The 56,367-nt window shown below is 59.4% G+C and carries 55 protein-coding genes (2 of these 55 cut by a window edge); 20 read left to right on the top strand and 35 right to left on the bottom strand.

What is annotated here, in order from left to right; translation table 11 throughout:
• From J2Y86_RS09805 to J2Y86_RS09780, 6 genes are all read right to left on the bottom strand, one after another.
• A protein-coding gene (locus J2Y86_RS09805; RefSeq protein WP_253430319.1) for an HAD family hydrolase crosses the window boundary here: on the bottom strand, positions 1-249 show its 5' portion. 405 nt of this gene lie to the left of the window's left edge; the window shows 249 of its 654 coding nt (coding positions 1-249); its start codon is at positions 247-249; its stop codon lies off the left edge, out of view.
• Positions 250-283: 34 nt separating this feature from the next.
• Complete coding sequence (locus tag J2Y86_RS09800) at positions 284-1,273, bottom strand: ABC transporter ATP-binding protein (RefSeq protein WP_253430316.1); 990 nt, start codon at positions 1,271-1,273, stop codon at positions 284-286.
• Positions 1,270-2,070 carry an ABC transporter permease gene (locus J2Y86_RS09795; protein ID WP_253430313.1) on the bottom strand — a complete coding sequence of 267 codons (801 nt, stop codon included), beginning with the start codon at positions 2,068-2,070 and terminating at the stop codon, positions 1,270-1,272. Before J2Y86_RS09795 ends, J2Y86_RS09800 begins: the two co-directional genes overlap by 4 nt.
• Positions 2,057-2,893: an ABC transporter permease gene (locus J2Y86_RS09790; RefSeq protein WP_253440187.1), complete on the bottom strand. Its 837-nt coding sequence runs from the start codon at positions 2,891-2,893 to the stop codon at positions 2,057-2,059. The genes J2Y86_RS09795 and J2Y86_RS09790 overlap by 14 nt, the downstream gene beginning before the upstream one ends.
• A gap of 5 nt (positions 2,894-2,898) precedes the next feature.
• Complete coding sequence (locus J2Y86_RS09785; RefSeq protein WP_253430310.1) at positions 2,899-3,705, bottom strand: alkaline phosphatase family protein; 807 nt, start codon at positions 3,703-3,705, stop codon at positions 2,899-2,901.
• Positions 3,706-3,850: 145 nt separating this feature from the next.
• Positions 3,851-4,918 (bottom strand): ABC transporter substrate-binding protein, encoded by a 1,068-nt coding sequence (locus J2Y86_RS09780; RefSeq protein ID WP_253430307.1) that lies wholly within the window; start codon positions 4,916-4,918, stop codon positions 3,851-3,853.
• A 351-nt stretch (positions 4,919-5,269) separates the two neighbouring features.
• Here J2Y86_RS09780 and J2Y86_RS09775 point away from each other — a divergent pair, with 351 nt between their 5' ends.
• Positions 5,270-5,983, top strand: a complete 714-nt coding sequence (locus J2Y86_RS09775; RefSeq protein WP_253430303.1) for a UTRA domain-containing protein — start codon at positions 5,270-5,272, stop codon at positions 5,981-5,983.
• Positions 5,984-6,007: 24 nt separating this feature from the next.
• Here the strand turns inward: J2Y86_RS09775 and J2Y86_RS09770 are convergent, their stop codons facing one another.
• A complete protein-coding gene (locus tag J2Y86_RS09770; protein ID WP_253430300.1) occupies positions 6,008-6,775 on the bottom strand; it encodes a DODA-type extradiol aromatic ring-opening family dioxygenase in 768 nt (255 codons plus the stop codon).
• Between the two features lie 104 nt (positions 6,776-6,879).
• On the opposite strand from J2Y86_RS09770, the gene J2Y86_RS09765 reads away from it, so the two are divergent.
• On the top strand, positions 6,880-7,536 hold the full coding sequence (locus J2Y86_RS09765; RefSeq protein WP_253440184.1) for a thiopurine S-methyltransferase: 657 nt from the start codon (positions 6,880-6,882) through the stop codon (positions 7,534-7,536).
• 201 nt (positions 7,537-7,737) lie between these two features.
• On the opposite strand, the gene htpX is transcribed toward J2Y86_RS09765, so the two are convergent.
• Both htpX and J2Y86_RS09755 read right to left on the bottom strand, forming a co-directional pair.
• The gene (gene htpX, locus J2Y86_RS09760) at positions 7,738-8,625 is read right to left on the bottom strand and encodes a protease HtpX (RefSeq protein WP_150767214.1); all 888 of its coding nucleotides are present in this window, start codon (positions 8,623-8,625) and stop codon (positions 7,738-7,740) included.
• Between the two features lie 318 nt (positions 8,626-8,943).
• Positions 8,944-10,155 carry a pyridoxal phosphate-dependent aminotransferase gene (locus J2Y86_RS09755; protein WP_008030363.1) on the bottom strand — a complete coding sequence of 404 codons (1,212 nt, stop codon included), beginning with the start codon at positions 10,153-10,155 and terminating at the stop codon, positions 8,944-8,946.
• Positions 10,156-10,380: 225 nt separating this feature from the next.
• On the opposite strand from J2Y86_RS09755, the gene msrB reads away from it, so the two are divergent.
• From msrB to J2Y86_RS09740, 3 genes are all read left to right on the top strand, one after another.
• Positions 10,381-10,776, top strand: coding sequence for a peptide-methionine (R)-S-oxide reductase MsrB (gene msrB / locus J2Y86_RS09750; protein ID WP_033059242.1), 396 nt, complete (start codon positions 10,381-10,383; stop codon positions 10,774-10,776).
• Positions 10,777-10,964: 188 nt separating this feature from the next.
• Positions 10,965-11,450 carry a glutathione peroxidase gene (locus J2Y86_RS09745; protein ID WP_047527203.1) on the top strand — a complete coding sequence of 162 codons (486 nt, stop codon included), beginning with the start codon at positions 10,965-10,967 and terminating at the stop codon, positions 11,448-11,450.
• Positions 11,447-11,908 carry a MarR family winged helix-turn-helix transcriptional regulator gene (locus tag J2Y86_RS09740; protein WP_253430296.1) on the top strand — a complete coding sequence of 154 codons (462 nt, stop codon included), beginning with the start codon at positions 11,447-11,449 and terminating at the stop codon, positions 11,906-11,908. Before J2Y86_RS09745 ends, J2Y86_RS09740 begins: the two co-directional genes overlap by 4 nt.
• Here the strand turns inward: J2Y86_RS09740 and J2Y86_RS09735 are convergent.
• A complete protein-coding gene (locus J2Y86_RS09735) occupies positions 11,892-14,213 on the bottom strand; it encodes a hybrid sensor histidine kinase/response regulator (RefSeq protein ID WP_253430293.1) in 2,322 nt (773 codons plus the stop codon). The two genes, J2Y86_RS09740 and J2Y86_RS09735, sit on opposite strands and share 17 nt — an antisense overlap.
• Positions 14,214-14,381: 168 nt before the next feature.
• On the opposite strand from J2Y86_RS09735, the gene J2Y86_RS09730 reads away from it, so the two are divergent.
• Together J2Y86_RS09730 and J2Y86_RS09725 are read left to right on the top strand one after the other, a co-directional pair.
• Entirely contained in the window at positions 14,382-15,272 is an 891-nt protein-coding gene (locus J2Y86_RS09730; RefSeq protein ID WP_253430290.1) for an ATP-binding protein, read from the top strand.
• On the top strand, positions 15,269-15,751 hold the full coding sequence (locus J2Y86_RS09725) for a GAF domain-containing protein (protein WP_084321118.1): 483 nt from the start codon (positions 15,269-15,271) through the stop codon (positions 15,749-15,751). The genes J2Y86_RS09730 and J2Y86_RS09725 overlap by 4 nt, the downstream gene beginning before the upstream one ends.
• Here the strand turns inward: J2Y86_RS09725 and J2Y86_RS09720 are convergent, their stop codons facing one another.
• The 9 genes from J2Y86_RS09720 to J2Y86_RS09680 form a co-directional block, all read right to left on the bottom strand.
• Positions 15,752-18,694: an HD domain-containing phosphohydrolase gene (locus tag J2Y86_RS09720; RefSeq protein ID WP_253430287.1), complete on the bottom strand. Its 2,943-nt coding sequence runs from the start codon at positions 18,692-18,694 to the stop codon at positions 15,752-15,754.
• A 50-nt stretch (positions 18,695-18,744) separates the two neighbouring features.
• A complete protein-coding gene (locus tag J2Y86_RS09715; protein ID WP_253430284.1) occupies positions 18,745-22,050 on the bottom strand; it encodes a transporter substrate-binding domain-containing protein in 3,306 nt (1,101 codons plus the stop codon).
• 8 nt (positions 22,051-22,058) lie between these two features.
• A complete protein-coding gene (locus tag J2Y86_RS09710; protein WP_253430281.1) occupies positions 22,059-22,685 on the bottom strand; it encodes a response regulator transcription factor in 627 nt (208 codons plus the stop codon).
• Between the two features lie 243 nt (positions 22,686-22,928).
• Positions 22,929-23,333: a response regulator gene (locus J2Y86_RS09705; protein ID WP_253430278.1), complete on the bottom strand. Its 405-nt coding sequence runs from the start codon at positions 23,331-23,333 to the stop codon at positions 22,929-22,931.
• Positions 23,334-23,505: 172 nt separating this feature from the next.
• Positions 23,506-24,834: a deoxyguanosinetriphosphate triphosphohydrolase gene (locus J2Y86_RS09700; protein WP_253430275.1), complete on the bottom strand. Its 1,329-nt coding sequence runs from the start codon at positions 24,832-24,834 to the stop codon at positions 23,506-23,508.
• A gap of 68 nt (positions 24,835-24,902) precedes the next feature.
• On the bottom strand, positions 24,903-26,066 hold the full coding sequence (locus J2Y86_RS09695; protein WP_253430270.1) for an EAL domain-containing protein: 1,164 nt from the start codon (positions 26,064-26,066) through the stop codon (positions 24,903-24,905).
• 123 nt (positions 26,067-26,189) lie between these two features.
• Positions 26,190-26,531 carry a hypothetical protein gene (locus tag J2Y86_RS09690; RefSeq protein ID WP_214377569.1) on the bottom strand — a complete coding sequence of 114 codons (342 nt, stop codon included), beginning with the start codon at positions 26,529-26,531 and terminating at the stop codon, positions 26,190-26,192.
• Positions 26,528-26,917: a phage holin family protein gene (locus J2Y86_RS09685; protein WP_214377568.1), complete on the bottom strand. Its 390-nt coding sequence runs from the start codon at positions 26,915-26,917 to the stop codon at positions 26,528-26,530. The genes J2Y86_RS09690 and J2Y86_RS09685 overlap by 4 nt, the downstream gene beginning before the upstream one ends.
• 2 nt (positions 26,918-26,919) lie before the next feature.
• Positions 26,920-27,234, bottom strand: a complete 315-nt coding sequence (locus J2Y86_RS09680; RefSeq protein ID WP_150713107.1) for a DUF883 family protein — start codon at positions 27,232-27,234, stop codon at positions 26,920-26,922.
• Between the two features lie 305 nt (positions 27,235-27,539).
• Between J2Y86_RS09680 and J2Y86_RS09675 the strand changes: the two genes are divergently transcribed.
• Positions 27,540-28,748, top strand: coding sequence for an ammonium transporter (locus tag J2Y86_RS09675; RefSeq protein ID WP_253430267.1), 1,209 nt, complete (start codon positions 27,540-27,542; stop codon positions 28,746-28,748).
• Position 28,749: 1 nt separating this feature from the next.
• Here J2Y86_RS09675 and J2Y86_RS09670 read toward each other — a convergent pair whose 3' ends face one another.
• On the bottom strand, positions 28,750-30,462 hold the full coding sequence (locus tag J2Y86_RS09670; RefSeq protein ID WP_253430264.1) for a cation:proton antiporter: 1,713 nt from the start codon (positions 30,460-30,462) through the stop codon (positions 28,750-28,752).
• Positions 30,463-30,670: 208 nt separating this feature from the next.
• Here J2Y86_RS09670 and J2Y86_RS09665 point away from each other — a divergent pair, with 208 nt between their 5' ends.
• The 3 genes from J2Y86_RS09665 (at position 30,671) to J2Y86_RS09655 (ending at position 32,354) form a co-directional block, all read left to right on the top strand.
• Positions 30,671-30,907: a glutaredoxin family protein gene (locus tag J2Y86_RS09665; protein WP_253430259.1), complete on the top strand. Its 237-nt coding sequence runs from the start codon at positions 30,671-30,673 to the stop codon at positions 30,905-30,907.
• A gap of 164 nt (positions 30,908-31,071) precedes the next feature.
• A complete protein-coding gene (locus tag J2Y86_RS09660) occupies positions 31,072-31,392 on the top strand; it encodes a transcriptional regulator (protein WP_253430256.1) in 321 nt (106 codons plus the stop codon).
• Between the two features lie 71 nt (positions 31,393-31,463).
• On the top strand, positions 31,464-32,354 hold the full coding sequence (locus J2Y86_RS09655; RefSeq protein ID WP_253430253.1) for a pseudouridine synthase: 891 nt from the start codon (positions 31,464-31,466) through the stop codon (positions 32,352-32,354).
• Positions 32,355-32,423: 69 nt separating this feature from the next.
• On the opposite strand, the gene J2Y86_RS09650 is transcribed toward J2Y86_RS09655, so the two are convergent.
• Both J2Y86_RS09650 and mobA read right to left on the bottom strand, forming a co-directional pair.
• Positions 32,424-32,645: a YgdI/YgdR family lipoprotein gene (locus J2Y86_RS09650; RefSeq protein ID WP_017339994.1), complete on the bottom strand. Its 222-nt coding sequence runs from the start codon at positions 32,643-32,645 to the stop codon at positions 32,424-32,426.
• Between the two features lie 78 nt (positions 32,646-32,723).
• The gene (mobA, locus tag J2Y86_RS09645; RefSeq protein ID WP_253430250.1) at positions 32,724-33,326 is read right to left on the bottom strand and encodes a molybdenum cofactor guanylyltransferase MobA; all 603 of its coding nucleotides are present in this window, start codon (positions 33,324-33,326) and stop codon (positions 32,724-32,726) included.
• Between the two features lie 81 nt (positions 33,327-33,407).
• Between mobA and moaB the strand changes: the two genes are divergently transcribed.
• Positions 33,408-33,947: a molybdenum cofactor biosynthesis protein B gene (gene moaB / locus J2Y86_RS09640; protein ID WP_253430248.1), complete on the top strand. Its 540-nt coding sequence runs from the start codon at positions 33,408-33,410 to the stop codon at positions 33,945-33,947.
• 22 nt (positions 33,948-33,969) lie between these two features.
• Positions 33,970-35,157 (top strand): molybdopterin molybdotransferase MoeA, encoded by a 1,188-nt coding sequence (locus J2Y86_RS09635; protein WP_253430245.1) that lies wholly within the window; start codon positions 33,970-33,972, stop codon positions 35,155-35,157.
• A gap of 66 nt (positions 35,158-35,223) precedes the next feature.
• On the opposite strand, the gene J2Y86_RS09630 is transcribed toward J2Y86_RS09635, so the two are convergent.
• Positions 35,224-35,532 (bottom strand): hypothetical protein, encoded by a 309-nt coding sequence (locus J2Y86_RS09630; protein WP_253430241.1) that lies wholly within the window; start codon positions 35,530-35,532, stop codon positions 35,224-35,226.
• A 228-nt stretch (positions 35,533-35,760) separates the two neighbouring features.
• Between J2Y86_RS09630 and yegS the strand changes: the two genes are divergently transcribed.
• Positions 35,761-36,678: a lipid kinase YegS gene (gene yegS / locus J2Y86_RS09625; RefSeq protein ID WP_253440181.1), complete on the top strand. Its 918-nt coding sequence runs from the start codon at positions 35,761-35,763 to the stop codon at positions 36,676-36,678.
• Here the strand turns inward: yegS and J2Y86_RS09620 are convergent.
• From J2Y86_RS09620 to J2Y86_RS09610, 3 genes are all read right to left on the bottom strand, one after another.
• The gene (locus J2Y86_RS09620) at positions 36,662-37,321 is read right to left on the bottom strand and encodes a response regulator (protein ID WP_253430238.1); all 660 of its coding nucleotides are present in this window, start codon (positions 37,319-37,321) and stop codon (positions 36,662-36,664) included. The two genes, yegS and J2Y86_RS09620, sit on opposite strands and share 17 nt — an antisense overlap.
• Positions 37,318-38,211 carry a sensor histidine kinase gene (locus J2Y86_RS09615; RefSeq protein WP_253440178.1) on the bottom strand — a complete coding sequence of 298 codons (894 nt, stop codon included), beginning with the start codon at positions 38,209-38,211 and terminating at the stop codon, positions 37,318-37,320. Before J2Y86_RS09615 ends, J2Y86_RS09620 begins: the two co-directional genes overlap by 4 nt.
• Positions 38,212-38,550: 339 nt before the next feature.
• Positions 38,551-39,021 (bottom strand): hypothetical protein, encoded by a 471-nt coding sequence (locus tag J2Y86_RS09610; protein ID WP_253430235.1) that lies wholly within the window; start codon positions 39,019-39,021, stop codon positions 38,551-38,553.
• 463 nt (positions 39,022-39,484) lie between these two features.
• Here J2Y86_RS09610 and J2Y86_RS09605 point away from each other — a divergent pair, with 463 nt between their 5' ends.
• Both J2Y86_RS09605 and J2Y86_RS09600 read left to right on the top strand, forming a co-directional pair.
• The gene (locus J2Y86_RS09605) at positions 39,485-40,420 is read left to right on the top strand and encodes a chemotaxis protein CheV (protein WP_084321141.1); all 936 of its coding nucleotides are present in this window, start codon (positions 39,485-39,487) and stop codon (positions 40,418-40,420) included.
• Between the two features lie 205 nt (positions 40,421-40,625).
• On the top strand, positions 40,626-41,432 hold the full coding sequence (locus J2Y86_RS09600) for an MOSC domain-containing protein (RefSeq protein ID WP_253430232.1): 807 nt from the start codon (positions 40,626-40,628) through the stop codon (positions 41,430-41,432).
• A gap of 70 nt (positions 41,433-41,502) precedes the next feature.
• Here the strand turns inward: J2Y86_RS09600 and J2Y86_RS09595 are convergent, their stop codons facing one another.
• The 8 genes from J2Y86_RS09595 to J2Y86_RS09560 form a co-directional block, all read right to left on the bottom strand.
• Positions 41,503-41,787, bottom strand: coding sequence for a pyrimidine/purine nucleoside phosphorylase (locus J2Y86_RS09595; protein ID WP_010461229.1), 285 nt, complete (start codon positions 41,785-41,787; stop codon positions 41,503-41,505).
• A gap of 69 nt (positions 41,788-41,856) precedes the next feature.
• On the bottom strand, positions 41,857-42,399 hold the full coding sequence (locus tag J2Y86_RS09590; RefSeq protein ID WP_253430229.1) for an exonuclease domain-containing protein: 543 nt from the start codon (positions 42,397-42,399) through the stop codon (positions 41,857-41,859).
• A 71-nt stretch (positions 42,400-42,470) separates the two neighbouring features.
• A complete protein-coding gene (locus tag J2Y86_RS09585) occupies positions 42,471-44,432 on the bottom strand; it encodes an acetyl-CoA carboxylase biotin carboxylase subunit (protein WP_253430226.1) in 1,962 nt (653 codons plus the stop codon).
• 109 nt (positions 44,433-44,541) lie between these two features.
• A complete protein-coding gene (locus J2Y86_RS09580; RefSeq protein ID WP_253430223.1) occupies positions 44,542-45,339 on the bottom strand; it encodes an enoyl-CoA hydratase/isomerase family protein in 798 nt (265 codons plus the stop codon).
• Positions 45,336-46,493, bottom strand: coding sequence for a citronellyl-CoA dehydrogenase (gene atuD, locus J2Y86_RS09575; protein ID WP_253430220.1), 1,158 nt, complete (start codon positions 46,491-46,493; stop codon positions 45,336-45,338). Before atuD ends, J2Y86_RS09580 begins: the two co-directional genes overlap by 4 nt.
• A 24-nt stretch (positions 46,494-46,517) precedes the next feature.
• Entirely contained in the window at positions 46,518-48,134 is a 1,617-nt protein-coding gene (gene atuC, locus J2Y86_RS09570; protein WP_253430217.1) for a geranyl-CoA carboxylase subunit beta, read from the bottom strand.
• 3 nt (positions 48,135-48,137) lie between these two features.
• Positions 48,138-49,007 (bottom strand): SDR family oxidoreductase, encoded by an 870-nt coding sequence (locus J2Y86_RS09565; RefSeq protein WP_253430214.1) that lies wholly within the window; start codon positions 49,005-49,007, stop codon positions 48,138-48,140.
• A gap of 12 nt (positions 49,008-49,019) precedes the next feature.
• On the bottom strand, positions 49,020-50,810 hold the full coding sequence (locus J2Y86_RS09560; protein WP_253430211.1) for an acyclic terpene utilization AtuA family protein: 1,791 nt from the start codon (positions 50,808-50,810) through the stop codon (positions 49,020-49,022).
• Between the two features lie 175 nt (positions 50,811-50,985).
• Between J2Y86_RS09560 and J2Y86_RS09555 the strand changes: the two genes are divergently transcribed.
• The 3 genes from J2Y86_RS09555 (at position 50,986) to J2Y86_RS09545 (ending at position 53,604) form a co-directional block, all read left to right on the top strand.
• A complete protein-coding gene (locus J2Y86_RS09555; RefSeq protein ID WP_253430208.1) occupies positions 50,986-51,612 on the top strand; it encodes a TetR/AcrR family transcriptional regulator in 627 nt (208 codons plus the stop codon).
• A 93-nt stretch (positions 51,613-51,705) separates the two neighbouring features.
• Positions 51,706-52,500, top strand: a complete 795-nt coding sequence (locus tag J2Y86_RS09550; RefSeq protein ID WP_253430205.1) for a substrate-binding periplasmic protein — start codon at positions 51,706-51,708, stop codon at positions 52,498-52,500.
• Between the two features lie 99 nt (positions 52,501-52,599).
• Complete coding sequence (locus J2Y86_RS09545) at positions 52,600-53,604, top strand: GNAT family N-acetyltransferase (RefSeq protein ID WP_253430203.1); 1,005 nt, start codon at positions 52,600-52,602, stop codon at positions 53,602-53,604.
• A 125-nt stretch (positions 53,605-53,729) separates the two neighbouring features.
• Here J2Y86_RS09545 and J2Y86_RS09540 read toward each other — a convergent pair whose 3' ends face one another.
• The gene (locus tag J2Y86_RS09540; protein WP_017339972.1) at positions 53,730-54,278 is read right to left on the bottom strand and encodes an RNA polymerase factor sigma-70; all 549 of its coding nucleotides are present in this window, start codon (positions 54,276-54,278) and stop codon (positions 53,730-53,732) included.
• A gap of 372 nt (positions 54,279-54,650) precedes the next feature.
• Between J2Y86_RS09540 and J2Y86_RS09535 the strand changes: the two genes are divergently transcribed.
• On the top strand, positions 54,651-56,367 hold the start of the coding sequence (locus tag J2Y86_RS09535; protein ID WP_253430201.1) for a non-ribosomal peptide synthetase. Its footprint extends 11,282 nt past the window's final position; 1,717 of the gene's 12,999 nt are visible here — the first part of the coding sequence; it begins with the start codon at positions 54,651-54,653; the stop codon falls past the right edge of the window.

Genomic DNA, 56,367 nt, shown 5'->3' with positions numbered 1-56,367 from the left:
GTCTTCCACCCACGGCCCCACCAGATGATCGATCTCTTCCGGCGTCCTGCCGATCATCGGTTCGAGGCTGAAGGTCATGTAATCCTCCATGCGCAGCTTGCCGTGGCTGTAAGCGTCCATCAGTTCGTTGTTCTGACGCATGAACGACTCGGGATCGACCCAGCCCAGGCGACCCATTTGCTCGCTCCAGAGGGTGGCGCAGTCGCCGTGGATCAGGGTTTCGTCCAGATCAAAAATTGCCAGGGCCATCAGTGCAGTTCTCTCTTCAACATCAGCAAAGGCATCAGGCTACCTCACACAGGGCCGTCGGATCGATGGAAAGCGCCAGACGCTGACCATCGGGATGCAGATCGGCCGCCGAGCGGTTGAGCACATCCACCACCAGTTCCACGCCCCGGGCCTCGACCCGGTAGCGGATCACGTTACCCAGCAGGCTGTGGCTGCGCACTTGTGCATCGAGTTCGCCATTCAGGCTCAGTTCGATGGCTTCCGGACGAATCGCGATGCGATGGGTGATCGGTCGTTGCAGCAGCTTCGTGGCGCTGTCGGCGTCCAGCAGGTTGTAGTTGCCGATGAAGCCGGCCGCAAAAACATCCACGGGCGCCGTGTACAGGGTTTCGGCGTCGCCACTCTGTACGATTTTTCCCTGATTCATCAGGAAAATCCGGTCAGACATGGTCAGCGCTTCTTCCTGGTCGTGTGTGACGAAGATCGTGGTCAGGCCCAGCTCGCGCTGAATCTGACGGATCTGCTCGCGCAAGTGCTTGCGGATGCGCGCATCGAGGGCCGACAGCGGTTCGTCCAGCAACAACAGACGTGGACGAGTCACCAACGAGCGCGCGAGCGCGACTCGCTGACATTGACCGCCGGACAGTTGATGCGGGTAACGTGCGGCGAAGTCATTCAGCTCCACCAGTTTCAATACTTCGGCGACGCGCTTCTGGCTGTCGTCGCTGTTGACCTTTTGCATGCGCAAACCGAAGGCGACGTTTTGCTCAACGGTCATATTGGGGAACAGGGCATAGCTCTGGAACACCATGCCGATCCCGCGCTTCTGCGGGCTCAGCGGTACGAGATCCTGACCATCGAGCAGGATCTTGCCGCCATCCACCGAAGTCAGACCGGCGATGCAACGCAGTAGCGTGGATTTTCCGCAACCGGACGGGCCGAGGAGGGTGACGAACTCACCCTTCTGGATTTCGCAGTTGATGTCGCTGAACACCGTGGTGCCAGCGTAGTTTTTCTGTAGATGTTGGACGCTGACATAGCTCATTCGCTTTTGTCCTTGTTCAAGATATTGGCCGCCCAGGTCAGAACCAGCACAAAGAAGAAGTAGGAAATCACTACCGCACTGGTGAAGTGACCGCTGCTGTTACGCATGTTGTTGAGGTAGACCTGCAGGGTTTCGTAGCGGGTGCCGACGAGGATGTTGGCGAACACGAACTCACCGAACAGGAACGAGAACGACAGCAGCAACGCCACCATCAAACCCTTGCGAAGATTCGGCAATACGACCAGGAATGCTGCTTGCCAGGTGCTGGCACCGAGCAGTTGGGCAGCGTCCATCAGGTCGTGCAGGTTGATGGCTTGCAGGTTGTTGGTAATTGCCCGGTACATGAACGGCAGCGCCACAGTGAAATAGCAGCCGATCAGAATCCAGGGCGTGCCGACCATCGCGAACGGCCCCGACCCGTAGAGCTGCAATAAACCCACCGACGACACCACCGGCGGCACCGCGAAGGGCAGCAGGATCAGGATGTTCATCCACGCGTCGAGTTTCGGAAAGTGGTAATGCACCACGAACAGCAGCGGCAGAATGAGCACCACCGCCAGGATCAGCGAGCCGACGCAGACCAGCAGCGATTGACCGAAAGCACTCAGGAAACGCGGATCGCTCCACAGCTGCACGTACCATTTGATGCTGAAACCGCTCGGCAGAATGGTTGCCGACCAACTGCTGGAAATCGAGTAGATAAAGGTGCCGACCAGCGGCAGCAACAGAATGGCAAATAGCAGGTACACCACGACGCGGTGATAAACACCGACCGGGCCCAATTCAGCGCGAGACATGGTAGCTCCTCTTCAACAGCAACTGATGCACGACGGTCACCAGCGTCATCAACGCCACCAGTACCACGGCCAGGGCGCTGGCCAGGTTCGGGTCCAGGGAAATGTCGCCCGAGACCATCGCCGCAATACGGATCGTCATCACGTTGAAGTTGCCGGTGGTCAGGGCGTACACGGTGGCGTAGGCGCCGAGGGCGTTAGCCAGCAGGATCACGAACGTGCCGAGCAGCGCAGGCGTCAGCACCGGCAGACCGATGTGTCGCCAGAATTGCCAGCCGTTGGCGCCAAGCAGTTCGGCGGACTCGCGCCAGTCTTCACGCAGGGCGTCGAAGGCCGGGTAGAGCAGCAGCACGCCCAGGGGAATCTGGAAGTAGGTGTAGAGAATGATCAGCCCGGTTTTCGAGTACAGGTTGAAGTCCTGGATGATCCCGGCCTGCTTGAGCATGATGGTGATGCTGCCGTTGAACCCCAGCAGGATAATGAACGCGAAAGCCAGGGGCACGCCGGAGAAGTTGCTGGTCATGTTGGCGAAGGCGTTGACGAAGTTGCGCAGCTTCGAGTCGACCCGACGCAGGGAATAAGCGCCAAGTACAGCGATGATGATCCCGAACACGCTGGACCAGAAACTGATCTCGAGGCTGTACTGGATCGCCTGCAAGTAGAACTTCGAGCTGAAGATCCGGGTGAAGTTGGCCAGGCCCCAGCCGGACTCTTCCGATTCCAGGCTGTTGATAATTACCCAGGTCAGCGGGGCGATTTCGAACACGATGAAGAACAGTGCGAAGGGCACCAGGCACAAGGCTGCCAGCCATTTGCCGCGAGTCATGGCGTTCACTTGAGCAGCTCCCGGCAAACGGGTTTGTCGTGGGCCACGCCCAGCAGTTCGCAGACGGTGCCGCAGATTTCCGTCTGTTTCGGTGTGGCCCCGGCATTGAAACTGAATGCGTCACCGAGGACGAACAGCGGCACCTCGCGTTCTTCCGGCAGCAGGCCGTTGTGGGAGCGGTCGTTGTTCATGCCGTGGTCGGCGGTCACCAGCACCTGGTAACCGGCGTCGAGCCAGCCTTGCAGGTAGTCGGCGAGGAAGATGTCGGCGAAGCGGGCGCTGTTGCGGTATTGCGGGGTGTCGAGGCCGTGCTTGTGCCCGGCGTCGTCGATGTTCATGGGGTGCACCAGCAGGAAATTCGGCTCATGTCGCAGGCGCAGGTTTTCCGCGTCGGCGAACAGGTGCGAATCCGGGTAATGGTCGCTCCAGTAGAAATGTCCGTGCTGGATCGGCAACGAAAGGTCGTCGGTGTGACGATCCCGGGCGTCGACGAACGGCGAACGGTTGTACAGCTCACTGACCCAGTGATAGGCCGCGGCGGCAGTTTTAAGGCCGGCATCGGTGGCGTAGTGATAGATGCTGCGCTGATTGGACAGGCGCGAGACGTTGTTGTGGACGATGCCACTGTCGATCGGCGTGACGCCGGTCAGGATGCATTCATACAGGGGACGGGACAGGGCAGGCAGTTCGCACTCCAGCTTGTAGAGCGCCGCGCGTCCTGCGCCAACGTAAGCCTGCAGGTGCCCCATGGCGTGGCGCGCAACCTCGTAATTGAGGCCGTCGAGCACGACAAGGATGACGTTGTGCTTCATAGGGGCGGAACTCCGCGAAAACAATAGATATCGTCAAAACCTGTAGGAGCGAGGCTTGCCCGCGAAGAGAGGCTGACATTCAACAAAGTTGTTGGCAGACAGTCCGCTTTCGCGAGCGAGCTTCGCTCCTGCAAGAGTTACGGGATTACTTCATCTCGACGATGACTTCTTCGTTCCACTTCTGCGGCAGGGCCTTGGAGGTCTTCTCCCACGCATCTGCGTCCTTGATCGGGGTCACGTCTTTGTACTGCTCGTTAGGCAGCAACTGAGCCTGAACATCGGCTGGCAATGTCAGGTGTTCGGCACGGATCGGACGAGCGTTGCCGCGTGCCAGGTTGATCTGGCCGGCGTCGCTGAAGATGTATTCGCGGGCCAGTTTGGCGGCGTTCGGGTGCTTGGCGTATTTGTTGATGATGGTGGTGTAACCGGAAATCACCGAGCCGTCGGATGGAATCAGTACGGTGTAGTCATCCGGATTCGCCATCTTCGCCTTGTAGCTCAGGCCGTTGAAGTCCCAGACCACACCGACTTCGATTTCGCCCTTTTCCATCGTGGCGATGGTCGGGTTGGACATGGACAGACGACCTTGCTTGGCAATGTCGGCGAACAGCAACAGCGCGGGCTGGAGGTTTTTCTCGTCGCCGCCGTTAGCCAGAGCAGCAGCCAGAACTCCGTTGGCAGCCTGGGCCGCAGTGCTCACGTCGCCGATGGAGACCTTGTATTTGCCGGTTTTGAGATCGGCCCATTTAGTCGGGGTATCCGACCCGTGCAGCAGCTTTTTGTTAACGATGAATGCGATGGTGCCGGTGTAGGCCAGTGCCCAGTTGCCTTCTTTGTCCTTCGCCCAATCAGGAATCTGAGCCCAGGTGCTTGGCTTGTACGGTTGGACCACGCCTTGCTTGACCGCAATCGGGCCGAATGCTGCACCGACGTCGCCGATGTCGGCGCTGGCGTTGTCTTTTTCAGCGGCGAACTTGGCGATTTCCTGGGCCGAGCTCATGTCGGTGTCGATGTGTTTCAGGCCGTAGTTCTTGGCCAGGTCATCCCAGGTACCTTTCCAGTTGGCCCAGTTATCGGGCATGCCGACACTGTTGACCTCTCCTTCCGCTTTCGCCGCGGCTTCCAGGGTTTTCAGATCGGTATCAGCCGCCATGGCGGCGGTGCACAGGGCAATGGTCGAGCCTAACAGTGATGCCAGGAAAAGCTGTTTCATTCCGAAGCTCCTTTGGGCGTTATCAACGCTGCGATTGCGGTTGTGTTGGTCTAGGTCAGCAATACCTGAGCCAATCTAGGCGCCTCTGATGACATTTTGATGTCGACCAGCGGTCCGCCCCTATTTCTTTTGCAACAACGCTCAGGCTTCGGGATAAGCGTAGACCATGGCTAAAGAGCTGATATAAAAGGACTTGGCTATGAAATTGCAGGCGCTTGACCGAACCGTTCAGCGCCTTTGTCATCTGTCAGTCATGTGCAGTGCCTAGGCTTGCTGAAAGCTGACGGAGCCGTTTCCATTGACGGCTTCTGCCCCGAAACAGTGCTGGTCTAGTCCAGATAGGTAACGTTGATGCGCGTTGAGACAACCAAAGCGGTGACAGCCATCGGGCAGGTGCTTCAGGAGCAGCTCGATCACGGGCTGCTGGCGCCCGGCAGCAAGTTGCCGGCGGAGCGCAAGCTCAGTGAGTTGTTCGGCACCACACGCATAACCGTGCGCGAAGCGTTGTTGCAGCTGGAGGCTCAAGGGCAGATTTATCGCGAGGAGCGCCGGGGCTGGTTCGTGTCGCCGCCGCGCCTGGCTTATAACCTGATGCAGCGCAGCCACTTTCACGCGATGGTCAGCGCGCAGGGGCGGGTGCCGTCCACCGAAGTGATTTCGGCGCGGCTGCAACCGGCGTCGGCAGCGGTCTGTGCCTGGCTGCAGTTGCCGGCGTTGTCGAGCGTGATTCAGGTCTGCCGCGCACGGCGCATTGATGAGCGGCTGGTGCTGTACGTGGAGCACTACCTCAATCCGCAGTATTTTCCGGGGATCCTGGAGTTTGATTTGAATCAGTCGATTACCGAGCTGTACGCGCGGCATTACGACTTGCATTACGGGCGGGTGCGCTTCGAGATCGTGCCGACGGCTTTGTCGGTGGATGCCGCTGCGGCGTTGAAGGTGTCGGTCGGAAGCCCGGGATTGCGCATCGCCCGGGTCAATTACGACCAGCATGAGCGGCTGATCGATTGTGACCTGGAGTTCTGGCGGCACGATGCGATTCATGTCGGCGTTGATGTGGTCTGAGCCTGGCCGCCGCAGGTTCTTTCATTATCCGAAGCGGTAAATGTCCATACCCAGGGCACCCATGGTGAATCCCTGGTGGCTCACGCTGAATGTACCCCCGGCACTGCGGGCAAAGTACAACGGCAGCAAATGTTCATCGCTTGGATGGTTACGCACAGCGTTCGGTGCTTGTTGGCGATAGTCGTGCAACGCGGCTTCGTCGTTGGCGTCGAGTTTCTCGATCATCCAGTCGCGGAATTCCCTGGCCCACGGTTCGACGCTTTCCGGGCCGGCATGCCAGTCCAGTTCGCGCAGGTTATGGGTGATGCTGCCGGAGCCGATCAACAGAACGCCCTGTTCGCGCAGGCTACCCAGTGCGTGCCCGACGCGGGTCTGCAGGGCAGGGCCGCCGCGAGTCGGCAGCGAAACCTGCACCACCGGGATATCAGCCTGCGGATACATCAACGACAAAGGCACCCATACGCCATGGTCGAAGGGCCGTTTGGTGTCGATACGTGCGGGCAAGTCACTGCGCTTCAGCAACTCGACAACCTCCGCCGCCAGTTGCGGATCGCCAGGTGCCGGGTATTGCACCTCGAACAATGCCTTGGGAAAGCCACCGAAGTCATGCCAGGTTTCAGGTTGCGGATTGCCGCTGACCAGCAGTTCATTGCTTTCCCAGTGGGCGGAAACAATCACGATGGCTCGGGGTTTCGGCAATTCGGCAGCCAGCCGCGCGAGAGCCGGCCCGCTGGCGCCGGGCTCCAGGGCCAGCATGGGTGAACCATGGGATATATACAGGCTGGGCAACATGGATGAGCTCCTGAGAGTTAAGATGGGCGTCATCTTCAGTCAGATCATTGATCTAAATCTAATATAAGTTTTAGGGTGTTTTGATCGAATTTTCGGAGATATTTATGCAGCCGGAGTTTTGGCACAAGCGGTGGACGTCGAATCAGATCGGCTTTCATCTGCCGGAAGTGAATCCATATCTTCAACGTTACTGGCCTCAGTTGGGCCTGGAGGACGGGGCGCGCGTACTGGTGCCGTTATGTGGGAAAAGCCTGGATTTGCTATGGCTGGCGAAATGCGGTCACGAAGTGTTGGGTGTCGAGTTGTCGGAAAAAGCAGTCGAAGACTTTTTCCACGAGCACCAATTTGACCCGGACGTCAGCGATCAAGGGCCTTTTACGGTGTATCGGGCGGGTTCGATCGAAATCTGGTGTGGTGATTTCTTCGCCTTGACCGCCGGCGATGTTGCCGATTGCAGCGCACTGTACGACCGCGCTGCGTTGATTGCCTTGCCACCGAAGATGCGAGAGCAGTACGCGGCTCATCTGAACCGGATTCTGCCGAAAGACTCTTTGGGGCTTTTGATTACGCTGGATTACGACCAGACGCAAAAGGACGGACCGCCGTTTGCTGTGCTTGATGATGAAGTGCAACGGTTGTTCAGCGCGGTGTGGTCGCTGAAGATTCTGGAAGACCAGGATGTTCTGGGCGAGAGCTGGAAGTTCATCGAGAGCGGAGTTACGCGGCTTGAGGAGCGGGTTTATCGGGTTTCTGCTCGGTAATCGAGGTTGACTTTACCGGCCCCTTCGCGAGCAAGCCCGCTCCCACAGTTGATCTCTGACGTTCACATATTCTGTGTCCACTGAAGATCGAATGTGGGAGCGGGCTTGCTCGCGAAGGGGCCAGAATGAGCACCACAATAATCAGCAGACAAAAAAAGGCCCGCATTCACTGCGGGCCTTTTCATTTGGTGTCGAGCCTGATCAGCCCCGACGACGCAATGCGTCGATGCGCTCTTCCAGCGGCGGGTGGCTCATGAACATGCGGGCGAACCCTTGTTTGATGCCACCATTGATACCGAAAGCGTTCAAGGTGTCCGGCATGTGCACCGGCAGGCCTTGTTCTGCACGCAGGCGTTGCAGGGCGCCGATCATCGCGTTGGTGCCCGCAAGGCGTGCACCGGCTTCATCCGCACGGAATTCGCGTTTACGCGAGAACCACATGACGATGGAGCTGGCCAGAATGCCCAGGACCAGTTCGGCGAAGATGGTTGCCACGTAGTAGGCGATGCCCTGGCCCTCTTCGTTCTTGAAGATCACCTTGTCGACAAAGTTGCCGATGATCCGTGCAAAGAACATGACGAAGGTGTTCACCACGCCCTGGATCAGTGCGAGGGTGACCATGTCACCGTTGGCCACGTGGCCGATTTCGTGGGCCAGAACGGCTTTCACCTCATCCGGCGAGAATCGTTCGAGCAGGCCCTGGCTGACCGCGACCAGTGCGTCGTTCTTGTTCCAGCCGGTGGCGAAGGCGTTCGCCTCGTAGGCCGGAAAAATCCCGACTTCCGGCATCTTGATCCCGGCTTCGCGGGACAGTTGCTCGACCGTTTGCAGCAGCCATTGCTCATGACGTGTGCGCGGCTGGGTAATGATCTGGGTGCTGGTGCTCATTTTCGCCATCCACTTGGAGATGAACAGCGAGAACAAGGAACCGGCGAAACCAAAGACCGCACAGAAAATCAGCAGCTGATTGAGGTTGAGATCAACCCCATTGGCCGCCATGAACCCGTTGAAGCCGAAAAGGCTCAGGGTGATGCTGGCAATCAGCACGACCGCCAGGTTAGTGGCCAAAAACAGCAGGATGCGCATCATGGTTGTAGAAATCTCCTTTTGCTAAAGATGTAGCGTACTGCGGGGTATATAAGGTGCTGCACCGGGCTATTCAACCAGGTGACTATTTCAAACTGTGTCCTACAGCAAGAGTCTAGTCGCTTGCAGGGCATTTCCGATGTGGATACGGGAAGCGATTGTCAGCCGATTCGCATCGCAAGCCCCGCCATTGTTGGACGCGGGCACTAAACGGCGAGTCGGTGGACGGTCGAAGCGGGAATGCCTGGCGAGGGCTAAAGATATGTTGCTGAATTGATCCTCGTGCGACTTTCGTTAAAAAGTCGCACGCGGCCAGACCGATTACTGGCGATAGGATTTGAGGAAGTTGCCGATCCGTCCAATGGCCATGTCCAGGTCATCGACGCGCGGCAGGGTCACGACGCGGAAGTGGTCCGGCCACGGCCAGTTGAAGGCGGTGCCTTGCACCACCAGCAGCTTTTCCGACAGCAGCAGGTCGAGCACGAATTTCTCGTCGTTGTGGATCGGGCAGACTTTCGGGTCAATGCGCGGGAACGCATACAGCGCACCCATCGGCTTGACGCAACTCACGCCGGGAATGTCGTTGAGCAGTTCCCAGGTCCGGTTGCGCTGTTCCAGCAGGCGCCCTTGCGGCAGCACCAGGTCATTGATGCTCTGGTAACCGCCGAGGGCGGTCTGGATCGCGTGCTGGCTCGGCACGTTGGCACACAGGCGCATGTTCGCCAGCATGTCGATGCCTTCGATGTAGCTTTGCGCGTGGTGTTTCGGACCGGAGATGGCGATCCAGCCGGAACGGAAACCGGCGACGCGATAGGACTTGGACAGACCGTTGAAAGTCAGGCACAGCAGGTCCGGGGCCAGCGAGGCGGTGCAGATGTGCACGGCATCGTCGTAGAGAATCTTGTCGTAGATCTCATCGGAGAACACCACCAGATTGTGCTGTCGGGCCAGTTCCAGCATGCCCAGCAGGACTTCTTTCGAATACACCGCGCCGGTCGGGTTGTTCGGGTTGATGATCACCAGCGCCTTGGTGTTCGGGGTGATCTTGGCCTTGATGTCAGCCAGGTCCGGCCACCAGTTGGCCTGCTCGTCGCACAGGTAATGCACCGGGTTACCGCCGGACAGGCTCACGGCAGCGGTCCACAGCGGATAGTCGGGAGCCGGCACCAGCACTTCGTCGCCGTTGTTGAGCAGGGCCTGCATCGACATCACGATCAGCTCGGAAACGCCGTTGCCCAGGTAGATGTCTTCAATGCCGACGCCTTCCACCTGCTTCTGCTGGTAGTACTGCATGACGGCTTTACGCGCGCTGAACAGGCCCTTGGAGTCGCTGTAGCCCTGGGCCGTCGGCAGGTTGCGGATGACGTCCTGGAGGATTTCGTCCGGCGCTTCGAAACCAAAGGGCGCCGGGTTGCCGATGTTCAGCTTGAGGATGCGATGACCTTCCTCTTCCAGGCGTTTGGCGTGCTTGAGCACTGGGCCGCGAATGTCGTAGCAGACGTTGGCGAGCTTGTTCGATTTGCTGACCTGCATGGCGATGTGTTCCCGAAAATGAACGATCCAGGCGGCGTTTGAACCACCGTGCTGGGAATCCTGCGTATTCACACAGGCTGACGCCTTGAGAGGCAGCACTCATAAATCCGTTTGAATGCGCGTGGTCTGGCTGCCAGACTGGCGTTTGACGAGGCGCAATCATACGTGCCGCCCGATCCGTGGAAAAGGTACAGATCGGGCTTTTTCAGCTGCCGAGGTGTGATGATGGAAAAGTTGGAAAAAACCCTGGAAGAATGGCGGGCGATGCTCGATCCGGAGCAATACAACGTTTGCCGCCTCAAGGGCACCGAACGCCCGTTCTCCGGCAAATACAATGACAGCAAGGTCGACGGCGTTTACCACTGCATCTGCTGCAATGAGCCGCTGTTCGACTCAAAGACCAAATTTGATTCCGGCTGCGGCTGGCCGAGCTTCTACGCACCGATCGGCGACAGCGCCATGGTCGAAATCCGTGACGTCAGCCACGGCATGATCCGCACTGAAGTGGTCTGCGCCAAATGCGATGCGCACCTGGGACACGTGTTCCCGGACGGTCCACCGCCGACTGGCCTGCGGTATTGCATCAACTCCGTGTGCCTGGACCTGGTACCGCGCTCGTAATGCGAGCGCTGTAGGAGCGAAGCTTGCTCGCGAAGGCGTCGGGTCGGTCAACATCAGTGTTGAATGTTAAGGCGCCTTCGCGAGCAAGCTTCGCTCCTACAGAGCAATCGGCGTCCAATAATTTAAATTGCACACAATTCAATTGCTCGCTATGTTTGTCTCATCTTCTTCCCCATAGAGCGCACATCATGAGCGACAACCTGCTGAGCATCCCGTGCACCACCATCAAGGGCGAGCAAAAGACCCTGGCTGATTTCGCCGGCAAAGCCGTGCTGGTGGTCAACACCGCGAGCAAATGTGGCTTTACTCCGCAATACAAAGGTCTCGAGGAACTGTGGCAGACCTACAAGGACCAGGGCCTGGTGGTGCTCGGTTTTCCCTGCAACCAGTTCGGCAAGCAGGAGCCGGGTAACGAGGGGGCGATTTCGGAGTTCTGCGAGCTGAACTACGGTGTCAGCTTTCCGTTGTTCAAAAAGATCGACGTCAATGGCGCCGGTGCTCATCCGCTGTTCGTGCAGTTGAAAAAACGTGCGCCGGGTGTGCTGGGGTCCCAGGGCATCAAGTGGAACTTCACCAAGTTCCTGATCGGCAAGGACGGCCAGCTGGTCAAACGCTTCGCTCCGGCAACCAAGCCGCAGGACCTGAGCCGCGAGATCGAAGCCCTGCTCAAATGAACACCTTGTCCGTCGATTCCCTGAAGCTCGACAGCCAGCTGTGCTTCAAGCTGTACGCCGCCTCGCGGGCGGTGATCCGTGCCTACAAGCCGATGCTTGATCAGCTCGGCCTGACCTATCCGCAATACCTGGCGATGCTGGTGTTGTGGGAATGGCAGGAGGCAGCGCCGGAGCAGCCTACGGTCAAAGCCCTGGGTGAGCGCCTGGCGCTGGACTCGGGGACGTTGACGCCGCTGCTCAAGCGACTTGAGCAACTGCAACTGGTTCAGCGCCAACGTTCGGCGCGGGACGAGCGCGAGGTGCACCTGAGCCTGTCGCCCACCGGCAAGGCGTTGCGTGATCAGGTCGGGCCGCTCAAGGCCCGCCTGCTCTGTGACAGCGGCGTCGATCTGGACCGGCTCAATGAGTTGCGCAATGGCCTCGATCACCTGTTGGGGCAGATCAGGTCACTGTCGTAGTCGGCATCCATAAATCCAGCAACGCGGCCAGTTCTTCCCTCCGGAAGGGCTTGGCCAGGTAATCGCTCATGCCCGCCGCACGGCAGCGTTCGCGTTCTTCGGACATGGCGTTGGCGGTCAGGGCGACGATCGGCAACTGCGGCCAGCGCCCGCTGCGACGGATTTGCCGACTGGCTTCGTAGCCGTCCATCACCGGCATGTTGCAGTCCATCAGTACCAGATCGAACTCACTGTGTTCCAGTTGATCCAGCGCTTCACCGCCGTGAGCCGCGACAATCACCTCGCAGCCGAGTTTTCCGAGCATGCCCTTGGCCACCAACTGATTCACCGGGTTGTCCTCCACCAGCAGTACCCGACCGCGTCGCTGAGGGGAGAGGGCTTCCAGGCGTGCATCGTTGAGGATGTTGATTTCCGGCTGCAGGATTCGCCGCAGTGTCTGATACAGCGCATTACGCGCCAGCGGACGTGCCTGTTGTTGCAGAGGCGCCAGGGCGCTGGCCTGTTCGCTGGGCATGAAACTGCCATAAGCGGTCACCAGCAAAATGGGCGCGGTGCAGTTGGGGCGCAGGCCAAACAGGCATTCCGGGCAATCGGTGATCACCATGTCGGGTTTCAGACCGATCATTGAGTCATCGATCGAACGTTGCTGGTAATCGAGGCCCCAACCCGGCAACAGGCTTTTCAACAGCTCTGCCAGGCCGCTGCTGGCAGCGGTAATCGCGATGACCTTGCCGCGCAGCGTTGCCGGTGGCAGGGCGCGGGTGTGGCAGGGCAGTGGCAGATCGGCGCAGAACTGGCTGCCAAAACCCGCTTCCGAGCTAATAGTGAGGCGCCCCTCCATGGCTTCGCAGAGGTTGTAGGTCAGCGCCAGCCCCAGCCCGGTGCCGCCGAATTGTCGGGTAATGCCCGCGCCGGCCTGGGTAAAAGGCTGGAAAATCTTGACCTGGGCGTCCTGGGCGATACCGATGCCGGTGTCGCAGACTTCGATTCTGACGCCTTCTTCGAACGTCGACAGGCGCACATCGACCCGACCGAATCGGGTGAACTTGAGCGCATTGGACAAGAGGTTGCTGACGATCTGCCGCACGCGGGTCGGGTCGCCGAGCACCAGTGCCGGAAATGCCGGATCGATCAGGCACGTCAGCTCGACGCTTGGCGCCGCGTTCTGCGACAGCAGGTTGGCGGTGTCCTCGATCAGGGAGCCGAGGTCGAACGGTATGTGTTCGAGTTCGAGCTGGCCGGCGTCGAATTTCGACAGGTCAAGAATATCGTTGAGCAACTCCACCAGCACTTTGCCCGAGTCATGGGCGATAGACAGCTGTTGCTGTTGCTCGGCATTGAGCGGGCCGTCGAGGGACAGCGCGATCATCCCCAGCAATCCATTGAGGGGCGTGCGGATTTCATGGCTCATGTTGGCGAGGAACACCGAGCGCGCCTCGGCCATGTCCAGGGCCGTACTGCGCGCGACTTCCAGTTCCTGATTGGACTGGCTGAGCCGGGTGTTGATCGCCTTGAGCTCTGCGGTGCGCGCCGACACGATGTTTTCCAGTTGCCCGAGGTAGTCGGTCAGGCGGTTTTCGGCGTTGCGTCGCTGCTGGATTTCGGTGGCGATGTTTTCAAACTGCTGGTTTGCAACTTTGACGAGCACACCGATCTCATCGTTTTCATGGCCCGCCGGGTATTCCAGCCAGGTGGGTTCGACGCTGCGCGGATCGCGGCTGCTGAGTTCGCGAATAACCCGCACCAGGGGTTTGGTCAGCATTACGTAGAACAACGCGAGAAGGATGCCGGTCAGGAGCAGGCTGCGGGCGAACCCGTTGAGCAGGGTGATTTCGGCCCGGCGCAGGAACCGGTTGCCGAATGAGTAGGTATCGACGTCCAGACGCAGCGTGCCGAGGGATTCACTCGGCAAGTGATCCAGATACAGACGGTCTTCGAACGCGCGGTCGGCCCCGAACAGGAAGTCGCTGATCACCCGATAGCCGCTCTGGACGCCGGGGCGCTTGACGCTGGCCAGCACGTTGCCGTTGTTGTCGGTCAGTTGCGCACCGATGATTGCCGGCGAGCGCAGCAGGCCCAGGGTCAGTTCCTGGGCGAGTTCAGCGTCGATGTTGTAGGCAATGCGCGAGGCGGGGTTATGGCTGATTTCCAGTAAAGACAGTATTTCCCGGTTGATGGAGGCGTCTTCACTGGCATAATCGATGCCTATTTGCAGCAGGCTGAGCAGCGTGCCCAGAATGAAACCGACCAGCACGGTAAGCCGGGCTTGCTTGTAGGACAGCCGGTTGGTGAATTTGATATCCATGGGGTGTCGAACCACTTCCGTTTCCCTTCGCTGCTCAAGCATAGTCGATCATGCATGGATACCGATGTTCTCGCGAGCCCTTGTGCAACAAGGGATGATCCGGGCACCGAACGCCGTGTTTCGTTGCTGTAGCGCCATCATTACTGTGAACGTGCCCGAGGAGAAGACGTGGATTCCCGATTGAATGCTTTTCTTGAACGCGCCGATGCCGTTTTGGCCCGTATCGAACCGTTGCTGCCTGCACCTCGGCAATCCATCGACTGGACGCAATGCCTGGCTGCGCGCTGGCAGCGTGAGGGCCGCAGCGGGTTTCTGTTGCCGCTGCACGTCAGCCTCGACATGCGCTTGTCCGACCTGATCGGTGTCGACCGGCAACTGGAGCAGCTGGGGCGCAATACTCAACAGTTCATCGACGGCATGCCGGCCAACCACGCATTGCTCTGGGGCTCGCGTGGCACCGGTAAATCGTCGCTGGTGCGCGCTTTACTGGCCGAACACGCCAAGGCAGGCTTGCGGCTGATCGAAATCGAACGCGACCACCTGGCGGACCTGCCGAGGGTCGTCGAGCAGATTGCCAAGCTGCCCCAGCGCTTCGTGCTGTTCTGCGATGACCTGTCGTTCGAATCGGGCGAAGGTGATTATCGCGTGCTCAAGAGCGTGCTGGACGGTTCCCTCGAGCAGGCACCGGATAACGTTTTGTTGTACGCCACTTCCAACCGCCGCCATCTGGTGCCGGAAAAGGAAAGCGACAACGAAAACTGGAAACGGGTCGACGGCGAACTGCATCCCAGCGAGGCCGTGGAAGACAAGATTGCACTGTCGGACCGTTTCGGCTTGTGGCTGTCGTTCTATCCGTTTACCCAGGAACACTTCCTGAACGTGGTCGAGCACTGGATCGGTCAACTGGCCGACAAGGCCGGCCTGAAATGGCAGCGTGACGAAGAACTGGACATCCTCGCAGTGCGCTGGGCCACCGGCCGGGGCAATCGCAACGGACGTTGCGCCTATCAATTTGCCCGCTATTGGGTCGGGCTCAAGCTGTTGGAGCACAAGGCATGATCGATTTACAACAAAGCGGCCGGGGCCTCGAAGGCTACGGCATGCTTCACGCGCAGCTGGAATCCTTGCTGGCGGACGAGCGGGACTTCATCGCCAATGCCGCGCAGTTTTCCGCGTTTCTGTACAACCAGCTCGATGACCTGAACTGGGCCGGTTTCTACCTCAATCGTAATGAAGAACTGGTGCTCGGCCCGTTTCAGGGGCAGATCGCCTGCGTGCGCATCCCGTTTGGTCGCGGCGTGTGCGGCACGGCGGCGGCGACATTGCAGACGCAACTGGTTGAAGACGTGCACGCTTTTCCGGGACATATCGCCTGCGACAGCGCCTCGAACAGCGAACTGGTCGTGCCGCTGGTCAAGGACGGTCGCCTGATCGGCGTGCTGGACCTCGACAGCCCGAAGCTCGCGCGGTTTACCGCTGACGATCAGGCCGGCATTGAAAAACTGGCGGCGATTTTCCTGCGCCTGACCGATTGCTGATCATGCCTTGAGGCCTGCCTTGGCCAGCAGGCCTGACGGATCCACCGCGTCGATCTGCTGTGGATCAAGGAATCGATCGGCGTACTGCCGGTAAATCTCGGCGTTGATGAACAGCCCGAACAATTCGGGGTCGATGTGGGCATCACGGCACATGGTGGCCATGATGCCCAGCGCTTCGCTCAGGGATTTGGCTTTCTTGTAAGGGCGATCCGCGGCGGTCAGCGCTTCGAAAATGTCGGCAATCGCCATCATCCGCGCCGGCAGGCTCATTTCTTCGCGCTTCAACTGTTTGGGATAACCGGTGCCGTCCATTTTTTCGTGGTGGCCGCCGGCGATTTCCGCGACATTGCTGAGGTGCCCGGGGAAGGGCAGGCGGCTGAGCATCAGGATCGTCTGCACCATGTGGTGATTGATGATGTAACGCTCCTCGCGAGTCAGTGTGCCTCGGGTGATGCTCAGGTTGTAGAGCTCGCCCCGGTTGTACTTGTAGCGCGGTACGTCGAGTTTGAAACCCCAGGGATTGTCTTCCGGAATCAGTTCGCCCTCGGCGCGTTCGAACAGGTGCTCGGGTTTGTCCGCCAGCAACGGCTCGCTGACCGGCAGGGTCGGCGCCGGTGTTCGCGCCTGGCGCCGGTTCTCTTCCCAGGAAACACCCAACCGGTCATCCAGGGTTCGGGTCCAGGTCCGTTGTGCCAGGCTGCGCAGGCGTTGCAGATCGGCATCGGCCATCGCCTCGCCGCCCAGATTGCAACGGGCAATAAACGCGAAATCATCGTCGAGCCCCGCCAGCGTGGCATCGCGCCGTTCCGCCAGGTGCTGCTCGTCACCGCCCAGGGCGATGGCCTGCCAGTAGCTGATCCAGGCATCGCGCTTGAGCACTTCGAAACGGGTGCGGATTTCGTGAATGCGGTCGTTCAGGGTTTCCAGCTTCGTGGCTTTATCCACGACGTATTCCGGCGTCGTGACCTTGCCGCAGTCGTGCAGCCACGCCGCGATGTGCAGCGCCTCCCACTCGTCTTCAGTGGGTTGATAACCGCTGAAGGCCGGGTCCTGGCTGGCCGCGGCAGCCTGGGCGATCATCAGGGTCAGCGCCGGCACGCGCTGGCAGTGACCGCCGGTGTAGGGGCTCTTGGCATCGATCGCGCCGGCCAGCAATTGAATGAAGGCGTCCAGCAACTGTTTCTGTTTGGCTTGCAGGCGTTGACTTTCGATGCTCACGGCGGCCGCACCGGACACGGCCTGAAGGAACGCAATGCGGTCTGGCCGAAGCTTCTCGAGATCGCTCTGGTTGCCGCTGTCCTCCAGCAACAGGATCAGCAGGCCTACGGTCTCGTTATGCCGATTGTGCAGGCGGATACCGATCAGATGGACCCGCGGACACGCCATCGCCAGCAACACTTTCTGCAAATCCCCCGCCTGTTCGAAACCGAGGCTGATGACCACATTGTCGGCATTCGACAACTGCCCCAGCCAAGCAGGGCTTTGTGGGCCGCCGGGCTCGTGGCCGCGAATGTCGAACGCTGGCAATGCCTGTGAACTGTCGTTGATGACCAGGCCGTGGGGCACCATGCGATCGCCATCATTCTCCCGCAGGTAGATCAGACCGGCCTGGGCCTGGCCGATTTTCACGGTTTCGAACAATACCCGTTCCAGCAAGGGCGCAAACCGTGTCTCGGCGCTCAGGCTGTCGGTGATCTGGAAAAAACTCGCCAGGGTATCTTTCATGCGGCTCATCGACACACTCAGTTGGTCGACTTCGAGCACCGGCGAGCGGCGGGAGGGCGGGAAATGGAAATTGAAACTGCGAATGGCGTCGGCTTCCTGCACCAGTGCGCGCAGGGGTTTGACCAGAATTCTCGAGGTCAACCAGCCCAGCGGCAGGCACAACAGCAACGTGGCCAACGTAATCAACGCACCTTGCCAGCGCATGCGGTAGGCATCGGCGAGCAATTCGTCTTCCGGCACCAGCAACGCCAGTTGCAGCCCCTGGGGACCTCCTTCCTGCATGTGACTGCGGGCAACGATCCATTCGCGGCCGGCGGCCTTCAGCCGATTACCTGTTGGCGGATTGTTCAGCAACGCGCCGAGGCCGGGGCTCAGATCGGCGGCTTTGCTCAGGCGGGCGGTCTGGTCATCGACGATCAACTTGCGGCTGTCGGGATAAGCGATGGCATTGCCTTCGGCATCGAACAGCACGATTTCGGTACTGGGGGTGACGACATGTTTGGCCAGGGTCGCGGACAGTTCGGCCAGCGTCAGGTCGGCGCCGAGGATTGCGTGAGCGCCGCTGCGGCGGGCCAGGGTGGTGCCGACGTTGCGGGTGGAGAAAAAGAGGTAGGGTTCGGTGATGATCTGATCGCTGTCGCGGCGGGCGTTGGAAAACCAGTTACGTGTCCGCGGATCGTAAGTGTCGTCGGGATTGTCCTGCCGACTGACAAGATTCAGGTCCTGATCGAAAAACAGTGACTGTGAATGTAGCGGGCCGCCGTTTCGCTCGATGCTCCACACTTGATAGGCCGCGTTGCCCGGGGCGTTGAGCAGGGTTTTCAGGGCGGCGGTTCGCAACGGGCGAACCATGAAGAAATCACCATTGTCGTAGCCCAGGTACAGTGAGGCCAGGTCAGGGTTGTCCTTGAGCGACTGGCTGAAGGGGCCGAGCAGCGCCAGGCGTTGTTCCAGGTCGGTAGCCTGCGCCGCCGGGTTGTATACCAGCAGGCTCAACAGATGATGAATGGGCTCATAGGTGGCGTGCAGGTCCAGCCGGACGTCCTGCTCGATGCGCTCGAAGAGTTTTTCACTGCTGGAAAGAATGATCTGCGTGGTATGCCGATAGTTGAAAATGCCCAGCACCACACCGGTCAGCAGCAACAGCAGGGTAAACATCACACTGATGTGCACGTGCAGGGGAAACCGCCGTTGATCCGGGCGCAGTGGGTTGGGCATTGCGGCGTCTCTCCATGATGGTTAACACACTGCTCAGCGACCAAGCATAGTTAAGGCTCCATCATTCTGCTTTCGTCGTTTTGACCAATTTGTTGCTGCAATGCCTGCTCCAGTTCGAGCATTGCGCGTTCCACGGCCTCCCTGCATTCGGCGACTTTGTCATGATGAAAAACTTCATGGCAGGCCTGTTCGAGGACTTCGCAGCTATCGATCAAGCGAGTGGCCTGGACAATCCGGGCTGCGCCCTTGATTTTATGGGCCATATCGAGAAACAACTGCGGGTCGTTTGTCCGGGACAACGCCTGCATGGCTTGTCTGTCCAGACGGTTGCTGGTGAGCAGTTCGGTCAACAGTCGCAGGTCCATTGCCGGGTTGCCCCCCGTCAACAAGTGCAGACCTTTCAGGCTGAAGGCGGGAGCGCGGTCGGTCGGTACGATGCCTGCAACCCATTGATTCAAGGCTGTCAGTGTCAGCGGCTTGAACAGGCAGTCGTCCATCCCGGCCTGCTTGCAGCGCTGTCGTTCTTCCGGTTGTGCGTTGGCGGTAAAACCCAGAACGGTGCAGGGGGGACGATGGGATTGCTGTTCATGGTCGCGGATAGCGCGAGCGAGTTCGTAACCGTTCATGACTGGCATGTTGCAGTCGACGATGACCAGATCGAACAGCCCTGCTTTCCACGCTTCGAAGCCTGATTCGCCGTCCTCGGCAACGCTGAATCGATGCCCCAGAAACTCCAGTTGCTGACACATCAGCAAGCGATTGGCCGGGTGGTCGTCGACCACCAGAATGTTCAAGGGCGCAGTGGAGGCGTGGATTGGCGTTTCGATGGTTTGCGGTACCTGCTCGGCTGGCAAGGCGTGCAGCAGCAGCGAAACCTGGACCTGCGTACCGACGCCCGGCTGGCTGCCCAGTTGCAGGCTGCCGCCCATCATTTCGCACAGACTTCGGCTGATCACCAGACCCAGACCGGCGCCGCCTCTGCCTGACTGCCCGGTGTCATTGGCCTGCGCGAAGGGTTCGAACAGTCGTCGTTGATCCTGTTCGCTGATCCCGATGCCGCTGTCCTCAACCTGCAACAGCATCCGGACTTGCTCGGGTTCAGCCGTCGCAAGCAATTCAACGCTGATCCGGACCTGGCCCCGTTCCGTGAATTTGATGGCGTTGCTTACAAGGTTCGACAGCACCTGTTTGAAGCGCATCGGGTCCAGCACGACATCGATCGCCGGATTGGCCGGGTGGAGTTCCAGCAGCAATTCAAGGTTTTTCTGACGGGCCAGGCCCTCGAAGATCCGCACGACCGACCCCACGATTTCATTCGGATTCACCCGCTCCGGGCTCAGGCTCAGACGCCCGGATTCGATCCGTGCAATGTCGAGAATGTCGCCGATCAGCTCCAGCAGGTCCTTGGCCGAGTTGTAGGCCACGTCAATGGCCGGACGGTCTGGATGGGTGCTCTCGATGCGCTTCAGCGTCAGTTCGAGCATGCCGATGACCGCATTCATCGGTGTGCGGATCTCATGGCTCATGGTCGCCAGAAACGTGCTTTTGGCGCGGTTGGCTTCATCGGCGCGCTCCTTTGCACAACGCAGCTCTTCGAACAGTTGGCGCCGCTCGGTCAATTGATCGTTCAACGCGCGCTCGGCCGCCTGACGCTGTTTGATCTGTCGGCGCATGTAGGCATTCCAGGCCGCGGAAAGCAGCAGCAGCACACCGGCCCCGATCACGATCTGATAGAACAATCGCTGGTAATTGCGCCAGGTGCTTTGCGAGGACGCTGAGTAGCCACGCCAGCGGCTGTTGATGATGCCGAGCTCTTCCGGTGCGATGCTCAGAAGTGCCTTGTCGAGAATGGCATTCAGCTCTTTGGCATCTCGCCCGGTCGCCAGGGAAAATGCAGCCTGCCGGGTGCCGATGGTGGTCCGGATCTTGAGTGTGTGCTCGAACAGCCGCGAGGAAATGAAGTAGTTGGCGATGACCAGTGAATTCACGGCACCTTCTGCCTTGCCTTCGGCGAGCAACTCCACCGCGCTGAACGTGTCCGGTGTCTCAATCAGCCTGATCCGTGGGTACTCGCGGCGCAGGTAGTCCACCAGTGGGTTGCCCTGGGCAATGGTCAGGCGTTTGCCCTCCAGTTGCTCGAGGTTTGCCGGGCTGTCGGCGGCTTTGCGGGTCAGAAGGACGAAGGAGTTTTGCAGATAGGGGCGGGTGAAGTTCAGCGCTGTATCACGTTCGGCGGTGGGGAGCAGGGCGGCGATCACGTCGGCTTTATTGCCCTTGATCTGTTCGATCATCTCGTCATCGCTTCGGCTGCGCCGGATGTCGAAACGCAGGCCGGTACGCAGTCTGATCAGTTCGAGCAGGTCTGCGGTGACGCCGCGAAAATTGCCATTGCTGTCGAAAAACGACAGCGGCGCAAGCGCCTCATTGACCACCACGCGCACCACCGGATGTTGCGCCAGCCACTGTTCTTCGGCGGCGGTGAGTTGTAGCTTCTGGTCGGTGAGAAGAATGTCGCTGCCGGCACTCCAGCGCTCGGCGATGTTCTGCCGTTCGCCGGCGGGGATAGCCATGAGCATGGCATTGATGATCCCGAGCAATTCCGGGTTTTGCCTGTGCACGGCAAAGCTGAAACCGTGGGCTTCGTGCTTGCCGAAGTTGGCCATGCGGATGTTGTTCAGATAACCCTTGTTGATCATGTAATGGGTCGAGATGGTGTCGCCCAGGAAGACATCGGCCTGTTCGAAGGCCACCGCATTGATCGCATTCTGGTAGGACGGATAGGACGTGATGATCGCTTTGGGGTACAGCGCCCTGACTTCCTCCAGTGGCAAGTAGTGATACACCATGCTCAGCCGCAAGCCGGCAAGGCCATCGGTCAGGGATCGGGTTTCTCCTTCCCGCGTCACCAGAACCGGCTGGTCCACGGCGTAGGGCGTGGAAAGCACGATATCGGCATTGTGAGCCTCAAACCCATTGGCGGTGCCGAGCAGATCGACCTCGCCTTTTTCAAGTGCCTTGATGGCAGCCCCGCGGGACGCAAAGCGCTGGACCTTGACCGGCAAACCGAGAGCCTTGCCGAAGATGCTCGCGTAATTGGCAGTGAAACCTTCGTAGTCCTTGCCGCTGACGGTCATGTCGAAAGGAGGATAGTCCGGGGCCGACGTGCCCAGGATCAGTTCGCGCTTGCTCGATATCCATTGTTGTTGCGATGAATCCAGTTGGACATCCAGATGCCGGATGGTCGCGCGACTGAGCAGGGTGAAGTGTTCGCTGGCGATCTGCGAAGCAGGCACTGAAGTGCTCAGGCATAAACCTGCAACCACGAGAATCAGATAATCCTTTATGCGACGGGGCATCCTGTGTCTCACACTAATGCGTTGCGTTTTGCCATTTCGATGAGTTCAACCAGGGATTTGGCTTTGAGTTTCTGCATAAGTCGTTTTTTATAGGTGCTGACCGTCTTGTTGCTTAGAAACATGCCTTTGGCAATTTCCTTGTTGGTCCGGCCTTGTGCAAAAAGTTGCAATACCATCAGTTCCCTGTCGTTAACCGATTTGAACAGTTCCAGTTCGGCGTAACGCACGTCATCACCACGGACAGGATTCAAGGCCTGACTGGGGAAGTAGTTGTATCCGGACAGTACAGCTTTTATCGCGCTGACCAACTCACTCAGGTCTTCCTGTTTGCAGACATATCCTGAGGCGCCGGATTGCATGCAACGAATACCGAACAGTGTCGGGCACTGCGCAGTCAATACCAGTGTTTTCAGCGGTGTACTCATTGCGTTGAAACGTGCGAGAACTTCAAGGCCATCCAGTTTTGGAATGCTGATATCGAGAATGACCAGGTCAGGCATGCATTCACGCACCATCTGCATGGCATCGACCCCATTATCGGATTCGCCGACAACTTTGTAACCTTCGTGCTCCAGTAACATTCGGACGGCAAGGCGGATGACAGGGTGATCGTCGACAATAAAAACGGAGTTCATAATCAAATCCCATACGAGCTCAAATAAAGCGCGCACCTTAGCTCAGATAGTTGACGGGACGCATGAACTGACTGACCTCAAGCAGCAATATAGGAATAGTCCTACAAATGAAAAGGAATGAGCCTACGAATCAACTAGGTTTTGCATAAGGACGGCCGAGTTGTTGGTGAGTCATTCGGCCTTTCAAAGTTTTATTTCAGAAGTTTCAAGTATTGGTTGGGTGAGGTGTATCGAAATATCTTTTTATAACTTGATTGAGTTCAATAGTTTTCTGAATTCGAATTGTTTCAATGGTTTTATCAAATAACCAAGTAGGGGGAGTCCGTGGGCGCTCGCCGTTTTTTCAAGTCCCTCAAGTTCTGTACAGGTCAGACTGCTTAATAATATTGCCTGTCTGATCATTCCTCGATGGCTGGCGAATTTGACCAGGTCCAGCCCGGAAAGATCGGGTAAACATTGATCGCACAATAGAATGTCGAATGGTTGCACCGCCGCCAGCATTTGCTGCATGGCATCTTGGGCGCTGTCGGAGGTCGTCAGTTGAGTGAAGCCGTAACTTTCAAGCAGGTACTGAGTCGCCCTTAGTTGAAAAGGATGATCTTCCACCAGCAGGATGCGCAAATCGTCTTCGAACCTGGGATTACTCACGCTTTAACTCTCATACAGAGGGGCCTGTCATTATTTCGTGAGCATGGCGAGTAAATCGATCAGTTTGCTCTGCGTGAGGTGTAGGGGGATTCGGCGAATGCTGAACGCACTTTGGCTTTCAGCGGCTGATCAGCCACGGCCGATGGCGTAATGGCTGATCAGCCGGGTTTCGTCAGCGGCTCGAACGGCCCGTCATTTCCAGCGCCATTTCGCTGGCATAGCTGTCGGTCATGCCGGCGATGAAATCAATCATGCGCAGGAACGACGTGTGTAAAGGACCATGAGGGTCGGGCGCGTTGTTGCCCAACAGATCGAGAATGCGACGGCTCTTGAAGGATGGCGTCCGACCGTTGTGCTGTTCCAGTGCCGCGCCGCAGAACGCGTTGAGCAGGATTTCCAGCGTGGTATAGGCGCCGATCTCGTGCAGGGTCTTGCGCTTGTCCTGGAAGATTTTCTTGCGCGCCATGTCTTTGGCATTCAGTACGCAGCGTTTGGCGGGACCGTGCATGTGTTCCACCAGATCACCCGGCAGTGTGCCGGCCAGCAGCGCATCCTGTTGCTCGACAAAGGCGCGGGCTGCGGCGTTGGTCAGGTGCTCGATGGCTTTGCCCCGCAGGATGGCCAATTTGCGCCGACGCGAATCCCGCGGGCCGAGCTGACGATAGGTTTCCGGCAGATCGTCGCCCACCAGGTCCAGCAACAGGGACTCGACTTCGGCGTACTCCAGCAACTCCATTTCCAGGCCATCTTCGAGATCGATCAGCGCGTAGCAGATGTCATCGGCGGCCTCCATCAGATACACCAACGGATGGCGTGCCCAACGTTGTTCCTCAAGTTGCGGCAGGCCGAGTTTATGAGCGATCTGCTCCAGCAGCGGGAGTTCGCTCTGGTAACAACCGAACTTGTGTTTCTTGTAACCCAGTGAGTCGGCGTGCTTGGCTGTCCATGGGTATTTCAGATAAGTCCCCAGCGTGGCGTAGGTCAGCCGGGTACCGCCATCGAACTGGTGATATTCCAGCTGGGTGAGCACCCGGAAGCCTTGGGCATTGCCTTCGAAATTGAGGAAGTCATCACGTTCGACTTCGCTCATTGCATCCAGCCATCCGCGGCCGGCGGCTTGCTGGAACCAGTGACGGATCGCGTCCTCACCGGAGTGACCGAAGGGTGGATTGCCAATGTCGTGGGCCAGGCAAGCCGATTGCACCACCATGCCCAGGTCGCTGGGTTCGCACCAGTCGGGCAGGGCGCTGCGAATGGTTTCGCCGACGCGCATACCCAGCGAACGGCCGACGCAACTGACTTCCAGTGAGTGGGTCAGGCGCGTGTGGATGTGATCGTTGCTCGTGACGGGATGGACTTGGGTCTTGCGCCCGAGTCGGCGAAACGCGCCCGAGAAAATGATGCGGTCGTGGTCTTTGTGAAAAGGGCTGCGGCCGAGTTCTTCCGGGCTGTGCAGAGGCTTTCCGAGGCGTTCGCGGGTAAGCAGGGTTTGCCAATCCAAGGCTGATTCTCTCCGTCAGGTGACTGAGCGCCTAGCTTCCCGTTTCACACCGATGCCTGCAAGCGGAACTACAGCCCTGCGGCGTCGATATCGATGAGCAGCAGTCGCTCGCCATTGTTGAAAAACTGCCCGGCCGTGAGGCAGTACTGGTTGCTGGTGGCGTCACGGTAAGTGTTGGAAAGCGTCAGCCGGCGCTCATCCCAACCTTCGGCCAGCAAATGATAGAAGTACGGACGCCATGACCAGTTGTGTCCCAGGTAGCGATCGTCGGTTTCCCAGCGGTTGTTGCGCCACTCCAGGTTCGGCGTCAGCTGCGTGCCGTGGCGGTCGCATTGATAGAAGCGCAGCAGCCAGGGAAAGGCGTCCAGCTGTGGCAAGGCACTGAGCGGCGCGCGCGCCTGGGCCCACGTTTGCAGAATCGCCATCAGCTCGGTGAGTTGTTGGCGCATGCTCATCAATCGGCCGCGCTCAGCCAGTTTCTGTTGGACATAGCGCTCACGCAGTTCGGCGAAGCGTTCGACAAAAGCGTCGGTGGCAAAGAAGTCCACCTGGGCGCGGGCGAACAGAAAACCTTGCACGTAGCGCGAGCCACACTCCAGGGCAAAATTCAGCTGCGCTTCGGTTTCCACGCCTTCGGCAATGATCCAGCAACCGGTTTTTTCCGCCATTTGCGCGAGGGCCTTGACCACGTCACTGCTGGGCCCGCCCAACGCAGCTGCCTGGAACAACCGCATATCCAGCTTGAGGATGTCCGGTTGCAGAGCGAGCACGCGATCGAGTTGTGAGTAACCCGCACCGAAATCATCAATGGCGATTCGCGCACCGGCTTGCCGGTATCGCGCAACCACGTCGGCGAGGCGCTGGATGTCGCCGCCGAGCTCGGTGATTTCAAAAACGATTCGCTGTGGGTCGACGCCATGCCGGTTCAATTGCTTGAGGCTTGGCAGCGCCTGGTCCGGACGCAAGCGACTGATCCAGCGCGGCGACATGTTCAGGCTGAGGAACCAGTCGGAGGGCGCTTCGTGCAAACGGCTCAGGGCATTGTCACGGATCTGGCGATCCAGTCGACGGAGGGCGATGGCCGGGGTTCGCGGGTCGGCAAACAGCGGTCCCACGGAAGCCAGTTGACCGTCGGCCTGACGCAGTCGACCCAATGCCTCGACACCGGCGATACGGCCGGTGGCGGTATCGATGAACGGTTGAAAGCAGGCAAGCGGTTGCCCGTCGATCACGAGGCCTCCTTAGTAGGTCTTGTTTTTGGATGAAACCTGATGACCGGGTAGGCACGCAGGTCTGAACCTCTCGATAAAGAGGTTCATCCCGGTGATGTTGCAAGAATGCAGCCAGATAGTGGCTTAGTGCTTGGGCGCAGAGCCTTGCATGACCAACTTGATCAACGGTCCCAGCGTGGTGCCCAGGCGTACCAGGCGAGTCAGGCTGCTTACGCCGCCGCTCCTGGTGCCCTTGCCGGTCAAAAAGCCCAGCAGGGTCACGGCGGCCACGCCCCATAGCGGGGCATGTTTGATGCCGAAACCGTCTTGCAGGTTTTGCGTCATCCCGCGCACCCGTTGCAAGGGTTGCAGCAGTTGCGCGGATTCGTGGCGAATTTCCTGGCGATGCATTTCCATGCGCAGGCGAATCAGCGCCTTGCGCATTTCCGTGCGCGAGCTGTTGTGAGGCAGTTCAGGCAGGTTCATGGCAGCAGACGCTCCCGGTCATTGGCCAATTCTTCCAAAGTGCCATGGAAGGGCGAGGATTCATCGAAGATTGCCGCCCTCAGACGCATGCCGCAGAAGATGCAGGCAAGGGTGTAGAACACGCAGAGCCCGATGATGGCGGGCAGTCGATAGGTGTCCCAGAACAGGATCAGCACCAGCGTCGACAACCCCACCAGCAACAGCAAGGCAAACACCAGTGCCAGGCCTGCAAACAGCAACAGGCTGACGGTGCGGGCTTTTTGTTCCTGCAACTCGATGCCGAACAGTTCGACATGGCTGTGCAGCAATCCAAGGAATGCGGCACCCAGGCGCCGCGGTGAGGAGCTTGGGCCCGTCGCGGACGAGCCGGATTCGCCGATCGCCATAATCAGCGCCGGGTTGCCAGCAGACCAATCAGGAAACCCACACCGGCCGCGATCCCGACCGATTGCCATGGGTTGGCCTGTACATAGTCTTCGGTGGCGGTAACGGCGGCTTGACCACGTTCGCGCAGGGAGTCTTCGGTCAATTTCAAGGTTTCGCGTGCACGCAGCAGACTGTCGTGGATTTGCTCACGCAACTCATCAGCCTGATCGCCAGCCAGTGTTGCGGTGTGTTCCAGCAACCGTTCAGTGTCGCTGACCAGTGTCTGAAAATCGTTCATCAGGATTTCTTGAGCAGTCTTTGCCTTGATGCTGGCCATTGGTGATCTCCGTAAGTGGCTTCTGTTGCGTTCGAGTATGAGCCTTGCGTGAAGGTTCAGTGCAAATCACTGGTACAACTTTTGCTACGTCGTGGTGCGCCGGCCCGCGTGATTGCGCTGTTGCCGGGCATAAATCGAGCAAAACCTTATCTCAAATAATGAAAACCCGCGCAAAGGTTCCGGCCTTGTGCGCCAAAGCGGCACATCAGGATCAATGTGAAGATCCTGGAAGGTTGCAACTTGGTGCATGAATTGTCTGCGCGAACTGCTTTGGTGCTTTTTTAGCCTTCAGGTCTGCCAACCCCATGGAAAATCTGCAAAGCGCTGTGGACAGTCTGGTTCATAGCTCCAACACGTTGTTCATCTTGATTGGCGCTGTCATGGTTTTGGCCATGCATGCCGGTTTTGCCTTTCTCGAAGTCGGTACGGTTCGACAGAAGAACCAGGTCAACGCCTTGTCGAAGATCCTCAGCGATTTCGCCATTTCGACCTTGGCCTACTTCTTTATAGGCTATTGGATTTCCTACGGCGTGACCTTCCTGCAACCGGCAGCGGTGATCAATGCCGATCATGGTTATGGCCTGGTGAAGTTCTTCTTTCTGCTGACGTTCGCGGCAGCGATACCCGCGATCATTTCCGGCGGTATCGCCGAGCGCGCCCGATTCGTGCCGCAGTTGTGTGCCACGGCGCTGATCGTGGCGTTCATCTATCCGTTTTTCGAGGGCATGATCTGGAACGGTAATTTCGGCCTGCAAGCCTGGTTGCTGGCGCGCTTTGGCGCCAGTTTCCATGATTTCGCCGGCTCGGTGGTGGTTCACGCCATGGGCGGCTGGCTGGCTTTGGCGGCGGTGTTGTTGCTCGGGCCAAGACAAGGTCGCTATCGCGACGGAAAGCTGGTGGCATTTGCACCCTCGAGCATCCCGTTTCTGGCGTTGGGGTCGTGGATCCTGATCGTTGGCTGGTTCGGTTTCAACGTGATGAGCGCGCAAACCTTGCAAGGGGTCAGCGGGCTGGTGGCGGTGAACTCGTTGATGGCCATGGTCGGTGGCACCGTGGCGGCGCTGATTGTCGGGCGCAATGATCCGGGCTTTCTGCATAACGGCCCGCTGGCCGGGCTGGTGGCGATTTGCGCCGGCTCCGATCTGATGCACCCGGTAGGCGCGCTGGCGACAGGCGCCATCGCCGGGGCGCTGTTCGTCTGGTGCTTTACCGCTTCCCAAGGCAAATGGCACATCGATGACGTCTTGGGTGTCTGGCCGTTGCATGGCTTGTGCGGTGTCTGGGGTGGAGTCGCTTGCGGGATCTTTGGACAGAGTGCATTGGGCGGACTGGGGGGCGTGAGCCTGATCAGCCAGTTGATCGGAACCGCGCTGGGCGTGGTCGTGGCGCTGGTCGGTGGCTTCGCGGTGTATGGCGTGATCAAGGCGCTTCACGGCCTGCGCCTGAGCCAGGAAGAAGAGTATTACGGCGCGGACCTGTCGGTGCACAAGATTGGCGCCGTGAGCCAGGATTGAATCAATTCTCTTCATCGTCGGCGCCGGGATAAAAGCCGTGCAGCAGGCGATAACGGTCACGTCGCACCTGGTCGACCCGGTCCTGCACCTGCTGGCCGGGCAAGCCCAGCATGATCAGCGCATGGGAGGCGAGCATCAGGCTGGACTCCAGCAATTCGGGTACGACCTCGCTGGCACCGGCCTCTTTCAACTCGGTCAGCTGACTGTCGTCCCGCGTGCGCACCAGGATCGGCACGCTCGGGTTGAACCGGCGTGCCTCCTTGAGTATCAGCAGGGCGATGTCTGTCTGATCCACCGCGATCACCAGCAATTTTGCGCGCTCCAGCCCGACGGCGATCAGCAACTCGCCACGACGGGAGTCGCCATAATGCACGCAGGTTTCACCCACGGCGGCTTCCTGGACGCGCACCGGATCGTTGTCCAATGCGATATAGGATTGCTGCGCGCGCCGCAGAAAGCGGCCGATGGACTGACCGACGCGACCGTAGCCGCAAATCACGACATGACCGTGCAAGTCGGCATTGAGTGCACTGATTTCCTCGAGTTTGGCTTCTTCGTTGGGCTTGCGGTGCAGACGTGTTGCGATGCGGGGCGCCGCGCGCAGCAACAGTGGCGTTAGCAGCATCGAGCAGAAGGTCGCGGCCAGCAACAGCCCGCCGAGGTCGGCGGGCATCATCTTGTTCTGTTGCATCTGGGCCATCAACGCGAAGCAGAACTCGCCGCCCTGGGCCAGTGCCAGACCGCTGCGCCAGGCGGTTTCAACATCGCTTCCGCGCCATTTGACCAGCAGCGCGACCACGCACCCCTTGATCAGCAGCAACCCCAGGGTCAGACCAGCGATCAGCAAGCCGTGGCTGAGGAACAACTGCAAATCGATGAGCATGCCAATGCTGACGAAGAACACCCCGAGCAGAATGTCGCGGAACGGCCGGATGTCGGCCTCGATCTGATGGCGGTAGTGGCTTTCCCCCAGCAACATGCCGGCGAGAAAGGCGCCCAGGGCGGGGGAGAGTCCGAGCAGGTGAGTGAGCCAGGCCGTCAGCAAAACAATCACCAGCGCCAACAATACAAACAGTTCCGCAGAGCGGGCGGCCGCCACCTCATGGAACAGCCGTGGCAGCAACCAGCGACTGGCCATCAGCAGGCCGACGAAGAGCACAACGGTCTTGCCAAGCGTCACGGGTAACGCCCAGTACCAGGCCTGATCGCTGTTGCCCGCGAACACCGGCACCAGGGTCAGCAGCAACACTGCCACGATGTCCTGGAACAGCAGTACGGCGATGGCGTTCTGGCCGTGGCTGCTGAAAATCTCGCCGAGACTGCCCAGTTCCTTGCTGACAATGGCCGTGGAAGACAGCGACAGACCGGCTCCGAGCAACAGCGCAGGCGTTGCCGACATGCCGAACAGCATCAGCAAGCTCCCCAGCAATATCGTGGTAAGCAGCACTTGTTGGCTGCCAAGCCTGAACACCACTTTGCGCAACGCGATCATTTTCGACAGGGAAAATTCCAGCCCGAGGGAGAACAGCAGGAACACCACCCCGAGCTCGGCGAGGTCGGGCAAGTCTTCGCTTTCGTTGATCCAGTTGAACGCCGTCGGGCCGATCATCAACCCCACGCACAGGTAACCCAGCACCGGTGGCAGGCGCAGGCGCTGGAACAGTGCAATCACCACCAGGGAGGAGGCGAGAATGATCAGCAGATTGGCGAACACGAAAACTCCGATGACAAGTGCTGGCTACTCCAGCGTAGAGGCAAAAAAAGACGCGAGGGTCGCCTGATTGAAATTCAGTCGGACTGATTTGAGTCAGGAGTTTGCCGAAATCCTTTGAATTTCACCTTTTTCGGTCGCGTGGGCAGTGGCTCGACTGCTTCTGATCGCGGGCCTAGAATGTATGCCTACTCTACCGGGTCCTGTGCTCATGCCTCCTGAATGTCAGCTTTTCGGCACCCTTGGGTGCCATCTTTGTGAAGTGGCCGAAGCCATGCTGACGGAATTTGTCGAGCACGGTCTGCTGGTCGAACTGGTGGATATCGCTGAGGACGAATCATGGTTCGAAGCCTACAGTTTGCGCATTCCGGTACTGCGACGTCGCGATAACGGCGCCGAACTTGCCTGGCCCTTTGATTCCGAGCAGGTCGTGGCATTCCTGCGCTGAGCTGGACACCTTTTCCGAGCCCCATCCGTCGCGGTCTTCGTTTCGGTCATTGGCGAAATTCAGGTTATTGGGTTACTGTATGTTCATACAGTTGCTCGGATTGCCTGTCATGTTTGCCCATTTGGGAATTGAGCAGGTGATCCCGGAAGTCAGAGGGAAGATCCTTGGTCAATGTCGAACAATTGAAGAACAGCGTGAACCGGATGTCGGTGGACGTGGTGCGTGAAGCCGTCCTCGAATTGCGTCTGGATGGCCTGGTCACTGAAGGGAAAACCCCGTTCAACAAGCTGCATTTCAATACCTGTTTTGCCGAAATCGAGGCACTCTTCCAGCGTGCGGGTTATCACCGGCAGCTGGATGTCGTGGGCTATCAGGGGTTGTTGTACGCACTTTATGATCCGGGGCGCTGGGAAGCGGTCGATGTGTTGCGCTGGCTCAAGGAGTTCACCGAAGCGGCGGCGCGCTCGCAGTCAATTCCGGCCTGAGGATTCTCTTCTAGGTTCGTTCCGGCCACTGCTGGATAATGCCGCCCTGTATTGAGAGTCAGAGCGTTCGTATGTCCACTTCATCTTTTTCTGCTGCACACAACCAGGCCAGTACACTCTACTTGCCGCCTGGGCCGTGGCAGACCGTACTCGATTGCCTGTGTGAACACTTCAGTGCTATCGGTCGCGAACAATGGCTGGACAGAATTGCTCGAGGTCGTGTGCTTGACGGAAATGGCGCACCGATCGCCCTCGATCTTGCCTACAAGGAAGGTCTGCGGATTCACTATTTTCGGGAAGTACCGGACGAAAAGCCGATCCCTGTGATCGAGTCGATCCTGTATGCCGACGAGCACCTGGTGGTGGCAGACAAACCGCATTTTCTGCCAGTGACGCCAGCAGGCGAATACGTCGAGCAGACGCTGCTACGCAGGTTGATCCGTCGACTCGATAACCCGCATCTCGTGCCTTTGCATCGCATTGACCGGCATACGGCGGGGCTGGTGCTGTTTTCAGCCAACCCTCAGAGCCGTTCCGCCTACCAGTCGTTGTTTCCTACTCGGAAGATCGAAAAACGCTACGAAGCCATTGCCAGGGCATTGCCTGACCGGGCCTTTCCGTTGGTCCACAAGAGTCGGCTCATCAATGGCGAGCCTTTCTTCCGCATGCAGGAAGGACCGGGCGTCAGCAATACCGAGACGGCTGTCGAAGTCAGGGAAAAGAAGGGTGATCTCTGGCGCTACGGGCTTTACCCGGTGACGGGCAAGAAGCATCAGCTGCGGGTACACATGACGGCCCTCGGTGCCAGCATCTGTAATGACCCGTTCTATCCGCACGTGCTCAAGGACGTCGAAGACGACTATGCCAACCCGTTGAAGCTTCTGGCACAGGGGCTTCGGTTTGTGGACCCGGTTACCGGTGAACAAAGGGACTTTGAAAGCTCCATCACCCTGCAATGGTGATCGCCGTTTCCCAGCCATGAAAAAGCCCGCTTGAAGCGGGCTTTTTCATATCGGGTATCGCCGAAAGGGTTACAACTCTTTAACGGTACGAACCTGATCCTTGTTCACGCGGGTTTGCTTGCCGTCCAGTTGCTCGAACTCGTAGAAACCTGCTTCGTCGTCATATTTTGGCGTGTCGACGGCCTGGATTTCGCGACCGTCATTCAAGGTGATCACAGTAGGCGATGCGCAACCGGCAAGGGTCGCGAGGCCCAAGGCGAGCATGAAAGTGGCGAGGGTCCGTTGTGTCATGGGTGTGTCTCCGAATAGGAATTCTTTTGGTAACTGAACGTGAGACGTATACAACGCGTGCAAGTTCCTTGGCTAGTGTCAATCTGACACGTTGTTATGAGCGCTCAGCAACTCCGGGGTATTAAGGTTGGCCAGGCGAGGATCGTTGGCACGGCATTGCAGGGCAATTGCGCCCAGTTGGCGCATGAGGCGGCCCGGGCTCCGTTCGCCTTCCTGCCAGGCTTTTTCGAACGCTTCGCTCAGTGCTACGGGGATGATGCAGAGCAAGGGTTCCCAGTGTTCACCATGACGCAGCATCAGGGGGGTGTCCGGGTGCTGGCTGGCGGCTTCGCGCATGCTGTGGAGCAACGCGGCGTCGATACGGGGCACATCGCACGGCAAAACCATCAGAGACTCATGCCGAGCGGCCTTCAGGCCTGCACGAATACCGGCCAAGGGCCCTGGAAAGTCACCTTCATCGTCATGGACCAGCTGGTCAGCGTAGGGCGCGTACTTTTCCAGGTTCCTGTTGCAGGAGATGATCAGGTCGTCACTCAGCGGGCGGGTTTTGCGATGAAGATGCGCAATAAGCGGCTCACCGTGCCACTCGATCAATCCTTTGTCCTGGCCGCCCATGCGTTGGCCGCGACCACCTGCGAGGAGCAGAATGGAGCAGGATGGCAACTGTGTATTCAGGGTCATGGCAGGTCTCCATGGGGGCGGCAAAAAAAGGGGGCGCTGTGATATAACACCGGGCTGTTTCTCCTACAACTGGACGAGCCTATGAAAGCCAAGGCTGATGTACCTTTCGCGCCGCTCAACATCGCGGTGCTGACGGTCAGCGACACCCGCACCCTGGAAACCGACACGTCAGGCCAGGTCTTTGTTGATCGCTTGAGCGCGGCCGGCCATAACCTGGCTTCCCGGGTTCTGCTAAAAGATGACCTCTACAAAATTCGCGCGCAAGTTGCCAACTGGATTGCCGACGATGTCGTGCAGGTCGTGTTGATCACCGGCGGCACTGGCTTCACGGGACGCGACAGCACTCCCGAGGCGGTGAGCTGCCTGCTGGACAAGCAGGTCGACGGCTTTGGTGAATTGTTCCGCCAGATATCGGTGGCGGATATTGGCACCTCCACTGTTCAATCCCGTGCCCTGGCCGGCCTCGCCAATGGGACGCTGGTGTGCTGCTTGCCGGGTTCGACCAACGCCGTGCGCACCGGCTGGGATGGCATTCTTGCCGAGCAACTGGACTCCCGGCACCGCCCGTGCAATTTCGTTACTCATCTGAAACAGGCGGCACCCTGTGAATCCCGCGGGTAAGCCTGGCAAGGCAGGCAGCCTGATGCCCGTCGAGGTGGCACTGGCGCGTTTGCTGGAAATGGCGGAAGCCACGCCGATTGCCGAGCGTGAACGCTTGCCGTTGGCGCAGGTTCAAGGCCGGGTGTTAGCCGCTGACCTGGTTTCGACACTTGATCTGCCGCCGTGGCCCAACAGTGCGATGGACGGATACGCCTTGCGCATGGCCGACTGGACGGGAGAGCCATTGCCCGTCAGCCAGAAGATTTTTGCAGGTAACGCTCCGCAGCCTTTGACGCCCGGGACCTGTGCGCGAATCTTCACTGGTGCGCCTGTTCCCGCGGGTGCCGACTGCGTCGAGATGCAGGAAAACACCGAGGTCCTGGTGGATGAACGAGTGCGTTTCACCGAGGCCCTCACGTCAGGACAAAACATTCGTCCACAAGGCCAGGAAACCACCGTCGGTGAGTTGATCCTGGCGGCGGGCACACGCCTTGGCCCGATCGAGCAGGGGCTCGCTGCATCACTGGGATGTGCCGAGCTGGAGGTGATTCGCAAGGTTCGCGTTGCGGTGCTCTCCACCGGCGATGAACTGGTTGAGCCGGGTCAGGCGCTGGGGCCGGGCCAGATCTACAACAGCAACCGGGTGTTGCTCTGCAGCTGGTTGCAGCGTTTGGGCTGTGAGGTGATCGACGCCGGTATTCTTCCGGATAACCTTGAGACGACCCGAGCTCGCCTCGGCGAGTTGAAGGATGTCGACTTGATACTGTCGACCGGTGGCGTATCGGTAGGTGAGGCCGATTTTCTGGGGATTGCCTTGCGGGAAGAGGGCGAACTCACGTTGTGGAAGCTCGCGATCAAACCGGGCAAGCCGCTGACATTCGGGCATTTTCGTGGAGTTCCGGTGATAGGGCTACCCGGTAACCCGGCGTCGACCCTGGTGACCTTTGCCTTGCTGGCAAGGCCCTATCTCTTGCGTCGTCAGGGTGTAACAGATGTTGAACCCTTGAAGGTGCAGGTACCGGCAGGATTTGTCTGGCCCAAGGCGGGCAATCGACGCGAGTACTTGCGAGGACGTCTGGAGAACGGCCGGGCAATCATTTACAAGAATCAGAGTTCGGGCGTGCTGCGTAGTGCTGCGTGGGCCGATGGACTGGTGGAGGTGCGGGAAGATCGCACGCTGGCGGAAGGTGACAGCGTAGGCTTCATCCCGCTGAGCGAAGTCCTGGGCTGATCCCTGCCGCACACGTGTCACACAAACCCGGTTCATTGAGCCGGGTTTTGCGTTTATGGCGTCTTCCTATCGGGCGAGAAGTGCCACCAACTGGTCGAAACGGCTGTTCGCGATCCACCCCAGAAGCCCGAGAACCACGGCTGTTCCGCCGGCTGAGTAGGCGAGTCTGTGTTTGATGGACTTCACGTCACTCCGGACTTCTTCCATGTCTCTACGGATGTATTTGAGGTAAGTTTCCAGTTCAGCGACTCGAGGTTCCATTTCAACTTCTCCAGTGGGTTTTGCGCATTTATTGAGTTCGGCTTGATAGCTCGCCCGTCTTTCTGCCAGCGGTGTGACCGGAGTAACCGGCAACCTGATGTCATGGCTTTGCATTTGATACGTCCCTGTAGTTCCTGCTGATGACTGATAAACCGTATCGCCAAGTTGTACCAATCAGAGTTGGAGGTCAATTGAGCCGATTCCTCACGTTTTGTAAGAAAAAATCCCGCCTTGTAGGACCGCGATGTCGTCCAACTTGAAATAATTCATTTTTTTTCGACTTTTATGGGGCACGACGGGGTCACATTTCCCATACGGAAATCAATCATGGGAGTGACCACAATGGGCGAACGCAAGGCACTGTTGATCCTGCACGGCAAGCAAGCGCTCAACGAGGAAGTCCGGGCCGCCGTCGAAGAAAAGCGCGCACAAGGTTGGGAATTGGCTGTCCGACTGACCTGGGAGGCCGGCGACGCACAGCGGTGGGTAGACGAAGCGTTGGCGGCAGGTTACACGCAGCTCATCGCCGGCGGTGGTGACGGGACGTTGCGCGATATCGCCGAGGCCATGGCGGCGCATCCGACACAGGCCAGCCTGGTGTTGATGCCATTGGGAACCGCCAACGATTTTGCCCGCGCTGCCGGAGTGCCTCTGGAGCCCGCCGAGGCCTTGAATCTTCTGGACGCTGAACCCCGTGCGATCGATCTGGGGGAGGTTGGCGGACAGGTATTCCTGAACATGGCCACGGGTGGCTTCGGTAGCCAGGTCACGGCGAACACCTCGGAAGATTTGAAAAAAGTGCTGGGTGGCGCGGCTTATCTGTTTACCGGTTTGTCACGCTTCAGTGAGTTGCATGCGGCCTATGGTGAGCTGCATGGCCCGGATTTTCAGTGGAGTGGCGAGCTGCTGGCGTTGGGCATCGGCAACGGCCGCCAGGCGGGCGGTGGTCATGTGCTGTGCCCGAACGCACTGGCCGACGACGGTCTGCTGGATATCAGCATTCTGCCTGCACCGCAGGAAGTGGTCGGAACGCTGAAAAGCCTGCTTGCCGATGGTTTCGGTATCGACAGCATGTTCGTGCGCGCTCGCTTGCCGTGGGTTGAGATCAAGGTCTCGGAAGGCCTTTACATTAACCTTGATGGCGAACCGCTGGAGGGTGACAGCCTGCGCTTCTCGGCGCGCCCGGCGGCGCTGCGGGTGCATTTGCCGGAGCATTCGCCACTGCTGAGTGTGCCGGCAGCGATCAATCGTCCAGGCTGATGATTTGCTCACGTACGGCGAACAGCACCAGGCCTGCCACATCGTAGATCTGCAAGCGCTTCATGATCTGCGAGCGATGGGTTTCAACCGTCTTGATGCTCAGGCCCAGGCCGTTGGCGATTTCCCGGGTGGATTTTCCGCGAACGATCAGCCGCAGGATTTCCAACTGGCGCGCCGTCAGGTTGTGCGAGTCGGCGGGTTCCGGCTGGTGCTTCTGGTTCCGGGTCAGCGCCTGGTTGATGACGGTATGGGCAATGGCCGGGCTCAGGTAGCGTTCGTTGTTGCGCAGGGCTTCCAGCGCATGTTCGAGTTCGGTGGCCGTTGTGTCCTTGAGCAGGTAGCCGTGGGCGCCGGATTCCAGTGCCTGCATGATCAGCGCGGGGTCGGTGTGCATCGACAGGATCAGCACTTTGCTTTGCGGACGTACTCGCTTGAGTCGCTGCAAGGCTTCAAGGCCTCCGGTTTCCTTCATGGAAATATCCAGCAGCACAATGTCTGGAGACAGACGCTCGACCATCTCAAGTAACTGCGAGCCGTCATTGGCCTCACCGATTACCGCGTAGCCGGGAATATCCAGCACCAGAGCGCGCACGCCAGCCCTGATCAGCGAGTGGTCATCCACCAAAAGTAAGTTACAAGTCAATGCATAACCTTATTCGTACTGGCCCGTTCCAACGCACGTGGCGCCCACGGGAAGAGAGCTTCGATTTGAGTGCCTTTGCCCGGCTCGCTGGTCACGCGCAAGGTACCGCCCAACTGGTCGATCCGTTCCGACATTCCGGCCATTCCACGTTGTCCCTCACGGCCGGGATCTGTCGCTGGCGCGAAACCCAGGCCGTCATCGCTGATCAATAGCGTCAGGCCTTGAGGTTGGCGTTGCAGGCGAACCAACAGATTTTTCGCTTCGGCGTGGCGCAATATATTGGTCACGGCTTCCTGGGTGATTCGAAAGGCGGCGACAGCCATTTCTTCCGGTATACCGGTCAATCGCGAGTGGCACTCCAGGCTCCAGTGCACTGGCGTATTGCCCAGTGTCTTGAGCAGATGCGCACGCAGACTCGCTTCCAGCCCAAGGCTGGTCAGCTGCCTGGGATTGAGAATGGCCGATACATCACGAACTTTGGTCAGGGTTTCTTCCAGCGTGTCGCAGAGCGTCGAGCATTGATCTTGCAGCTCTTCGGGCATTCGGCGCTTGAGCCATTCACTTTGAAGTTTTGCCGCGGTCAGTAACTGGCCAATATCGTCATGCAGTTCGCGACTGAGCCGGTGACGTTCGTTTTCCTGAACCTTCAGTAACCGGTCGGCCAGCTCTTGTGGTTCGAACTTTATGGACTTGCGCGAGAGGCAATACTGCGCGAGGACGCAAGCCAGCGCCGCCATATTGAGCAGCAGCAGACTTAAAGGCAGGCGAGTGGACAGGCTATAGATCGCCAGACTGCCGAGCGCCGAGCAGGTACACAGCAATAGCGTGAACCGGCGCGCGTTTTCTCGGGAGGGTGGCCATGTGGTGATTGACTTGAGGCTGGCGTACATAGCGGATGGAGCCAATGGATGTTCGCTGCGGGTAGACCGGTCATGTTGACTGACGGGTCTCTGTCTGAGTCACTCTGCCATTAATTGACGTCAACTAATGGTCGGCATAATACCACTTAAGATACCGTTGGTCGCGTTTGGTATATATGTCTATACAGTCAGGAAATAAAGGATTTGGACGATAGTTCCACAATGGAAAAAGTAAGCGCGCAGGGAGGGTTATTTGTACCGGGCTGTCGTTGACAGATATGAAGTATTCCATTGCGACATGAATGTGCCCAAGTTACAGAGGGCTTCATGACAATAAGAATACGAGGCATCGCATTGTTATCAGGAGATTTAAGCCTGGTGTTCCGAAAAGGAAACGAGCCTGAACGGTTTTGAATGAGCCGGTGGCTGAAAATGGCTTTGTCCGACCTGGAAAGCAAAGGCCTCGATCAACGATGTCTGCTCGCTGTCATCCAGGCCGAGCTGGCCAGTGCTTTGATCGATCAGTTCGAGCTGCCACGCCATCAGTGTGAAACAGTCTTTCAACGCGCTCAGCGCCTGATCATGCAGGTCCACATGATTCTGGGCGTGATTGAGCAGGCCATGAATGTGCAGCGAAAATTCCGAAACGGCGACCAGGGCGAGGGCATCGGCCTTGCCGGCCAGTTTGAGGAGGCTGCTCATCATGCAGTCGATTGCATCCTTGTCATTGCTGATCAGTTGCAAATGACTCAGGCATTCCTCGGATTTGGCCAGGAGCGTTTCAGCCTCGACAAGAAACTCCGGGAGCCGCTGGGCCCACTCTTTACGGTCGTTCGGCATACTTATCTCCACAACGTCATGTCAAATGAGGGAATGTCGTGTGTGTCGGCGAAGACGTTCAGGGGCTCGGCGTTGCAGTGCCGTTGTGAGATCGCAATTCGGCCGGCCGGGTTGCAGGCGCGGGAATTCGAGAGGGTGGATGGCCACTGACCTGCGATCGCACACAAAAGCCTGACTCCATTCATGCAATGAGAATGGCGTCACATTAATGGCTATTGGATATTGCGAATATCAGGTTGGGCCTGATTGTTACTAGGGGAATCCCTTACGCACGGGAACCTATCGTGCGAACTGTGGTCGCGCGGCAGGGATTGAAGCAGATGAATCAAGGTGGCCAGTAAACCATGATGTTAATGTGACATCAATGCCTGAGCGTGGCATTTTGTACGGGGGTCAAGGTCCGGCGAAAACTGCCGATAACCCTCTTTAAGTGAATTCATCAGAACAAGACCAGGAGTCATTGATGGCCGGCATTCTCGACACGGTAGACCAACGCACGCAACTGGTGGGTGAGAATCGCCTGGAAATTCTCATGTTTCGGCTGGCTGGTCGGCAATTGTTCGCGATCAACGTTTTCAAGGTGCAGGAAGTGTTGCAGCTGCCGAAGCTGACCTTGATGCCCCAGCGCCATCCGTTTGTCTGTGGTGTGGTCAACCTGCGTGGCCAGACGTTACCGGTGATTGACCTGTCCCAGGCCATTGGCATGCGTCCCCTGGTGCCGAGCCCGACCAGTACGATCATCGTCACCGAGTACAACCGTTCGGTTCAGGCGTTCCTGGTGGGCGGCGTGGACCGCATCGTCAACATGAACTGGGAAGCCATTCTGCCGCCGCCGACCAGCGCTGGCCGTCAGCATTACCTGACCGCCATCAGCAAGGTCGACGATCAGCTGGTGGAAATCATTGACGTCGAGAAAGTCCTGGCCGAAATCGTCCCGTACAACGCCAAGGTGTCCCGCGACAAGCTCGATGACCCGGTACTGGAACGTGCGCGTGGCCGCGAAGTGCTGCTGGTGGACGACTCCAACGTGGCGCTCTCGCAATTGCGCGACACCCTCGGCCAGTTGGGCGTGAAGATGCACATCGCCAGCGACGGCCTGAAAGCGCTGAACATGCTCAAGGGCTGGGCCGATACCGGCGTGAACATGACCGACAAGTTGCTGATGGTCTTCACCGACGCAGAAATGCCGGAAATGGACGGCTATCGCCTGACCACCGAGATCCGTAACGATCCGCGTCTGCGCGGACTTTACGTCGTGCTGCACACCTCGCTGTCCGGCAGCTTCAACGACTCGATGGTGAAGAAGGTCGGTTGCGACAACTTCCTCTCCAAATTCCAGCCGGACAAACTGGTCGATGTGGTGCGCCAGCGCCTGATGCTCGACGAAGTGCCTGCCTGACCACGATTCAAAGGCTAGCCACGGTCAAACTGTGGGAGCGGGCTTGCTCGCGAAGGCGATTTTACATTCAACATTTATGTCGACTGTTCCATCGCTTTCGCGAGCAAGCCCGCTACCACAAGGTGTGCAGTATTCGATTCTCAGTCTTTGATTCGGCGATCAAGCTCGTATAGGGTGGCCTTTTTTGCCCACCAGGGAGCTGGCCATGCTGCGTCTGAGCGCGCTTTATCGTTATCCGTTGAAATCCTGCAAGGGCGAGCCCCTGCAACAGGTCGACCTCGACAGACTGGGGCTGGACGGGGATCGACGCTGGATGTTGGTGGACGAGGCCAGCGGACGCTTCCTGACCCAGCGTGTCGTCGGAAAGATGAGCCAGTTGTCGGCGTTGTGGAATGCTGACGGTGGCTTGACCCTCAGTGCCCCCGGACATTCGGCGATCGATATCGCATTGCCGGTCAGCGACGCCGAACTGCGCGGCGTGACCATCTTCAAAGACAGTTTGCGCGTACCCGATGCCGGTGATGAGGCGGGTGCCTGGGTCAGCGAATTCATCGGCAAGCCTACTCGACTGGTGCAAATCCCTCTTGATCGCGCGCGCACTACCCAGGCGGGCTACGGCAGGGACGACGATCAGGTGGCTTTCGCCGATGGTTTCCCGTTGTTGCTGATCGGGCAAGCGTCCTTGGAGGACTTGTCGCAGAAAGTCGGCCGCTCCTTGGAAATGCTGCGCTTTCGACCGAATCTGGTCATCGAAGGCAGCGAGGCGTTCGCCGAGGATGGCTGGAAGCGTATCCGCATCGGCGATGTCGAGTTTCGCGTGGTCAAGCCGTGTTCGCGCTGCATTCTGACCACCATCGATCCGCAAACCGGGGTGCGCAGCGATGACCGTGAACCGCTCGCCACCTTGCAGAAGTACCGTGCTCAGGAAGAGGGCGCTATGTTCGGCCAGAATCTGGTCAACGATGGCAATGGCCGACTCGAAGTCGGTATGCCCGTTACAGTGCTGGAATAGCCGTCCCGGAATGAAAAATGCCCGTATCCAAGGACACGGGCATTTTTTTGTACTGTGAAAACCTGGGGTTTTAGCCGCGGTATTCGCACAGGTAAGCGGTGTCGACAGCCACTTTCAGCTGGAACTTGCTGTTGGCTGGCACGTTGAACTGGCTGCCGGCGGCGAAGGTTTCCCAATCGGTGCTGTCCGGCAGTTTGACGGTCAGGGCGCCGGTCACCACGTGCATGATTTCACGCTGGCTGGTGCCGAATTCGTATTCGCCCGGAGCCATGACGCCGATGGTCGCCGGACCTTCAGCAGTGCCAAAGGCGATCGACTTGACGGTGCCGTCGAAGTACTCGTTGACTTTAAACATGGGCGATTCCTCGAAAAGGGCTAAAAACGGCCGGCCAGTATGCACAAGGCCCTTGGCGGCGTCACCTCTCTAGAGGGGCAGAATCAGCGGTAACAGACGCGCTGTATTGCGCGCATCCTCCAGCGCCCGGTGCTGCTGGCCGTTGAACTGCATGCCCGCCAGTTGCAGCGCGCCGTTGAGCCCCAGCGGGCGTTCCAGGCGTCGGGCCTTGGCAAAGCGCTGTTTGAGGTTCATGTGCGGCACGCGGCTCAGTTCGCTGTCGAGTTGCAGCTTTTGCCATTCCTGCAGCAGTTGCTTGCGATCGTAATCGCCCCAACTGGCCCAGCCCTCCAGCCGCGAATGGTGTTGCCCGAGCCAGCGCTCGAAAGCTGGCCAGACCTCGGCCAGCGGTTGTGCGCTGTCGATATTGGCTTGGGTGATGCGGGTCAGTTCCCGGCAAAACGGCGTGAGCAGAGGCCGGCGCAACGGACGCACGAAACGCTGGAAGTGATCCAGTTCCCGACCCTGGCGGTCCACCAGCGTGGCACCGATTTCGATGATTTCCATTTCCGTAACCGGCCAACCCCCTTCATCGGTGGTGGCTTCCAGATCAATGACCAGCCAATGAGGCATTGCAGGGTTCCTGATATCCGCGTCCTGATAGGGCTTGAGCGTAGCCAAACCCGGCGGATCCGCCTAGCGGGTTATTCGACCTCCAACAAAATCTGACGATTTTTCACCTGATCGCCGACCCTTACCTGCAGGCGTTTGAGTATGCCATCGATGCCTGATTTCAGCGGATGCTCCATTTTCATGGCTTCCAGCACCACCAGCAGCTGGCCTTTGCTGACCGGGCTGCCTTCAGTGACCAGCACATCGACGATGGCGCCGTCCATTGGCGCCTTGAGCGTGCCGGAGCTGGCGCTGGCTTCGCTGCTGACCAGCGCCTGTGTGCAATCCATCAGCCGCAGGCTTCCGGGACGGGTGAAGAGCCAGAGTTGCCCGGCGTCGAGACGGTAGGCCTGACGCCGGCGGATGCCATCGATTTCCACGGTGGCCCAGCGTCCGTCGCACTGGATGACGCTCAGTTCGAAGGCCTGCCCGGCGACTTGGATCCGGTACGGTTCGCCCGGTACCGCGTTCAATTGCACCGGCCAATCCTGTTCCTCCAGGCCGATGCGATAGTGCAGCGGCACACTGGCGTTATTGCGCCAACCGGCCAACACGGCGGGATGAGCCTGCGCTGAAGCCTGATAGAACAGCGCAGCAGCAATCGCCAGTTCTTCGGCGCCGGGTACATAAGGATGCAGGCAGGGATGATCGGCAAAATGCGTCGGGATGAACCCGGTGCTGAACTCGCCACTGATGAATTGCGGATGTTCCAGCAGGCTGGCTAGCAGGCGCTGATTACTGGCGAGACCGAGCAGCACACTGTCCTGCACCGCCCGCAGCAGCTTGCGCCGGGCCTCTTCGCGGGTAGCGCCGTGGGCGATGATCTTGCCCAGCAGCGGATCGTAGAACGGGCTGACCTGCTGACCTTCGACCAGGCCATGATCGATCCGTACGCCGCCCAGCGATGCCGGTTCCCAGGCGGCGATCCGTCCGGTTTGTGGCAGAAAGGTTTGGGTCGGGTCTTCAGCGTACAGGCGCACTTCCATGGCATGGCCGGTGAGTTGCACCTGCTCCTGGCGCAACGGCAACGGCAGCCCTTCGGCAACGTGCAGTTGCCAGGCCACCAGGTCCAGGCCAGTGATCATTTCTGTGACCGGGTGTTCCACCTGCAACCGCGTGTTCATTTCCAGAAAGTAAAACTGTCCGCGCGCATCCAGCAGAAATTCCACGGTGCCAGCGCCGACATAGTTCACCGCGCGACCGGCCTTCAGCGCGGCTTCGCCCATGGCCTGACGCAGCTCGACGGTCATGACCGGGCAGGGCGCTTCTTCGATGACTTTCTGGTGGCGGCGCTGGATCGAACAGTCGCGCTCGCCAAGGTAGATCAGGTTGCCTTGATGGTCGCCGAACAGTTGGACCTCGACGTGACGCGGGTCGATCAACGCTTGTTCGAGGATCAGCTCATCGTTGCCAAACCCATGCAGCGCTTCGGAGCGCGCGGTGCGGATCTGCGCCAGCAATTCACTGGCCTCGTGCACCAGGCGCATGCCTCGTCCGCCACCGCCGGCACTGGCCTTGATCATCAGTGGGAAGCCGATGCGTTCGGCTTCGCGGCTCAGCGTTGCGTCGTCCTGTTCGGCACCCTGATAGCCTTTGATACACGGCACACCGGCGTCGAGCATGGCGAGTTTCGACAAGCGCTTGCTTCCCATCAGTTCGATGGCTTCGGGGCTGGGGCCGATGAAGGTCAGGCCGGCGTCTCGGCAGGCGCGGGCGAATTCGGCGTTTTCCGAGAGGAAACCGTAGCCAGGGTGGATCGCGTCGGCGCCGGTGCGGCGGGCAGCCTCGAGGATGGCCGGGATGTTCAGATAGGATTGCTGCACCGGGGCCGGGCCAATGTTGATGGCTTCGTCGGCGATCTGTACGTGCAGTGCGTCGGCATCTGCGTCGCTGAACACGGCGACGGTGCGGTAACCCAAGGCCTGGGCAGTGCGCTGGATGCGACAGGCGATTTCACCGCGGTTGGCGATCAGGATTTTTTTTAGGGCCGGCATGGCTTGTTTCCTTGGTTTTTGCGGTGAAAGTGATGGCCTCTTCGCGGGCAAGCCTCGCTCCTACAGAATGCAAGTGACCCTGTAGGAGCGAGGCTTGCCCGCGAAGCTTTTAAGACGCCCACCCGGGTTTACGCTTTTGCACAAAAGCCATGGTTCCCTCAATCCCTTCAGCCCCGGTCACCGCTTCGCTGAACCACTGCGCCGCTTCATCCAGCAACGCATCCGAAGGCTGCCCGGCACTCGCCAGCAACAGCTTTTTGGTCGTCGCATTCGCCCCCGGTGCGCAGCACAGCACATGGGCCAGGATTTCATCGAGACGCTCGGCCAGGGCTTGCGCGTCATGCTCGACAAAATGCACCAGCCCGATGCGCCGGGCCTGTGTGCCATCGAATCGCGCCGCGGTCAGTGCCAGCCGTCGAGCCTGGGTCAAGCCGATGCGCTGAACCACGAACGGTGCGATCTGCGCGGGCAGCAAGCCGAGGCTGGTTTCCGGCAAACCGAATTGCGCCTGATGATCCGCCAGGGCGACATCGCTGACGCACGCCAGCCCCAAACCTCCGCCGAGCACCGCGCCTTGCAGCACCGTGATCACCACTTGCGGCGCGTGCTGCACTTCCTGCAACAGCGCGCCAAACGCCCGGTTCAGATCGCGGTAGGCCGAGGGGCCTTGAGCTCGGGCGCTGACCATGTCCTTGATGTCGCCACCGGCGCAGAAATGCCCGCCGGCACCGCCGATCACCAAGGCCCGAATCCCACGATCATCGCGCACTGTCGACAGCACTGAACGCAACTCGGCGACCATCTGCAAGCTCATGGCATTGCGGCTTTCCGGGCGGTTGAGGGTGATGTGCAACACGCCGTTATGGGGTTCGAGCAACAACGTCTGGCAAACCGGCAGGGCGTTCATTTCTTTTTCCCCGGCAGGATGCCCATGAGTTTGCAGATGATCCCCAGCATGATTTCGTCGGCGCCGCCGCCAATCGATACCAGACGCACGTCGCGGTAGGCGCGGGCCACCGGGTTGTCCCACATGAAACCCATGCCGCCCCAGTATTGCAGGCAGCTGTCGCTGACTTCGCGGCCCAGTCGTCCGGCCTTGAGTTTGGCCATCGATGCCAGGCGCGTGACGTCCTGGCCTTTGATGTATTGCTCGGTGGCCTGATAGACCAGTGCCCGCAGGCATTCGATTTCGGTTTGCAGTTCAGCGAGGCGGAAGTGAATGACCTGATTGTCGATCAATGCATTGCCGAAGGTTTTGCGTTCCTTGCAGTACTCGATCGTGCTGTCGACGCAGTATTCCAGGCCCTTGATCATGTTCGCGGCGCCGAACAGGCGTTCCTCCTGGAACTGCAGCATCTGCATCATGAACCCCGCGCCTTCATGTCCGATGCGGTTGCGTTGCGGTACGCGCACGTTGTCGAAAAACACCTGGGCCGTTTCCGAGCTGCGCATGCCGAGCTTGTCGAGGTGCGAGCTGAGACTGATGCCGGGGGTGTTCATCGGCACCATGATCAGCGATTTGTTGATGTGCGGCTTGTCGTCCGAGGTGTTGGCCAGCAGGCAGATGAAATCGGCGCTCGGCGAGTTGGTGATCCACATCTTGCTGCCGTTGATCACGTAGTCGTCGCCGTCCTTGCGGGCGGTGGTTTTCAAGCCGGCCACGTCGGAACCGGCACCGACTTCCGACACGCCAATGCAACCGACCTGTTCGCCGGTAATCGCCGGACGCAGGAATTCTTCACGCAATTCATCGGAGCCGAAGCGTGCCAGCGCGGGGGTGCACATGTCGGTCTGCACGCCGATGGACATCGGGATCCCGCCGCAATGAATGGTGCCGAACTCTTCGGCGGCGACGATCGAATAGCTGTAGTCGAGCCCCATGCCGCCGAATTTTTCCGGTTTGGAAATCCCCAGCAAACCGAGCTCACCGGCCTTGCGAAAGAGGTCGTGGATCGGAAAGCGCCCGGCCTTTTCCCATTCCTCGACGTGCGGGTTGATCTCGTGCTCGACGAATTGGCGGACGGTGCGGCGCAGTGCTTCGTGTTCCTGGGTGAAGATCATTTTTATTGTTCTCCTCTGGCCGGTTCAGAACCGGGCCACGCCAAAACTGTTGGTTTGCAGCGGCCGCAGGTCGGCCTCATGACAGATGTCCAGCAAATAACCGAGCAAGGTCCGGGTATCCCGGGGATCAATCAACCCGTCGTCCCAGAGATTGGCGCTGCCGTACAGCGCGGTGGACTGGCTGTCGAGTTTCTGCGCGGTGACCTGCTCCAGCATGTCGAGCATTTTCGGGTCAGGCACCAGACCGTCCATGAGCTGCTTGGCCTCGGTGACGATCCGCAGGACCTTGCCGGCCTGAGCACCGCCCATCACCGCCGTGCGGCTGTTGGGCCAGGCGAAGATGAAGCGCGGGTCGAGGCCGCGGCCGCACATGGCATAGTTACCGGCGCCATAGGAGCCGCCGACCACGATCGTCAGTTTCGGCACCCGGGCGTTGGCCACCGCCTGGATCATTTTGGCGCCGTGCTTGATCACGCCCTGTTGTTCAGACTCGGTGCCGACCATGAACCCGGTGGTGTTGTGGAAGAACAGCAGCGGCGTCCGGCTCTGATCGCACAGCTGAATGAACTGCGCAGCCTTGCTCGCGCCTTTGGGCGTGATCGGCCCGTTGTTGCCGATGAACCCGCACGCGCGCCCCTGAATCTGCAGATGACCGCAGACGGTCTGCTGATCGAACTCACCCTTGAACTCGAGGAAGTTTGAACCGTCGGCGATTCGCGCGATGATTTCGCGCACGTCATAGGGTTTTTTCGGGTCGTCCGGGATCAGCCCGAGCAGTTCGTCGATGGGGTAGAGCGGTTCCTGATAGCGACGTTCGGGCAGCCATTGCAGCTGATCATTCCATGACAGCAAGCTGACAATCTCCCGCACCTGACGCACGCCATCGGCATCGTTCTCGGCCAGGTATTCTGCGGTGCCGGCGGTTTGCGCGTGCATCTCGGCGCCGCCCAGTTCCTCATCGGTGGCGACTTCACCGGTGGCGGCCTTGAGCAGGGGCGGTCCGGCGAGAAACAGCTTGGCTTTGCCGCGCACCACCACCACGTAATCCGACAGCCCCGGCTGATACGCGCCGCCTGCCGTGGCGGAGCCATGGACCACGGTGATCTGCGGTAAACCCATGGCCGACATCCGCGCCTGATTGGCAAAACTGCGCGCGCCTTCGACGAAAATCTCCGCGGCGTAATTAAGGTTGGCGCCACCGCTTTCGGCGAGGGTGATCACCGGCAGTTTGTTTTCCATGGCGATCTGTTGCAGGCGCAGGGATTTTTTCAGGCCGCTGGGGGAGATGGTTCCGCCCTTGATCGCGCTGTTGTTCGTCACGACCAGAACACGAACACCCGACACGTAGCCGATCCCGGCGATCAAGCCGCCGCCCGCCGAGCTGCCGTCCTTGTCGTCATGCAACTTGTAGCCGGCCAGGCTCGCCAGTTCGAGGAACGGCGCGCCGGGGTCGAGCAACAGGTTGAGGCGATCACGGGGCAGTAATTGCCCGCGTTTGTCGAACTTCGGTTTGGCTTCGGCCGCTTTGTTCAGCAGGTTTTGTTCGAGCTGACGGACCTGCTCGATACCGCCCAGCATCGCTGCACGGTTGCGGGCGAACTGTTCGTTGTTCGGGTCGACTTGCGACTGAATCACCGGCATGACTTATTCCTTGTCCTTGAGCACGTCGGGTAAGTACGCGCGGTGGAAACCGTTGTACGACTCACTGTTCGTCGCCTTGTGGATCGGCCACGCCCGGCCGCCCAGGCTGGCTGCGCCGTCGATCCGCAAAGTGCTGCCACTGACGAACGCCGCGGCCGGACTGAGCAGGAACACGATGGCCGCACTGACTTCCGATTCGGTGCCGATGCGTTTCAGCGGCACGTGTTCACGCAAGGTCGGAATCACCGCTTTGAACGCCCCTTCGTAAGTGTCCATGCCGCTGGAGGCGATCCAGCCCGGCGCGACGGCGTTGACCCGCACACCGGCGTAACCCCATTCGAACGCGGCAGTCTTGGTCAGGTTGTCCATGCCCGAGCGCGCCGCGCCCGAGTGACCCATGCCGGGCATGCCGCCCCACATGTCGGCGAGCATGTTGACGATGGCGCCGCCGTGTTGGCTCATGGATTGATTGAACACTTCCCGGGCCATCAGGAAACCGCCCACCAGATTGGTGCGCATCACGGTTTCGAAGCCCTTCTGATTGATCGAGGCCAGCGCCGACGGAAACTGGCCGCCGGCATTGTTGACCAGCCCGTGGATCGGCCCGTGCTTGCGGATCAGTTCGCTGACTAGATGCTTGACCGCTTCTTCGTCGCGAATATCGCAGGTCTGCCAATCGGCCTTGCCGCCATCCTCGACAATTTCGGCGGTCACGGATTTCAGTTTGTCGGCATTGCGTCCGATCAACAGCACATGGGCACCGAGCGCCGCCAGTTCATGGGCGGTGCAGCGGCCGATGCCGCTGCCGCCACCGGTGACGATGATGTTCTGGCCGGCAAACAGATCGTTTTTGAAAATCGAATCGTAGGCCACGGCGGCAGTCCTCTAGTTGACCTGGTCGGCGATGCGCTGAGGCACCGGAATCTGGATGTCCAGCAGTTGTTGGGCGAAGGCTTTGCCTTGCGGGTCGATCCGCAGGCTGGCCACGCCACCACCGCCCAGAGCGTTCTCCAGCAGAAAGTTAAGGCTGTGGGTCGCGGGCAGATACCAGCGCTCGACGCGTCCGTGAATCGGGTCGAGCACGTGGCTCATCCAGTCGACGATCACGGCCGGGGTCAAGGCTTCTGCAATCCACGGCAGGTACTCCGGCTCGCGGGCCATGACGCCGATGTTGCTGTGATTGCCCTTGTCGCCGGAGCGTGCGACCGCGAGCTTGATCAGCGCCACGCTGGCGTCGGCGCGACCGGTGGGTTTCGGTGGTTCGAACGGCACCGGCAGGTCTGCGGTGGTGAGCGCGTCGAGAGCGGGCAGGGCACACGGGTGACGCTGACCGTTGAGATCAATGTCCAGCGTGCAGGCGCTTTTGTCGATCAGGAACGAGAACAGCCGGATCAGCGGATACACCGTCGGCCGCCCGCCGACGATCCCGGTCAGCCCCGGCGCCATGCCGGTGGCGGCCTGGGCGATTTCCCGGGAGAACACGATCAACGCCTGTTTGCTCGGGTGGCGCACGGCGAGTTTGATCACCACTTCGCGGCTGTCCTGTCGCTGGCCATGCGGGCCGTAGGTCGCCTCGCTGCCCAGGAGTTCGATGTTCACTTCGCTGTAGGGCGCCCAGCCGCGCTGGCTGAAGATTTCCGAGGTCTTGTTGATGATTGCTTCGCTGACACGCCGGGCCTTGTCCACCGCATCGATGCCGGCGATCAGGCAACTGGCGGTGCAGCGGAAACCGTCCGGATACGTCGCGCTGACCTTGTATTGATCCGTTGGAGGCAAGCCCTTTGCGCCATGCACCTGAACCGCATTTTTGCCTTGTTGCTGAAGTTTGACCTGGGTGAAATCGCAGACCACGTCAGGTAAGAGATAAGCCTGCGGGTTGCCGATTTCATAAAACATTTGCTCGCCGACGGTCAACGGCGTCACCAGGCCTCCGGAGCCTTCGGGTTTGCTGACAATGAACTGGCTGTCGGCGCTGACTTCGACGATGGGGAAACCGATGTGTTCGTAGTCTGGCACGTCGCGCCAATCGGTGAAGTTGCCGCCGGTGCACTGCGCGCCGCATTCGATGATGTGGCCGGCCAGGGCGGCTTGAGCGAGTTTGTCGTAATCGTGCCAGGACCAGCCGAATTCATGCACCAGCGCAGCGCTGACCACGGCACTGTCGACCACGCGTCCGGTGATCACGATGTCCGCGCCCAGACGCAAGGCTTCGACAATGCCCGGCGCGCCGAGGTAGGCATTGGTGGAAACGCACATCGGTGGCAAGGGGGCGCCGCTGAACATTTCATGGAGGCCAAGGCTGCTCAGCTGTTTGAACTGCGGTTGCAGGTCATCACCCAGCAGCACCGCGATCTTCAGCGGCACGCCAGCCTTGTCGCAGGCCGCTTGCAGCGCAGCGGCGCAGGCGTGTGGATTGACGCCGCCAGCGTTGCTGATGACGCGGATTTTCTGTTCGGCGAGTGGCTCCAGCAGTGGGCTGAGGACTTCGATGAAGTCACTGGCGTAGCCGGCCTGTGGATCTTTCATCCGCGCGCCGGCCATGATCGACATCGTGATTTCGGCCAGATAATCGAACACGAGATAGTCCAGGCGCCCGCCTTCCACCAGTTGCGCGGCAGCGGTCGAAGTGTCGCCCCAGAAGGCGCTGGCACAACCGATGCGTATCGTTTCAGGCACAGCCTTTTCCATAGCCACCTCCGACAAACGTGAATCGAGACTACCAAGCAAGCGCTTGGTTTGTAAATGGCTGAAATATCTTCGGCCCGAGCGCTTGCTTGGTTGTCTTTGTCAGCTTAAATTGCCCGCGCAACCCCGCTGTTTTAGCGGTGAATACGACTGTAGGAGAGAACGGGTGGACGAGCAAAAAGCCCTGAGGGTCATGCGCGAACTGGTCGACAGCGGCCAGTTGACCGACCCGGACAGCGCCCGTGGCAAACTGCTGCAAGTGGCGGCTCACCTGTTCCGCAATAAAGGCTTTGAACGCACCACGGTGCGCGATCTGGCCGGTGCCGTGGGCATTCAGTCGGGAAGTATTTTTCATCACTTCAAAAGCAAGGACGAGATCCTGCGGGCAGTGATGGAGGAAACCATTCGCTACAACACCGCATTGATGCGTGCCGCGATCGCTGAAGCCGACAACGTGCGCGAGCGGGTGCTGGCGCTGATTCGCTGTGAATTGCAGTCGATCATGGGCGGCAGCGGCGAGGCCATGGCGGTGCTGGTGTATGAGTGGCGTTCGCTGTCCGAAGACGGCCAGGCAAAGGTCCTGGCGCTGCGCGACATCTATGAAGACCTCTGGCTGCAGGTGCTGGGGGAGGCCAAGGACGCAGGTTTCATCCGGGGGGACGTGTTCATCACTCGCCGTTTTCTGACCGGTGCGCTGTCCTGGACCACGACCTGGTATCGCGCAGATGGCAGCATGAACCTCGATCAATTGGCCGATGAAGCGTTGATACTGGTGCTGAAGGAAAAACAATAATTTCGTTCAGGGTCGCAGGAAACTGGCTAAGTGGCCGAAACCGCCTAGTTTGAATGGATTGAAGCGTATTTTTTTGGGGAGTGGGAAGTTTTGATGTCTTCGCCAATTCGGACGGCCTCGCGGCTTTTGCTGGCGGCGCTCGCGGCGTTGTGGGTCTTGCCGTCCCCGGCTGCACAGCTCGTGCGGGTCGGTGCAGCGCATTTCCCGCCTTATACCGTGCGCCCGGAATCCGGAGCCGACACCGGACTGCTGCCGCAGTTGGTCGAAGCACTCAATGCGTTGCAAAGCGACTATCAGTTCGTGCTGGTGCCGACGTCCATTCCGCGACGCTTCGGTGACTTCAAGCAGGGCCGGGTGGACATGGCGATTTTCGAGAACCCGGGCTGGGGCTGGAAGGACATCCCCCACACCAGCGTCGACATGGGGCTGGAAGACGCGGAAATTTTTGTCGCGCAACACATACCGAATCGTCAGCAGAACTATTTCGCCAACCTCGCCGGCAAGCGTCTGGCGCTGTTCAGCGGCTATCACTACGAGTTCGCCAACTTCAATGCCGACCCGAAAGTCCTCGCGCAAAACTACAACGCCACGCTGACCTATTCCCACGACAGCAACCTGCTGATGGTACTGCGCGGGCGCGCCGACATTGCCCTGGTGACGCGCTCTTACCTGAGCGATTACCTGCTGCGCAACGAGAAGGTCGCCGATCAGTTGCTGGTGTCGGAGCGCGTCGATCAGGTCTATCACCACTACGCCATTCTTCGTCCTTCAGCGCCCATCAGCGGCGAGGCCTTTGGCAAGTTGTTGCAAGGATTGCGCGACAACGGCCAGATGCTGAAGATTTTCGATCCGTACAAGATCGCGGTGGTGCCGGTTCCGGGCAGTTGAGCACGCGAAAAGGTCGCGTGTTTGCCTGCGTCGCTTAAATTTTCCGCGCTGGCTGACGTCACATCGTTGAACTGTCGACGATTACCGTGAGCCCGACCCATGCCCGATCTGAATGACCTGACCGCCCTGGCCTTGCCGACAGGGCATCGCCTTGTCGCTGAAGAAAGCGTTAACCGGCTGAGTCTGAGCCTGGACGCGCAACCGCTGGTTACCCTGCAACTGACGCGCGCGCCCGAGTTGCAGGTGCGGATCGAAACACGCCTCGACACTCAGGCAGTGTGGGCCGCCTGTTATTGGTTGTTTGCCCGCGACCCCGCGTGTCAGCACCTGACGTGGCACCTCGATGAAGCGCCCGTTGAAGACTTGCTCAGCGGATTACTGATCCCCACCGAAATCGCCAGCCAGTATCGCTGCGAGCGCACCTTGTTCTGGCAGTTGCCGCAACCGTGGCTGAGCCAGGCGCTGACCGGCAGCTATCCCCAGCAAATGGTGATCAGCGGCGGCAAGCGTCATCCGTTGCGGCCAGTGAAACCACGCGGTGAAGTCTATCGGCGTTTCGATGCCCGACTGGGCGCATGGATTTCCCTGCGAACGGTGGACATCGACCTCGACCTCGCGCGGTTCAACCGCTGGCAGAACAGTGCGCGGGTCGCGAGTTTCTGGCAGGAAGAGGGCAGCCTCGAACAGCATCGCGAGTACCTGAGCAAACTCGAAGCCGATCCGCACACTGTGACGCTGATCGGCTGTTTCGACGATCAGCCGTTTGCCTATTTCGAAGCCTACTGGGCCAAGGAAGACCGCATCGCGCCGTTCTACGAGGCGGGCGATTACGACCGTGGCATTCACATGCTGGTTGGCGAGGAAAATCATCGCGGTCCGCACAAGGTGGCGAGCTGGTTATCGGCGTTGACGCATTACCTGTTTCTCGACGATCCACGCACCCAGCGGGTGGTTGCCGAGCCTCGCGCCGATAACGCGAAGATGATCGGGTATATGCAGGGCCAGCGTTTTCACTGCGAGAAAGAGTTCGACTTCCCGCACAAGCGTGCAGCGTTGATGGTGTTGGGGCGGGAGCGGTTTTTTGAGCGGTGTGTGTTGGCTTGATGCTTGGGGCTCAAGATCGTTTTCGGTCTTGAGTCAGTCTTCGCGGGCAAGCCTCGCTCCTACAGGTTCGTGTTGTTCGTCACAACGACTCGAACCTGTAGGAGAGAGGCTTGCCCGCGAAGCTTTTAACGACGGGCAAACGTATCCGCACGACTGCCCGACACCTTGCGGCAATGCACCAACGCATCGCGAATCATGAAATTCACCAGGGTCGGCGACACCCCGAGTTCCTTGGCGATGTCCTTTTGCGGCACACCGTGCAGGCGGTACATCTCGAAGGCGTAGCGGGTGCGGCTCGGCAGCTCAGTCAACGCGTCGGCGATGTTTTCCAGGGTCGAGAAATTGATGTGCGAGGTTTCCGGCGAAGCACCTTGGATCACCACGTTCAGCCCTTCCTCTTCAGGCCCCGAATACTTCTGTTCCAGCGCCTGCTTGCGGTAGTGATCGATCGCCAGGTTGCGCACGATCTGGAACAGGTAACTGAGCTGAGCCTTGATCGAGGAGGTGATCTGCGGCGCCGATTGCAGGCGGAAGAACGCATCCTGAACCACATCTTCGGCACGTGACCGGCAGCCGGTGATACGGGCAGCAATCTTGACCAGAATCAGTCGATTGTCGACGAATGCCTGAAGTAGCGGTGAATCGCACCTGCTTGTGGATACTTGTTCCGTCATGGAAATCACCTTGCTGCAAATAGGGTCGTGGGACGACGGGAGAATCGGAGCCGTCCTACACATCGAGCGACAAATTATTCTGAATGATAATGATTGTCAATTGAGAAAGAGAAGTAATGCTCTTCCAGGGTGCGCAGTGAGAACTGCGACACACTGACGCAGCCGCGCCCCCGTTGACGATCAAGCCTGCCGACTAATTATTTCAAGACGTCATCCGTTCTCATTGGTGAATGGCTCCGGGCGCAAGCCCCGGCCAAAACAGCATTCCCAATGCCTTGCGCGGTCGGCGAAGACCGCGTCCTGCATGCCCTGAAGGGGCGTGACATCAGAAAACCGATTCCACTTGCAAGCCGAATTCAGGCAGGAAACCTCATGACCGACGCGTTCGAAATACCTGGCTCACTGGTCCAAGCCCTTCAGCGCCGCGCGGCCCTGACGCCGGACCGGGTGGCCTTGCGTTTTCTCGCCGAAACCCCGGATCAGGCCGTAGTGCTCAGTTATCGCGAGCTGGATCAACGGGCGCGCACCATTGCCGGTGCGTTGCAGGCCGAGACCGATTTCGGTGATCGCGCGGTGCTGTTGTTTCCCAGCGGTCCGGATTACGTCGCGGCGTTTTTTGGTTGCCTGTATGCGGGCGTGATTGCGGTGCCGGCTTATCCGCCGGAGTCGGCCAAGCGTCATCATCAGGAGCGCCTGCTGTCGATCATCAGTGACGCCGAACCGCGTCTGCTATTGACCAGCGCCAGCCTGCGCGACGCCTTGCAGCAAATCGAAGGCGCGCCGCCGCTGCTGTGCGTCGATACCCTTGATGCCGCGCTGGCGCAGCATTGGGCCGAGCCGAACCTTGACGGCGATCACATCGCGTTCCTGCAATACACCTCCGGCTCCACCGCGTTGCCTAAAGGTGTGCAAGTCAGCCACGGCAACCTGGTGGCCAATGAACTGCTGATTCGCCATGGTTTCGGTATCGACCTGAACCCGGATGATGTGATCGTCAGCTGGCTGCCGCTGTACCACGACATGGGGTTGATCGGCGGTCTGTTGCAACCGATTTTCAGCGGCGTGCCGTGCGTGTTGATGTCGCCGGCGTATTTCCTTGGCCGGCCGTTGCGCTGGCTGGAAGCGATCAGCGAATACGGCGGCACCATCAGCGGCGGGCCGGATTTTGCCTATCGACTGTGCAGCGAGCGGGTCAGCGAATCGGCGCTGGAACGCCTCGACCTGAGCGGCTGGCGCGTGGCGTATTCCGGTTCCGAACCGATCCGCCTCGACACCCTGGAGCGTTTCGCCGAGAAGTTCGCGAGCTGCGGTTTCACCTCGGACAGTTTCATGGCGTCCTATGGGTTGGCGGAAGCCACGTTATTCGTCGCTGGCACACCGCGTGGCGAAGGCATCGGCAATCTGCGGGTGGACGATCAGGCGTTGGCACAAAACCGTGCCGAGGCGGGCGAGGGCAGCGCGATCATGAGTTGCGGCATCAGTCAGCCGGATCACGCGGTGCTGATTGTCGATCCATTGGCGCTCAACGAAATCGCCGACAACGCGATCGGCGAAGTCTGGGCCACCGGGCCGAGCATCGCCCACGGCTACTGGCGCAACCCCGAGGCCAGCGCCAAAACCTTCGTCCAGCACGCCGGAAAAACCTGGCTGCGCACCGGTGACCTGGGCTTCATGCGCGACGGTGAGCTGTTCATCACCGGGCGCCTGAAAGACATGCTGATCGTTCGCGGCCACAACCTGTACCCACAAGACATCGAACAGACCGTCGAGCGGGAAGTGGAAGTGGTGCGCAAAGGTCGCGTCGCCGCGTTCGCGGTGAACATCGAGGGTCAGGAAGGTATCGGCATCGCCGCGGAAATCAGCCGCAGTGTGCAGAAAATCCTGCCGCCCGAAGCGCTGATCAAAGCCATTCGCCAGGCGGTGGCCGAGGCGTATCAGGAAGCGCCGAGCGTGGTGGTGTTGCTCAATCCGGGCGCCTTGCCCAAGACTTCCAGCGGCAAACTGCAACGCTCGGCGTGCCGTAATCGCTTGGCGGACGGCAGCCTCGACAGCTACGCGGTGTTCCCGTCGGCGACCACTGAAAACGCGG

The organism is Pseudomonas migulae, assembly GCF_024169315.1.
GTDB lineage: Bacteria > Pseudomonadota > Gammaproteobacteria > Pseudomonadales > Pseudomonadaceae > Aquipseudomonas > Aquipseudomonas migulae_B.
The sequence above is the reverse complement of the archived record's forward strand: the minus strand, read 5'-3'. Positions and strand labels throughout refer to the sequence as shown.

Excerpts from the sequence above, each read along its gene's own strand:
- J2Y86_RS09800 (WP_253430316.1), bottom strand. The coding sequence starts at position 1,273 with ATGAGCTATGTCAGCGTCCAACATCTACAGAAAAACTACGCTGGCACC.
- J2Y86_RS09795 (WP_253430313.1), bottom strand. The coding sequence starts at position 2,070 with ATGTCTCGCGCTGAATTGGGCCCGGTCGGTGTTTATCACCGCGTCGTG.
- J2Y86_RS09790 (WP_253440187.1), bottom strand. The coding sequence starts at position 2,893 with ATGACTCGCGGCAAATGGCTGGCAGCCTTGTGCCTGGTGCCCTTCGCA.
- J2Y86_RS09785 (WP_253430310.1), bottom strand. The coding sequence starts at position 3,705 with ATGAAGCACAACGTCATCCTTGTCGTGCTCGACGGCCTCAATTACGAG.
- J2Y86_RS09780 (WP_253430307.1), bottom strand. The coding sequence starts at position 4,918 with ATGAAACAGCTTTTCCTGGCATCACTGTTAGGCTCGACCATTGCCCTG.
- J2Y86_RS09775 (WP_253430303.1), top strand. The coding sequence starts at position 5,270 with ATGCGCGTTGAGACAACCAAAGCGGTGACAGCCATCGGGCAGGTGCTT.
- J2Y86_RS09770 (WP_253430300.1), bottom strand. The coding sequence starts at position 6,775 with ATGTTGCCCAGCCTGTATATATCCCATGGTTCACCCATGCTGGCCCTG.
- J2Y86_RS09765 (WP_253440184.1), top strand. The coding sequence starts at position 6,880 with ATGCAGCCGGAGTTTTGGCACAAGCGGTGGACGTCGAATCAGATCGGC.
- htpX (WP_150767214.1), bottom strand. The coding sequence starts at position 8,625 with ATGATGCGCATCCTGCTGTTTTTGGCCACTAACCTGGCGGTCGTGCTG.
- J2Y86_RS09755 (WP_008030363.1), bottom strand. The coding sequence starts at position 10,155 with ATGCAGGTCAGCAAATCGAACAAGCTCGCCAACGTCTGCTACGACATT.
- msrB (WP_033059242.1), top strand. The coding sequence starts at position 10,381 with ATGGAAAAGTTGGAAAAAACCCTGGAAGAATGGCGGGCGATGCTCGAT.
- J2Y86_RS09745 (WP_047527203.1), top strand. The coding sequence starts at position 10,965 with ATGAGCGACAACCTGCTGAGCATCCCGTGCACCACCATCAAGGGCGAG.
- J2Y86_RS09740 (WP_253430296.1), top strand. The coding sequence starts at position 11,447 with ATGAACACCTTGTCCGTCGATTCCCTGAAGCTCGACAGCCAGCTGTGC.
- J2Y86_RS09735 (WP_253430293.1), bottom strand. The coding sequence starts at position 14,213 with ATGGATATCAAATTCACCAACCGGCTGTCCTACAAGCAAGCCCGGCTT.
- J2Y86_RS09725 (WP_084321118.1), top strand. The coding sequence starts at position 15,269 with ATGATCGATTTACAACAAAGCGGCCGGGGCCTCGAAGGCTACGGCATG.
- J2Y86_RS09720 (WP_253430287.1), bottom strand. The coding sequence starts at position 18,694 with ATGCCCAACCCACTGCGCCCGGATCAACGGCGGTTTCCCCTGCACGTG.
- J2Y86_RS09715 (WP_253430284.1), bottom strand. The coding sequence starts at position 22,050 with ATGCCCCGTCGCATAAAGGATTATCTGATTCTCGTGGTTGCAGGTTTA.
- J2Y86_RS09710 (WP_253430281.1), bottom strand. The coding sequence starts at position 22,685 with ATGAACTCCGTTTTTATTGTCGACGATCACCCTGTCATCCGCCTTGCC.
- J2Y86_RS09690 (WP_214377569.1), bottom strand. The coding sequence starts at position 26,531 with ATGAACCTGCCTGAACTGCCTCACAACAGCTCGCGCACGGAAATGCGC.
- J2Y86_RS09685 (WP_214377568.1), bottom strand. The coding sequence starts at position 26,917 with ATGGCGATCGGCGAATCCGGCTCGTCCGCGACGGGCCCAAGCTCCTCA.
- J2Y86_RS09680 (WP_150713107.1), bottom strand. The coding sequence starts at position 27,234 with ATGGCCAGCATCAAGGCAAAGACTGCTCAAGAAATCCTGATGAACGAT.
- J2Y86_RS09675 (WP_253430267.1), top strand. The coding sequence starts at position 27,540 with ATGGAAAATCTGCAAAGCGCTGTGGACAGTCTGGTTCATAGCTCCAAC.
- J2Y86_RS09665 (WP_253430259.1), top strand. The coding sequence starts at position 30,671 with ATGCCTCCTGAATGTCAGCTTTTCGGCACCCTTGGGTGCCATCTTTGT.
- J2Y86_RS09655 (WP_253430253.1), top strand. The coding sequence starts at position 31,464 with ATGTCCACTTCATCTTTTTCTGCTGCACACAACCAGGCCAGTACACTC.
- J2Y86_RS09650 (WP_017339994.1), bottom strand. The coding sequence starts at position 32,645 with ATGACACAACGGACCCTCGCCACTTTCATGCTCGCCTTGGGCCTCGCG.
- mobA (WP_253430250.1), bottom strand. The coding sequence starts at position 33,326 with ATGACCCTGAATACACAGTTGCCATCCTGCTCCATTCTGCTCCTCGCA.
- moaB (WP_253430248.1), top strand. The coding sequence starts at position 33,408 with ATGAAAGCCAAGGCTGATGTACCTTTCGCGCCGCTCAACATCGCGGTG.
- J2Y86_RS09635 (WP_253430245.1), top strand. The coding sequence starts at position 33,970 with ATGCCCGTCGAGGTGGCACTGGCGCGTTTGCTGGAAATGGCGGAAGCC.
- J2Y86_RS09630 (WP_253430241.1), bottom strand. The coding sequence starts at position 35,532 with ATGCAAAGCCATGACATCAGGTTGCCGGTTACTCCGGTCACACCGCTG.
- yegS (WP_253440181.1), top strand. The coding sequence starts at position 35,761 with ATGGGCGAACGCAAGGCACTGTTGATCCTGCACGGCAAGCAAGCGCTC.
- J2Y86_RS09615 (WP_253440178.1), bottom strand. The coding sequence starts at position 38,211 with ATGTACGCCAGCCTCAAGTCAATCACCACATGGCCACCCTCCCGAGAA.
- J2Y86_RS09610 (WP_253430235.1), bottom strand. The coding sequence starts at position 39,021 with ATGCCGAACGACCGTAAAGAGTGGGCCCAGCGGCTCCCGGAGTTTCTT.
- J2Y86_RS09605 (WP_084321141.1), top strand. The coding sequence starts at position 39,485 with ATGGCCGGCATTCTCGACACGGTAGACCAACGCACGCAACTGGTGGGT.
- J2Y86_RS09600 (WP_253430232.1), top strand. The coding sequence starts at position 40,626 with ATGCTGCGTCTGAGCGCGCTTTATCGTTATCCGTTGAAATCCTGCAAG.
- J2Y86_RS09595 (WP_010461229.1), bottom strand. The coding sequence starts at position 41,787 with ATGTTTAAAGTCAACGAGTACTTCGACGGCACCGTCAAGTCGATCGCC.
- J2Y86_RS09590 (WP_253430229.1), bottom strand. The coding sequence starts at position 42,399 with ATGCCTCATTGGCTGGTCATTGATCTGGAAGCCACCACCGATGAAGGG.
- J2Y86_RS09585 (WP_253430226.1), bottom strand. The coding sequence starts at position 44,432 with ATGCCGGCCCTAAAAAAAATCCTGATCGCCAACCGCGGTGAAATCGCC.
- J2Y86_RS09580 (WP_253430223.1), bottom strand. The coding sequence starts at position 45,339 with ATGAACGCCCTGCCGGTTTGCCAGACGTTGTTGCTCGAACCCCATAAC.
- atuD (WP_253430220.1), bottom strand. The coding sequence starts at position 46,493 with ATGATCTTCACCCAGGAACACGAAGCACTGCGCCGCACCGTCCGCCAA.
- atuC (WP_253430217.1), bottom strand. The coding sequence starts at position 48,134 with ATGCCGGTGATTCAGTCGCAAGTCGACCCGAACAACGAACAGTTCGCC.
- J2Y86_RS09550 (WP_253430205.1), top strand. The coding sequence starts at position 51,706 with ATGTCTTCGCCAATTCGGACGGCCTCGCGGCTTTTGCTGGCGGCGCTC.
- J2Y86_RS09545 (WP_253430203.1), top strand. The coding sequence starts at position 52,600 with ATGCCCGATCTGAATGACCTGACCGCCCTGGCCTTGCCGACAGGGCAT.
- J2Y86_RS09540 (WP_017339972.1), bottom strand. The coding sequence starts at position 54,278 with ATGACGGAACAAGTATCCACAAGCAGGTGCGATTCACCGCTACTTCAG.